The sequence below is a fragment of the Geothrix rubra genome (assembly GCF_030268065.1).
In the GTDB taxonomy this organism is placed as follows: domain Bacteria; phylum Acidobacteriota; class Holophagae; order Holophagales; family Holophagaceae; genus Geothrix; species Geothrix rubra.
The window spans coordinates 392,114-447,161 of record NZ_BSDD01000002.1; the positions used below are offsets into that span (position 1 = coordinate 392,114).

Genomic DNA, 55,048 nt, shown 5'->3' on the forward strand with positions numbered 1-55,048 from the left:
GGAGAACAAGCTGGGGCTGCGCGCCAGCGACACCTCCGAGCTGATCTTCGAGGACGTGAAGGTGCCCGAGGCCAACCTGCTGGGCGAGGACGGCGTGGGCTTCAAGCAGGCCATGAAGACCCTCGACGGCGGGCGCATCAGCATCGCCTCCCTCGGCCTGGGCATGGCCCAGGGCGCCTTCGAGGAGGCCCTCCGCTACAGCAAGATCCGCCACACCTTCGGCCAGCCCCTGTCCGGCCACCAGGGCATCCAGTTCAAGCTGGCGGACATGGGCACCCAGATCGAGGCGGCCCGCCTGCTGGTCTACCGCGCCGCGGGCCTGAAGGACCAGGGCAAGCCCTACGCCAAGGCGGCCAGCATGGCCAAGCTCTACAGCTCCGAAGTGGCCTGCCGCGTGGCCGACGAGGCCGTGCAGATCCTCGGCGGCTACGGCTACATCAAGGACTACCCGGTGGAGAAGTACTACCGGGACGTGAAGCTCTGCACCATCGGCGAAGGCACCAGCGAGATCCAGCGCACCGTCATCGCGCGCTACCTGCTGGCCGAGTACTGACATGAGCGGGGGAGGCCCGCCCGGCCGCCCCTGTTTGACCCGATTCCACTTCGAGGCACCCATGCGCACCGCCCTCCTCCTCACGGCCTCCATGGCCCTGCTGGCCGCCCGGCCCATGCAGATCGACGACATGTTCAAGGTCGCCCGCGTGGCCGACCCCCAGCGCTCCGGCCGCGGGGCCCTCGCCTGGCAGGTGGGCACCGTGGACCTGGCGGCCAACACCGTGACCACCCACCTGTGGCTGGAGACGCCCGGCGGCGAGCCGAAGGCCCTCGACCTCGGCCCCGGCAGCCAGTCCCGCCCCCGCTTCAGCCCCGACGGCGCAAGCCTGTGCTACCAGCAGGGCGGCCAGCTGTGGATCCTGGAGCTCGAAACCCGGAAGTCCCGCCAGCTCACGACCCTGGCCGGGGGCGCCTCCACGGCCCGCTGGAGCCCCGACGGCAAGTGGATCGCCTTCCTCTCCACCACCGTGCCCAGCGGCGACCCCGCGGAGAATGCCGCCTACCTGAAGGCCCGGGAGGACCGGAAGGCGGACGGCCGCGTCATCACGAACCTGATGTTCCGCCACTGGACCGAGTGGAAGGATCCCATGCAGCGCACCCACCTCTTCGTGGTGCCCAGCGACGGGTCGGCCGCGCCGCGTGACGTGACCGCGGGCCTGGCCTATGACGTGCCCACCCCCTTCGACTTCGCCTCCGGCGACGACTTCGACTGGGCCCCGGATTCCCGCCACCTGGCCTTCGCCGCCAACCCGGCGCAGGACACGGCCGTGAGCACCAACGGCGACATCTTCGAGGTCGCCCTCGACGGCGGGAAGCCCGTGGACCTCTCCAGCTTCAACAAGGCCCAGGACACGACGCCCCGCTACACCGCCGACGGGAAGTACCTGGTCTGGCGCGCCCAGCGCGTGCCCGGCCACGAGTCCGACAAGTTCGAGCTGTGGGCCTACGACCGGGCCGCCCACAAGGTCGCGAAGACCACGAAGGACGTGGATCTCAGCGCGGGCGAGTACCACCTGGTGGCCAACGGCGTCCTCTTCAGCGCCGACCACGAGGCCCAGCTTGAGCTCTTCCGCTGGGACTGGGCCACGGGCAAGGTGGCCCAGCTCACCCATGGCCTGGCCTTCTCGGCCTTCCAGCCCCTGGATGGCACCCATGTCCTGGCCGCCCTCAGCGACACCGCCACGCCCCCGGACATCTACACCGTGGATCTCGGCACCGGTGCCAGGACCCGCGTGAGCCGCCACAACGAGGCCCTCGCGAAGGACCTCGGCCTGAACCGGGCGGAGAGCTTCTGGTTCACCGGCGCCGCGGGCAAGGGCGGGAAGGCGCCCCGGGTCCAGGCCCTGGTGGTGAAGCCCGTGGGCTTCGACCCCAGGAAGACCTATCCCATGGCCTTCCTCATCCACGGCGGCCCCCAGGGCCAGTGGGATGACATGTGGAGCTACCGCTGGAACCCCGAGGTGTGGGCCAATGCCGGACACGGCTTCGTCACCGTGATGGTGAACCCCCGGGGCTCCACGGGCCGCGGCCAGGCCTTCTGCAACGAGATCAGCGGCGACTGGAACGGCGCGGTCATGGGCGACCTCCTGAAGGGCCTCGACGCCGCCCTCAAGCGGTACCCCAACGTGGATCCCAAGCGCGTCGCCGCCGCGGGCGCCAGCTACGGCGGCTACGCCATCAACTGGATCGCCGGCCACTACGCGGACCGCTTCGCCTGCTTCGTGAGCCACGACGGCGTCTACAACCTCGACTCCATGACCACCACCACCGAGGAGCTGTGGTTCCCCCGGTGGGAGAACAAGGGCTGGCCCTGGGAGAACCGGAAGCTCTACGAGAGCGCCAGCCCCCACCTGGCCGCGGCCCACTTCAAGAAGCCCATGCTCGTCGTCCAGGGGGAGCAGGACTTCCGCGTGCCCATCGAGGAGGGCCTCCAGAACTTCCAGGCCCACCAGCTGCGCGGCATCCCCAGCGAGCTGCTCTACTTCCCCAGCGAGGGCCACTTCGTCCTCAAGCCCGCCAACTCCAAGCTCTGGCACGAGACCGTGCTGGGCTGGATCGAGCGCTGGACGAAGTAGGTCAATCGAAAAGCGTCGCCACGAAGACCGCGAAGGGAGGCACCCTTGCTTTGCGGTCTTCGTGGCTAGTTTCTGGGGATGACGCCGCCGCAGGCGCCGGGATCGGAGAGGGCGCGCCAGGGCTCCAGCACGAAGGGGCGGCTGAAGGCCCGGGGGTGGGGCAGTTCCAGGGTGAGCTCCGGCCCCAGGGCGCCCAGATCCTCCGGCGCGGGCCAGGTCCAGCGCCCCGGCGGCCCGTCGGTGGTGATGAGGTCCAGGTCCAGGGTGCGGGGCGCATTGCGGCCCGCCGTGCGGTCCCGGCCCTGGGCCAGCTCCAGGCGCAGCAGGGCTTCCAGCAGACGGCGCGGGTCCGCCTCCTCTGTCACGAGGACCGCCACCGTGTTCAGGTAGGCCGGACCGCGTCCCGATTCGTCCGGCGTCTCCATCACGAGGGGCGAGGGCACCACGCCCCCCAGCGTCCGCAGGGCCGCCAGCCCCGCCGCCAGGTGCGCCCGGCGGTCGCCGAGGTTCGAGCCGAGGGCGACGACGGCCTTCATGGGAACCGCGAATGAACGCGAATGGAGGCGAATGGAGGAATCGCTTTCGCGCTGATTCGCGCCCTTCGCGGTTTCATCGCTTCTCGCCGTGTTCCGCCGTGACCAGCGTCCGGATGCCGCCGCGGATGAGGAAGTCGCCCTCGACGCGCATCCACTGGGGCTGCGTGGCCTTCACCAGGTCGTCGAGGATCTGGTTGGTGACGGCCTCGTGGAAGGCGCCCTTGTCCCGGAAGCTCCAGAGGTAGAGCTTCAGCGACTTCGACTCCACGCAGAGCTGGTCCGGCTGGTACTGGATGCGGAGCTTGGCGAAGTCCGGCTGCCCCGTGAGGGGACAGAGGCAGGTGAACTCCTCCGTCTCGAAGGTGATGGTGAAGGGGCGCCCCGGCCGGGGGCTGGCAAACGTGTCCAGCTCTCCCGTGGGCCGCGTGACGACGAAGTGGGGGAGCGGATCGGGGAGCGATGCCTGGGGAGCTTTCCGAGTGGCCATGGTCCATCCAGCAGAAGAGGGGTGAGGCAAACGTCAAGGTTAGCCATTCTCCCGGAAAAAGCGCGTCATACGCCCCTGGCGGAGGCGCCCCCATGGGCCAGGGGCATGGGCTTCAGGCCCACCGGCTGGCGGGGATGCCGGTTGTAGGGCGCCGCGGCGCCCACCCGCTTCGAGGTGAAGTAGCGCTTGGCGGCCCACACCATGGGCAGGTGGCGAAGGAGGTGCCAGAGGCTCCACCGGTGTTCCCAGAGGCGGCGGACGAACCGCCGGTGGTAGGGCCTGCTCTTGTAGAACCGCTCGATGTGGCCGTTGTAGAGCGCATCCATCTGCTCCCGGGATTCGAAGCCCTTCGGCAGGAACACCGGGTTGACGCAGTTGAGCAGCCGCCAATCCTCGTTGAACTCCCCCTCCCGGCCCGCCACGCACTCGGCCCAGAGGGGCGCCCCGTGGAGGGGGCTGAATTTCGTGAGGTTCATGTCATCGAGATCCAGGGAGAGGATGAAGTCGCTGGTCCGCCGGAAGGTCTCCGGCGTCTCCCCGGGCAGGCCGAAGATGAACAGGCCCTTGGCCCGGAGGCCGGCGGCGTGGACCCGCGCCACCGTGTCGCGCACGGCCTCGAGGGTCACGCCGGCCTTGTGGCGCGCCATCAGGCCGGGATCCGCGCTCTCCACGCCGAAGCTGACCATGACGCACCCGGCCTTCTTCAGCAGGCGAAGCAGTTCGTCCGAGGTGTGGCCCGCCCGGATGATGCAGTTGAAGCCCATGCCGAGGGGCTCGTCGAGGAGGCGCTGGCACAGCTCCGACACGCGCCCCTGGTGGGCGGTGAAGAGGTCGTCGTAGAAGTTGACGTGGCGCACGCCGAAGCGGTCCCGCAGGTGCTTCATGTGGGCATGGATGTAGGCCGGGCTGTTGAACCGGTACTGGTGCTCGAAGACCGTCCGGTCGCAGAAGGAGCAGGTGTAGGGGCAGCCCCGGGAGGTGATCATGGTGGCCCCGTACCGCTGGACGTAGCTGAAGAGCGGCAGGTGGTAGCCCTTGGGGAAGGCGGCCAGCTTCTCGTAGGCGGGGAACGGGAGGTCATCCAGATTCTGGAGCCGCGGCCGGCGCGGATTGGTGACGATGCGTTCCCCGTCGCGCCACACCAGGTTGGGGATGTCGGCCAGGGCCTTCCCCTCCGCCAGATCCAGCAGCGGGCCTTCGCCCTCGCCCAGGCAGAGGAGGTCCAGCTCGGGGAAGCTCTCCAGGAGCGGGGCCCCCAGGCTCGAGGCGTGCACACTGCCCACCACCACGCGCAGGCCCGGCCGGGCCGCCTTCAGGAAGGTCGCCAGGTCCACCGCATCCATGAACCCGGACGTGGTGGCGGAGAACCCCACCAGGTCCGGCCCCGTGGCCAGGATCTCGGCCGCCTGGCCCTCCAGCGTGGCCGGGGCCAGGGGTCCGAGGCAGTCGTAGACGGCCGTGGGATGCCCATGCTGTTCCAGCCAGGCGGCCAGCGACAGGATGCCGAGCGGGGCCATCCGGTTGGCCAGCACGGAGAAGTCCGGCTGCCCGGGAATGAAGTTGAACCCCGAGGGCTGGACCAAGGTCACACGCATGGGTCACCTGGAAGGAGGGCCAGGCCCGTGTCCACGACCTGACGGGGTACCGCCCCCGACGATACCACCGGGCCGACGGCCGCCCCGCCCTACCGGGGTCCGGGCGCCAGCTCGTCCGGGATGAAGGCGTACGGGATGGGGTCGGGGAGCCCCGCCTCCTTGAACCCCCGCAGCCGCAGGGCGCAGGAGTCGCAGCGGCCGCAGGCCCGGTCCTCGCCCTGGTAGCAGGACCAGCTCAGGTGGAGGGGGGCGCCGAGCGCCATCCCCTTCCGTACGATGTCGGACTTGCGGAGGTGCAGGAGGGGCGCGTGGAAGGCCAGCCGCGTCTCGGGCTTCGTGCCGAGGTTGGCGGTCTGCTCGAAGCTCCGCAGGAAGGCCTCGCGGCAGTCGGGGTAGCCGCTGCTGTCCTCCTCCACGAAGCCCACGAAGATGGCGCTGGCCCGCAGGACTTCGGCCCAGCTCACGCAGGTGGCCAGCAGGTGCGCGTTGCGGAAGGGCACGTAGCTCACGGGCACCCCCGCGCGGTCCGGATCGCCCTCGGGCAGGGCGATGGACGGATCCGTCAGCGCCGAGCCGCCGATGGCCTTGAGCGAGTCGAAGCCGATGATGAGCCGCCGCGCCGCCGGCACGCCGTAGAAGTCTGCGATATCGCGAAAAGCGCGCTTTTCGCGCTCCTGGGTGCGCTGGCCGTAGTCCGCGTGGAGCAGGGCCAGCTCGAAGCCCGCGGCCCGGGCCATGGCCGCGGTGACGCAGGAGTCCATGCCCCCGGAGAGGGAGACGACGGCGAGGTCAGCCATGGGCCACCGCCTCGGCCCACTGCTCCAGCTCGTCCATCTCGCCCTGCAGCCGGGCGGTCTCCGGACCGTCGTCGCCCTTCGGCGGCAGCTGGTAGGGCACGCCGTACCGGATGGTGCAGGTGGCGAACGGCATCGGGATCACCATGCGGTCCCAGGTCTTCAACTCGAAGCTGCGGTCGAAGGCCAGGCTCACGGGCACGATCCAGGCGCCGGTCTTGCGGGCCAGGGCCACGGTGCCGGGCTTCAGCGCCATGAGGGGGCCGCGGGGGCCGTCGGGGGTGATGCCGAAGTCCCAGCCCTGCTTCACGGCCTGGATCATGCGCACCAGGGCCCGCGCGCCGTCCTCGCTGGCGGTGCCGCGCACGGCGTGGATGCCGAACCAGCGCCAGGTGGCGGCGCTGCGCTCGCCGTCCCGGCTGTCGCTGGAGAGGATGGCCACGCCCCGGGCCTCGCCGGCGGCGGTGCGGCGGCGGAAGGGATAGGCCAGCGGCATCATGAAGAGGCGCCGGTGCCAGAAGGCCAGGATGAAGCGCTCGTCCCGGTCCGCGAGGGCCTCCACGGGCTCGAACCCCTCCCGCTTCACCCGCAGGGTGTAGGACCAGAGCTTGATGAGGCCCGCTCCCAGGAAGGGCACGGCGCGGAAAGCCAGCCACACCGAGAACGGCGAGCCCAGGGGGCGTCCCCGCTCCGCGATCGCGACCCCGCCGGCCATCAGCCCTCCTCCCCGAGGAGATCCTCGCGGCTCACCGGGTACATCGTGCCGCAGTAGTCGCAGCGGACCTCCACGGGGCCGGGCTCGCGGAAGAGGTCCTCCTTCTGGTCCTTCGGGAAGGTGCGGAGGGTGGCGAGCAGCGCCTCGCGGCTGCAGCGGCAGCGGTAGTGGAGCTCCGAGGTGGACTGGAGCTCGGTGCCCTGGCCCTGGGCCACCCAGGCCGCGAGGAAGTCCGGCGTGCGCTCCCAGAGGGGCACCACCTCGAGGCCCTCGATCGCCTGCACCAGCCGCGCCAGCCGCTCGGGCGGACACGCGGGCAGGGGCTCCACGAGCAGGCCGCCGGCCTCGCCCGTGCCCGGGTCGCACCAGAGCGTGACGCTGGCCTGCACCTGCTCCGACTGCTGCAGGTAGTGCTCGATCTGGGTCTGGATGCCCCCCGCCACCAGGGGCAGGGTCCCGATGTAGGGCTGCCCGGTGGGATTGGAACGCATCACCTGGAAGACGCCGGGGCCCGCGATCCAGTCCCCCGCCTCGGGCGCGCCGAGATCCAGGACCCCCCGGAGGGTGCCATCGGGCCAGCTGTCCGCCACCACGGCCTTGGCCCGGCCCCCGCCCTTGAGCAGCAGCTGGAGCCGCTCCGCGAAGAGCGTGCGGCTCTGGAGGAGGGCCGCCGACGCCAGCATCTCCGTCAGGCAGGCACAGGCCTCGGGCTCGAGGTGGGGGTGGCCCCGGCGCACACCGTCCCAGAGGGGACCGGCATCGAGGGAGGAGAGGCGGATGTGGCCGTCCTGGGTGAGGGCCTTGGTCACCCGGGCCTGGGGGTTCGCGTCGTTCATGGAGCCTGCGGGGAAGGGCCGGGTCCGTCCGCGAGGGCGGCCGCCGGCGGCGGAACCCTCTATTGTGCCCGCGCCGGGCGGCGGGGCGGCCAGGGAATCCTCAGGAGGAGGAGGACCGCCACCGGCCCGCCCAGCAGGAGCACGCGGGGGTCCCGGAAGCCCACCTTCGCCTTCCAGGCGAAGTGCAGGACGCCCAGGAGCGCGGCGAGGTAGGCCAGCCGGTGCAGGCGCTTCCAGTTGCGTCCCAGGCGCCGCTGCCAGCCCTTCGTGCTCGTGAGGGCCAGGGGGAGCAGGGTCAGCCAGGTGGCCATGCCCACGAGGATGAAGGGGCGCTTGGCGATGTCCCGGGCCAGTTCCGCGGGACGGAAGCCCTGGTCCAGGCCCGTGTAGACCAGCAGGTGGAGGCAGCCGTAGGCGAAGGCCCAGAGCCCCAGCGGGCGCTTCAGGGCCACCCACCCGGACCAGCGGGTGACCCGCTGGAGGGGCGCCATGGCCAGCGAGGTCGCCAGGAGGGCCAGGGTCCACCAGCCGCAGGTGTCGATGAGCTTCTCCACCGGGTTGGCCGTGAGGATGGCGAAGTCCTGGCGGAGGAGGCCCCAGCCCAGCCGGAGCAGCGGCAGGACGGGCAGCCATCGGGCGAGGTGGGGAAGCACGCGGCGCATGGGCCCTCCAGGGATTTGCCGTTCCGGGTTCCAGCCTTCATAATCGGGGATTCTGGGCTTTTCGGATTGCGCTGACCCGCAGTGCAAGATGGTGGCGCACGTCCCGACGGTTCCCGTCCAGGATGCCCCCGCGCCGTCCCACGGCCGCCCGGATGCCTTCCTGCTCCCCCTCCCGGAACCCGCCATGCCTTCGCTCCTCGGCCACGCCGCCGCCGGACTCGCCCTGCACGCCGCCTTCACCGACGGCCGTGCGCCGCGTCGCGCCTGGGCCCTCGCCGCCGCCTGCGCCATGGCCCCCGACCTGGACTGGTTCACGGCCTTCCTCCACCTGCCCTACGGCCACTGCCTCACCCACCGGGGCGCCACCCACTCCCTCGCGGCCGCGGCCCTCATCGCCAGCGCCGCCATGCTGCTGGGCCTCCGGTCCCACCTGCGCAGCCCGCGGCTCTGGCTCTGCCTGTTCGCCGCGGCCTTCTCCCACGGCCTCCTGGACGCCTGCACCCTCGGGGGCGTCGGCGTGGCGGCCTTCCTGCCCTTCTCGGGCGAGCGGTACGTCTGCGTGTGGCAGCCGATCCGCGTCTCGCCCATCCCCCTCACGGGGCGCCTGTGGGTCCGCTTCCTGGGGGCGCTCTGGACGGAGGCCGTGTGGATCGGCCTGCCCTCCCTCCTCCTGGTCACCGGCACCCGGGCGGCCCGCCTCCGCGCCGCCAGCCGCTGGGGCGTGCCGGCGCCCGAGCATCCCTAGAAGTTCCGTCGCAGGTCCAGGCCGGTGTACATCGAGGCCACCTGGTCCCCGTAGCCGTTGAACATCAGGGTCGGGCGCCGCGACCACTCGCCGATGCGCCGCTCCGTGGCCTGGCTCCAGCGGGGATGGTCCACGCCCGGGTTCACCGTGGCGTAGAAGCCGTACTCGTTGGGGTTGGCCTTGGCCCAGCTGGTCCAGGGCTGGTCCCGCACCAGGCGGATCTCCACGATGGACTTGGCCCCCTTGAAGCCGTACTTCCAGGGCACCACCAGGCGCAGGGGGGCCCCGCTCTGGTTCGGCAGCACCCGGCCGTAGACGCCGAAAGCGAGGAGCGTCAGCGGGTTCCGCGCCTCGTCCAGGCGCAGGCCCTCCAGGTAGGGCCAGTCCAGCACCGGCAGGCGCACGCCGGGCTCCTGCTGGAGATCGGCCAGGGAGAAGAAGGCCACGTAGCGGGCCGTGGATTTCGGCTCCACCCGGTCCAGCAGCGTCTTCAGGGGAAAGCCCGCCCAGGGGATGACCATGCTCCAGCCCTCCACGCAGCGCATGCGGTAGATGCGCTCCTCCAGGGGGGCCAGGCGCATCAGCTCCTCCAGGCCGAAGGTCCGGGGCTTCAGGCACTCCCCCGTCACCCGCACGGTCCAGGGCCGGGGCTTCAGGCGCCAGGCCTCCCGGGCCGGATCGTCCTTCCCGGTGCCGAACTCGTAGAAGTTGTTGTAGCCCGTCACCTCCTCCCAGCGGTTGGGCCGCTCGGTGGTGCTATAGGGGCTGCGGGCCAGGGGACCCAGGCCGCCCGGATCGGCGGCGCGCAGGGGCCTCCCCGAGGCGGCCAGGGCCAGGGCCGCGGCCGTGCCCCCCAGGAAGGCCCGACGGTCCAGGTACAGGCCCTCCGGCGTGATCTCGGACGCGGGGAGGTCGGCGGGGCGGCGGATGAGCATGGAACCTCCGTGGGGAATGGGATGCCGGGATCGCGGGGAACGTTCACGCCAACCTGGGCCACACTGGATACGGAGGCCGCCATGCCCCGTCCCAGCCCCCACTCCAGCCCCCGGCCCGGCCCCCGCCTCGACCTCCGCCTCCGGCTCTACCTGGGCGAGGAGATCGCCCTGGGCCCCGGCAAGGCCGACCTCCTGGAGGCCATCCGGGACACGGGCTCCATCGCGGCGGCGGGCCGGGCCATGGGCATGAGCTACCGGCGGGCCTGGCTGCTGGTGGACACCATGAACCGCTGCTTCCGGCACCCCCTGGTGGCCACGGAGCGGGGGGGCGCGGCCCGCGGCGGGGCCAGCCTCACGCCCCTGGGCGCCGAGGTCCTGGTCCGCTACCGGGCCCTGGCGGCCGTCGCCTCCGAGGCCGCCGCCGGCGGCGCCGGGGCCCTCACGGCCCTCCTCGCCACCGGACTGGCGCGTTGACGCCCCGGGCGTTCCGATCTATTCCTTAAAACATAGCGGCGACCGGCCGCACCCGGGAGCCCGCATGAAGCGCCTTCGACCCCTGCTCTCCCTGCTGCTGGGCCTGGGCCTCGCGACGGGCCTCCGCGCCCAGGGGACCGTCGCCGTGGCCGCCGCGGCAGACCTGCAGTTCGCCCTGGCGGACGTGAAGGCCGCCTTCGTCCAGGCCCACCCCGGGGTCCAGGTGACCGCGACCTTCGGCTCCTCCGGGAATTTCTACGCGCAGATCGTGAACGGGGCGCCCTTCGACGTCTTCCTCTCCGCCGACGAGAGCTACCCGCAGAAGCTGGTGCAGGCGGGCCTCGCGGACGCGGCCTCGGCCTTCCGCTACAGCCGCGGCCGGCTGGTGCTCTGGGTGCCGAAGGGCTCCCCGGTCCCCCTGGAGCGCCTCGGCATGAAGGCCCTCCTCGACCCGGCCGTGAAGAAGGTCGCCCTCGCCAATCCCCGCCATGCGCCCTACGGCCGGGCGGCCGAGGCGGCCCTGGCGAAGCTGGGCCTGCTGGAGGCCCTGAGGCCCCGCCTGGTGTACGGCGAGAACATCTCGCAGACCGCCCAGTTCGTGCAGTCCGGCGCGGCGGATGCGGGCCTCCTGGCCCTCTCCCTCGCCAAGGCCCCCGCCCTGGCCGAGGCGGGCCGGAGCGTCGAGGTTCCCCTGGACGCCTATCCGCCCCTGGAGCAGGGCGCGGTCCTCCTGGCCCGGGCCAGGGACAACGCCGCGGCCCGCGCCTTCTGCGCCTTCCTGCGGGGCCCCGGGGGCGCCGCCATCCTGCGGCGCTACGGCTTCGTGGTGGACACCCCCTGATGGACTGGGAGGCCCTCCGCCTCAGCCTGCGCCTGGCCGCGCTCACCACGCTGGCCCTGCTGGCCCTGGGCCTGCCCCTGGCCTACTGGCTGGCCTTCACCCGGCGGCGCTGGAAGTTCCTCGTGGAGGCGGTGGTGGGCCTGCCCCTGGTGCTGCCCCCCACGGTGCTGGGCTTCTACCTCCTGGTGGCCATGGGGTCCCGCAGCCCCCTGGGCAAGACATGGACCGCCCTCACCGGCCACCCGCTGGCCTTCTCCTTCGAGGGGCTGCTGGCCGCCTCCATCCTCTACAGCCTGCCCTTCACGGTGCAGCCCTTCGCCGCGGCCTTCGCCGCCGTGGACCGCGGGCTGATCGAGGCCTCCTGGTGCCTGGGCGTCTCGCGGGTCCGCACCTTCCTGCGCGTGGTGGTACCCCTCTCCTGGGCCGGCCTCCTCACGGGGATGGTGCTCAGCTTCGCCCACACCCTCGGCGAGTTCGGGGTCGTGCTCATGGTGGGGGGCGACCTCCCGGGCCGCACCCGCACGGTGAGCATCGCCGTCTTCGACCAGGTGCAGGCCCTCGACTACGCCGCGGCCGGACGCACGGCCCTGCTGCTGCTGGGGGTCTCCTTCACCGTGCTCGCCCTCGTCTACGGCCTGCGCCGCGCCCAGAGGAAGCCGTGGACCCTCATCTGACCTGCGCGGCGGAGCGCCGCTTCCCCGGCGGGATGCGCGTGGAGGCGCGGTTCCGCATTCCGGAGCCGGGCTTCTCGGTCACCGTGCTCTTCGGGCCCTCGGGGTCCGGCAAGACCACGGCCCTCCGCCTGCTGGCGGGCCTGGAGCGGCCGGACGCGGGGCACATCGCCTGCGGCGGGACGGTCTGGGCGGACGCCGGGAGGGGCCGGCACCTCCCGCCCCAGGCGCGGAACCTGGGCTTCCTCAGCCAGGCCTACGACCTTTTCCCGCACCTCAGCCTGGCCGCCAACCTGGCCTACGGCCTGGGCGGCCTGCCCGCCGGGGCCCGGCGCGACCGGGTGGCGGAGCTCGTGGCCCTCCTGGGCCTGGATGGGCTGGAGGACCGCCAGCCCGCGCAGCTCTCGGGGGGCCAGCGCCAGCGGGCGGCCCTGGGCCGCGCCCTGGCCCCGCGGCCGGCCCTGCTCCTGCTGGACGAGCCCCTCTCGGCCCTGGACCGGCCCACGCAGCTGCGCCTGCGCCGGGACCTGCGCGACCTCCTGCGGCGCCTGGACGTGCCCACGGTGCTGGTGACGCACGACCGCGCCGAGGCCCTTCAGCTGGGCGACCGGCTGGTGGTGATGGACGGCGGGCGCGTCTGCCAGGAGGGCCCGATCCAGCCGGTCTTCGACCGTCCCACGGATCCCGCCGTGGCGCGGATCCTCGGCGTGGAGACGGTGGTGCTGGGCGGGGTGGTGGAGGTCTCCGGGGGCCTGGCCACCGTGGCCGTGGGCGAGGCCCGCCTCCAGGCGCCCGATCCCGGATCCCTCGGCCTCCGGGCCTACGTCTGCATCCGGGGCGAGGACGTGCTGGTGGAGCGCGGCGAGCCCGGCCCCAGCACCGCCCGGAACCGGCTGGCGGCCCGCATCGTGTCCCTCCAGCCGGAAGGCCCCCTCGTGCGGCTCACCCTCGACGCGGGCTTCCCGCTGGAAAGCGTCGTCACCCGCCAGGCCTGCGCGGACCTCGACCTGGCCGAAGGCGAGGCGGTGACGGCCCTCCTCAAGGCCTCCGCCATCCACCTCATCCCCCACGACTGAGGGATCGGCGGATCAGGCGAACACCCAGGTGCGCGCGGCGTCGCGGATGGCCTGGACGGCGGGATGGCGGAGGCGCCGGTCCACGCTCACGGCGTAGATCCGCTCGCGCACCCCCTCTGCGGTGCCGAGGCGCTTGACCCGGTACTGGCGGACCACCTCCGCCGCGATGGCGTCGGGCGCGGCGAAACACCCTCCGCCGGCCTGGCCGAAGGCCTTCAGGAGGGCGCTGTCGCTGAATTCCCCCACGATCCGCGGGCGGATGCGGTGGGTGCCCATCCACTGGTCCAGGGCCCGCCGCAGCGCGGTCCCCTGGAGCGGCAGCAGCCAGGGCTGCCCGTCGAGGTCGCCGGGGAAGGCTCCGCGGAGCCCCCGGGCCAGGGCCGGCGAGGCGAAGATCGACACCCCGCATTCGCCGAGGAGGTGGTTGAAGGCCTTGAGCCGGCTCTGGGGGTCCAGCGGCCGGTCGGTGAGCACCACGTCGAGGTCCTGGGTGGCCAGGGCGGCCAGCAGGCGCTCGGTGGCGTCCTCCCGCGCGAGCAGGCGGGGTGGGTCCTCCAGCTTCAGCGCCGGATCCAGCAGCTTCTGGACCATGAGCTTGGGCAGGGCGTCCGAGATGCCCACGGCCAGCTGGGGCTGCCGCACCGTCCGGCCTCCGCCCAGGGTCTCGCGCAGCTCCTGGCCCAGGCCGAAGATCTCGTCGGCGTACCGGAAGACGAGGCGGCCCGCCTCCGTGAGGGCGACGCCGCGCCCCGCCTTCTCGAAGAGCCGCTCGCCCAGGTCCTGCTCGAGGGCGCGGATCTGCGCGCTGAGGGTGGGCTGGGAGAGCCGCAGCGCGGCCGCTCCCTTGCCGATGCCGCCCTCCCGGGCCGCGGTCCAGAAGTAGAAAAGGTGGTGGTAGTTCAGCCACTCCATGCGGACAATCATAGGTTAAATCTATTGGTTAATCGTTGTTTATTTATTATTTAGACTGTTTTCCCAGGGCTAGTCTGACCTCCGCCCGGGGCACGGCCCCGGCCTGGGGGCTCGATGGATCGTTTCCGCGACGCAGACCGGCGGACCGAAGGGCGGCCCTTTCCGAGGCTGCCCCCGCCCCCCGTGCCCAGGGCTCCGGAAGGAACGGGGTTCCGCCGCGCCCTCCAGCTCCTCGAGGAGGGCGGCCTGGTGGCGTTCCCCACGGAGACGGTCTACGGACTGGGCGCCGATGGCCTGAATGCCTCGGCCGTGGCGGGCATCTACGCCGCCAAGGGAAGGCCCTCGGCCAATCCCCTCATCCTCCATGTCTCCGGGCTGGCCATGGCCCGGAGGCTCGTCCGGCACTTCCCCCTGGAGGCCCTGGCCCTGGCCGAGGCCTTCTGGCCGGGGCCCCTGACCCTGGTGCTGCCGAAGGATCCCTGCGTACCGGATGCCGTGACGGCGGGGGGGGACACGGTGGCCCTCCGCATGCCGGCCCACCCGGTGGCGCTCGCGCTGATCCGGGCCTTCGGCAGGCCCCTCGCCGCCCCCAGCGCCAACCGCTCGGAGCACGTGAGTCCCACGACCGCCACCCATGTGGCCGACGACCTCGCGGGGGCGGTCGGGCTCATCCTCGACGGCGGCCCCTGCGAGAGGGGGCTGGAGAGCACGGTGCTGGACCTCAGCGGACCGGAACCCCGGATCCTCCGCCCCGGCCCCCTTCCGCCCGCGGCGCTGACCCGGGTGCTCGGCCGGCGTCCGGCCCTGGGACCGGGTCCGGCCCGGGCCGTCGCCCCGTCCCCGGGCCTCTCCCCCCGCCACTACGCGCCCCGCCTGCCGGTGGTGCTGGCCCACCCGGCCGAAGCCGAGCTGGCCCGGGAGCCCGGTCCCCAGGGCTGGCTGCGGCTGGGCGACCCGCCCGCGGCCCTTCCGGCCGGCGTGGTCTGCCGCGCCCTGCCCGCCCACCCGGACCTCGCGGCCCGGGGGCTCTACGCGGCCCTCCGCGACCTGGAAACCCTGCCCCTGGTCCGCATCGTCGCGGACCTCCCCCCCGACACCGGCCCCTGGCTCGCCCTGCGGGACCGGCTCACCCGGGCGGCGGCTCCGGCCCTCGCCCCTTTTGCTGAGGAGTGCCTATGAGCTCCCGCTACACCCTGACCCCCGACGGACGCACCCGCGTCACCGTCATCCCCGGCGACGGCATCGGCCCCGAGGTCGTGGACGCCACCCGCCGCATCCTCGACGCCGCCGGCGTCCGCATCGCCTGGGAGGAGCACCAGGCCGGCGCCTCCGTGTTCCGGCAGGGCCTGGCCACGGGCGTGCCCGAGGCCACCATCCGCTCCATCCGGGAGACCCGGGTGGCCCTCAAGGGCCCCCTCGAGACGCCCGTGGGCTACGGCGAGAAGAGCGCCAACGTGACGCTGCGCAAGCTCTTCGAGACCTTCGGCAACGTGCGGCCCGTGCGCCGCCTGCCGGGGGTCCCCACCCCCTTCTCGGACCGCCCCATCGACCTGGTGGTGGTGCGGGAGAACGTCGAGGACCTCTACGCCGGCATCGAGCACATGCAGACGCCCGGCGTGGCGCAGTGCCTGAAGCTCATGAGCCGCAAGGGCTGCGAGAAGATCGTGCGCCTGGCCTTCGAGGTGGCCCGGGCCGAGGGCCGGAAGAAGGTCCACTGCGCCACCAAGGCCAACATCATGAAGCTCACCGAGGGCCTCATGAAGCGCACCTTCGAGGAGGTGGCCAAGGAGTACCCCGACCTCGAGGCCCACCACATCATCATCGACAACTGCTGCCACCAGCTCGTGCGCACCCCCGAGCAGTTCGACGTCATCGTCACCAGCAACATGAACGGCGACATCATGTCGGACCTCACCTCCGGCCTGGTCGGAGGCCTCGGGTTCGCGCCCGGGGCGAATCTGGGCAGCGAGGTGGCCATCTTCGAGGCGGTGCACGGCAGCGCCCCGAAGCACGCCGGGAAGGACGTCATCAATCCCACGGCCATGCTGCTCTCCGGCCTGATGATGCTGCGCCACATCGACGAGTTCGAGGCGGCCGAGCTCATCGAGAACGCCCTCTACGTGACCCTGGCGGAAGGCGCCCACACCCGCGACGTGAAGCCGGCCGGCGCCCTGGGCACCCGCGCCTTCACCGACCGCATCATCGGGAACCTGGGCCGCCACGCCGCCGGCTGGAAGGTGCGCCACCACGAGCGCCTGCAGATCCCCGACGTCTCGCCCCGCCTCGACTTCGTGCGCCCCGAGACCCGCGAGCTCGCCGGCGTGGACGTCTTCCTGGAGTCCGCGGAGAGCCCCGCCGAGATCGGCCAGGCCCTGGAGCAGGTGGCGGCGGCGACGCCCTTCCGCCTCAAGATGATCAGCAACCGCGGCACGCGGGTGCACCCGGATCCCGGCAACCTGCCCGATTGCGTGGACCACTGGCGCTGCCGCTTCGTCCTGCGCGAAGGGCACCAGGCCGACGACCCCGCCATCTTCGCCCTGGCGGCCGCCGCGTCGGAGGGACGCCGCTGGATGCACCTGGAAAAGCTGGAGCGCCTGGACGGGGCGCCCGGCTGGACCAAGGCCCAGGGCGAGGACTGAGCCGGAGGCCCAGGGCGGGGTGGCCCGGGACCGCCGATCCCACCGCGGTCCCGGCCATCCGCCCGGGCAAGGTCCCGGCCCTCGCGACGACCCTCAGGGCCAGGGCAGCGCCACGTCCATGGCCAGGCGCCAGGCCCCGCCGTCGCGCCGCCACACCTGCAGGCCCGTGGCCCTCGCCGGCCCGCGGGTGCGCACGCCCCACCGCACGGCCAGGTCGCGGCTGGCGGCGACCATCCGGCCCTGCGGCTCCCAGGCCGCGGGGCCACCTTCGGCCGCCGCCCCCGCCGCCAGGTTGCCGGGGCTCACGGGCCGCCCTTCCCGGTAGAGGCGGAGGTCCGCGGCGCCCGCGCCCTCCAGGGCGGCCCTGAGGTCCCCCGCGGCGGCGGCATCGAAGGTCCGCCAGGCGGCCTCGGGCCCCGGTCCCGGCGCGCCGGGGCCATGGGTGCGGAGGACCAGGGGCGCCTCGGCCTGGGCCGGATGGGACACCCCCAGGTCCAGCTGCACCTGCCAGCGGCCCCCGCGCCGCACCCAGAGGCTGAGGAAATGGCCGGCGGCGGAGGGCGCCGTCGCACCCTTCGCCCGCCACGACCAGGGTCCGGTGCTGATCGCGAAGTCGCCGCTGGCGGCCACCTCCACGAAGGCGGGTGCCCAGGCGAGCCGGCTTCCGTCCTCCGGCTTCGCCCCGTACCGGGCGCGGGCGTTCTCGGCCCGGGGCGTGAACACCAGCCCGTCCTCCGCGAAGGCCGACACGAAGGCGGCCGGCGTGCCCCGCCGGGCCGCGTCCGCCGCGAAGGCCCGCTCCGCGGCGGCGACCTCCTCCGCCCGGGCAGGAGCCGGGAGGGCGGGGGGCGGGGGGAGGGGCAGCATGGCACCAGGATGACGCGGATCGCGGGCCCGGCAACCGGCCGGTGGCCAGGCGCGGCGGTCGTCCCGAAGTCCAGTCGGTGAGGTGCCGACCGGCCGGCACACTGCCATCATGCGGGGATGCCCAAGCCCGAGCTGGACGACCTGGACCGGCGCCTGATCGCCGAACTCTGCGCGGACGCCCGCCTCACCCAGGTGGCCCTGGCGGCGCGGGTGGGCCTCTCGCGCTCGGCCGTGCAGGCGCGGATCAAGCGCCTGGAGCGGGAGGGCGTCATCCGGGGCTACACCCTTCGCCTGGACCGGGAGTGCCCCGCCGGGGTGCGGGCGTACCTCCTGGTGCAGGGCAGCGGACCCAGCCATGAGCGGGCGGTCCGGGCCCTGGAGGCCTTCCCCGAGGTGCGGGTGGCCGATTCCGTCAGCGGCGACATCGACCTGGTGCTGCAGCTGGAGGCGGACCGGGTGGAGGACCTCAACCGCCTCCGCGATGAGGTGGCGAAGCTGCCCGGCATCGCCGCCACCCGCACCCTGCTGGTGCTGGCCCCCCGCTTCGACCGGCGCTGAGGCCCGCCCCTCCGGCGTCCTGCCGGAATCCCGGCCTTCTGCCAGCCCAACCGCCCGAGGTAAACGCCGTAGCTCCCCGGACGTCCCCCCGCGGACGCACCCTGGAGACCCCCATGCGCCGCTTCCTCTTCGACCGGTCCGGGCACCTGCGACCCCTGTGGGGCCTCCTGCTCTTCCTGGCCTGCTTCCTCGGCCTCGCCCGCCTCACCGGGGGATACATCCACACCCATCCCATGAGCCAGGTGAGGGCCATGGACCTCCGGGTCCTGTCCGTGCTGGTCCCCTCCGTCCTCTGCCTCCTGGTGGAACGCAGGCCCCTGGCGGACCTGGGGCTGCGCCTGGATCGCCGGTGGGGGAAGGGCCTGCTGGCCGGGGCGGGGCTCGGAGGCGGCATTGTGGCCCTCAGTGCCCTGGCGAACCGGGCCCTGGGCGGCTTCCACTGGGACGGGGGCCTGCATGCCGCCCCGCCCCTGCTCCTCGGGACCGCCATCCTGCTCTTCACCGCCGCCCTCAACGAGGAGCTGCTCTTCCGGGGCTACCCCTTCCAGCGCCTCGTGGCCCTCCTGGGGTTCTGGCCGGCCCAGGGACTGGTGGCCCTCCTCTTCGCCCTGGCCCACTGGAGCAATCCCGGCATGGACGGGACCATCCGGGTCTGGGGGTCCGTGAACATCGCCTGCGCCTCCCTGCTCCTGGGCGCAGCCCGCCGGCGCGCCGGGGACCTGTCCCTCCCCCTGGGGCTGCACTGGGCCTGGAACCTCGTGCAAGGCCCCCTGCTCGGCTTCGCCGTGAGCGGGGACCATCGCCTCCCGAGCCTGCTCCATCCGGTGCTGAGGGATCGCCCCGTCTGGATCAGCGGCGGCACCTTCGGCCTGGAGACCACCCTCACCTGCGCCGCCCTCGCCCTGGGGGCCTGCCTCTTCCTGGCCCGACGGCCCCGGGCCCGGGCCCTTCAGCTGGCCCCCTCGGACCTCCCTGCCGGGATCTGATCCCGGGCCCTGCCCGGTGGAATCCAGCCACGGCGGCAGGCCGGACTCCGAGACGCGCGCCCGGCAGGGCCCGCTTCCGGAGGGTCGGGATCGCCCCCACCCGGAAGCGGCCCTGGGCCTCCTGCCGCAGGAGCTCGCGGGCTAGGCCGGCTTCACCCACCGCAGCACGGGCTTGCGGGCGGCGGTGGTCTCGTCCATGCGGCGCAGGGGGGCGAGGGTCGGCGCCTGGTGGAGGGCGTCGGGGTTCTCCTCGACCTCCTTCGCGATGGCGAGCAGGGTGTCGCAGAAGGCATCCAGCTCGCCCTTGTCCTCGCTCTCCGTGGGCTCGATCATCAGCGCGCCGGGCACGATCAGGGGGAAGTAGATCGTGGGCGGGTGGTAGCCGTGGTCGATGAGCCGCTTGGCGATGTCCAGGGTGTGGACATCGTGCTTGGCCTGGAGCGTGTCGCTGAAGACCACCTCGTGCAGGCTGGGGGAGTCGATGTGCAGGGCGTAGGCGCCCTTCAGCCGGGCGCGGATGTAGTTGGCGTTCACGATGGCGCGCAGGGTGGCCTCGCGCAGGCCGTCGCTGCCGTGGCTCAGGCAGTAGGTCATGGCCCGCACCAGGATCCCGAAGTTGCCGAAGAAGGTGTGCACCTTGCCGATGCTCTGGGGCCGGTCCCAGTCCCAGCGGTAGGTGTGCTTCGGCACCTCGCCCTCGCCCACCTTCACCGTGTCGCGCACGACCACGGGCACGGGGAGGAAGGGCAGGAGCTTCTCGCCGCAGCACACCGGGCCCGCGCCGGGGCCGCCGCCGCCGTGGGGCGTGGACATGGTCTTGTGAAGGTTCAGGTGCATGACGTCCACGCCGAAGTCGCCGGGCCGCGCCACGCCCACGAGGGCGTTCATGTTCGCGCCGTCCATGTAGACCAGGGCGTCCACGCTGTGCAGCAGGTCGCTGATCTCCTTGAAGCGGTACTCGAAGACGCCCACGGTGTTGGGGTTGGTGATCATGGCGCCGGCGATCTCGGTGCCGAGCTCCCGCACGAGGGTCTCCAGGCCCTTGCGGACCTTGCCCGTCACGGGGTCGGTCACGTCCTCGAAGCTGATGGTGCCGTCGGGGCGGGAGGGCAGCTCCACCACCTCGTAGCCCGCCATGGCGGCGGTGGCGGGGTTCGTGCCGTGGCCGCTGTCGGGGATGAGGATGACGCGGCGCTTGGCGCCCTTCGACACGTGGTAGGCGCGGATGAGCATGACGCCGGTGAGCTCGCCCGCGGCACCGGCGCTGGGCTGCAGGGTGACGCCGGGCAGGCCCGTGATCTCCTTCAGCCATGCCTGCAGCGTGAAGAGCAGCTCCAGGTTGCCCTGGACGAGGGCGTCGGGGGCCATGGGATGCGTGTCCGTGAAGCCGGGCTGGCCCGCCACCTTCTCGTTGAGGCGGGGGTTGTGCTTCATGGTGCAGGAGCCGAGGGGGTAGATGCCGTCGTCCACGCCGTAGTTCCACTTGGAGAGGCGGGTGAAGTGGCGGATGACCTCCACCTCGCTCAGCTCGGGCAGGGCGTCGAAGCCGCTGCGCTTGAGGTGGGCGGGGCGGGTGTCCTTGGCCTCGGGGACGTCGAGCCGGGGCAGGTCCATGCCCCGCTTGCCGGGGACGGAGCGGTCGAAGGAGAGGGATTCGCGCTGGCGGAGGAACATGTTGGACTCCCTAGGCCACGACACTGGGGACGCGGGCGAGGACCTCGACGAGGCTCTCGATCATCGGGCGGGTGTGGAGCTCGGTGGCGCACCAGAGGATGCAGCCCTGGTACTCCGGGTAGAAGCGGCCCAGGTCGAGCCCCGGCAGCAGGCTCTCCTTGAGGCAGGCCTCCTGCAGGGCGGCCATGTCGCCGGTGTAGCGCAGGATGAACTCGTTGAAGTAGGGGACCTCGGCCACCGGCTGCATGTCCGGCAGCTCCAGCAGGCGGCTGCGGAGGTACTGGGCCTTGGCGGCGTTCTGGGCGGCCAGGCCCTTGAGCCCTTCGGGGCCGGCCAGCTGCAGGAAGATGTTCGCCCGCAGGGCCACGAGGCCCTGGTTCGAGCAGATGTTGCTGGTGGCCTTGTCGCGGCGGATGTGCTGCTCGCGGGCGGTCAGGGTCAGCACGTAGCCGGTCCTGCCGTCCAGGTCCTTCGTCTGCCCCACCACGCGGCCGGGGATCTCCCGCTTGTGGGCGTCCTTCACCGCCAGGAAGCCGAGGAAGGGGCCGCCGAAGTTGGGCTTGTTGCCGAAGGACATGGCCTCGCCGCAGGCCATGTCGGCGCCGGCCTTGCCGGGGGCCTCCAGCCACCCGAAGGCCAGGGCCTCCTGGGTGACGCTCACCAGCAGGGCACCCGCGGCGTGGATGGGGCCGGCCAGGGCTGTGAGGTCCTCCACGGCGCCCAGGAAGTTGGGGTAGCCCACCAGCACGGCCGCCACGTCGGGGCCGAGCTTGGCCTGCAGGTCCGCCACGTCGGTGACGCCGTCCTTGAGGGCCACCTCCACCACCTTCAGGTCGTCGTGGGGGGCGAAGTTGGTCTCCAGCACGCGGCGGTAGAAGGGATGGATGCCCCGGCTCACCAGGACGGTGTTGCGCTTCTTCTGCACGCGGACGGCCATGAGGGCCGCCTCCACGCAGGCCGTGCCGCCGTCGTAGAGGCTGGCGTTGGTGACCTCCAGGCCCGTCAGGTCGCAGATGAGGGTCTGGTACTCGAAGATGTGCTGCAGGGTGCCCTGGCTGATCTCGGGCTGGTAGGGCGTGTAGGCCGTGAACCACTCCTGGCGGGACACCATGGCGTCGATGGCGGCGGGCACGAAGTGGTCGTAGGCGCCGGCCCCGAGGAACTGGGCGCAGAAGCGCGTGTTCCGGTTGGCCATGCGCATCATCTCCCAGGCCACCTCCTGCTCCGAGCCCTGGGGGGGCAGGTCCAGCGGGCGTTTCAGCCGCAGCGGCTCGGGGATGCCCACGAGGAGATCCTCGGCGTGCTTGACGCCGATGGTGTCCAGGAGGGCGCGGTCTTCGGCAGGGGAAGAGGGCAGGTAGCGCATGGCGGCCTCGGTCAAGGAGCGGAGGGAATTCCAGCCCCCAAGGGTATCAGGCGGGGGCCTCCGGGCGGTCCGGACCGGTCTGTGGTGCGGGTCACAGATCCGCTCCGTCCGGGGGATTTCACGGGGGTTCCACCCCCCTGTCAGCGCCGACGCCAGAGGTCGAAGGGCTGGGTGCCGATGAGGAGGTTGAAGTGGCCCGTGGCGGGCTGGTGGAAGCCCGGGCCGTCCAGGCGCAGGAAGCCGTAGGACAGCTCCAGGTAGTAGAGGTTCACCAGGGTGGTCCGCAGGAGGATCCCGGCGCCGTGGGCCTGGATCCGGGTCCCGCCCCGCCAGAGCCCGGCGGCCTCCGGGGCCACCTGGGCGAAGTCGAACCGGGGCTCCACCTCCAGGGTGAGGCCCAGGCCCGCGTCGAAGCGCACGGGCAGGCCGGCCCGGGCCGCGGCGAAGTTGGGGGCCAGGAAGCTCAGCGAATCGCTCCCCAGCACGAAGGCGGGTCCGCCCAGGGCCCACCAGCGGTCCAGGGGCAGGCGATGGCCGTAGCCCCACTCCAGGTCCAGGTCCGCTCCCAGGTGCTCGCTGAAGGCATGCAGGCCCCGCGCCCGGAAGTAGGCCTGCCGGAAGGAGCCGCCGGCATCGAAGGAGGGCCGGGCCTCTCCCAGGCCGTACCGGGCCCGGAGCAGCAGGCCCTCCCGAGGCAGGGTGTGGTGGTCGTCGTTGTCCCACTCGGCGCTGAGGGAGGCTGCCTCCTCCTCCCGGCTGCGGGTGAGTCCGGCGCCGAGGTAGTCGGCGTGCCGCCGGGAGAGGTCCAGGGTGGCCTTGCCGGTACCGAGGTTGCTGAAGCGGACGTAGCCCAGCAGCTCCAGGTCCGCCGCCGTCATCCGGGAATCCGGCTGGCCGGTCTGCAGCTCCGGGGTGTTCCACGGGAGGGGATTCTCCAGGCGCTGGCGCCAGGCCCCGGCCCGCAGCTCCAGCCCCGCCCCCGGGGCGAAGCCGAAGGGCCAGCGCAGGGCCAGCCCACCCTGCTCCTGGAGGCGGTTCTTCGCGCCGCGGAGCTCCGTCTCCGTGCCCTGGAACCCCAGGTCCAGGCCCCGGTACACCAGCCCCACCTGGCCCCCCAGGTTGGACTCGTAGCCCACGGAGAGGTCCAGCCGGTGCCTGGGCAGCGGCACCGGGGTGACCTCCAGCTTCGCGGCCTCCAGGCTGGCGTCCACGGGCACGAGCTGGCTCCGCAACCGCTCCAGGTGCGCCCGGTGCTCCGCCAGGGCCATCCGCTTCTGGAGGGTGTCCGTGCGCCAGGGGGCCCCCTCGAGGGGCGCCAGCAGGCGCCGGAGGGGCGCCGCATCCACCGGCCGCCCCTCCGAGGGACGCACCTCCACGGCGGTCACCCGGGGCTCCCGCGCCACCACCCGGAGGCAGCCCGTGGCCGGATCGAAGCTCGAGCCCCGCACGTCCACCAGGGGCGCGTCGTCCATCACCAGGCCGTACACCAGCTCGCTGAGGAAGCGGCCGAAGGCCGTCGGGTTGAAGCGCTCGCCCGGGGGCAGGTGCGCCGACAGCCCCCGTTCGATCCGGGACCGCCAGGCCGCGGGAGCCTGGATCTCCACCGTCGTCACGGCGGGATAGAGCTGGAGGTGGACCGCCAGGCGGGGGCCTCCGGGGCCGGCCTCCAGCCCGGCCCAGGCCTCGCGGGCCAGCCCGTGGACCAGCACCTGCTGGAGGAAGGCCAGGACATCCTGCTCCCGGAGGGGGCGCCCTTCCGGCAGGAAGCGGGCCTGCAGGGCCCGGACCTCGTCCGGCACCGGCTCGGCGCAGACGTACGCCACGGCCTGGGTCGGCAGCAGCGCCGATCCCCCCATGGCCTTCCGCAGCCGCTCGTGGAAGCTGGCCTGCACCGCATCGAAGCCGTTGCGTCCCTGCTGGACCAGGGTCGGCAGGAGCCCCGAGTAGTCGAGGAAGGGCACCTTCCGGTCGTCGAGGCGGATGAGCAGGTCCGCCTGGGCCCGGCTCTCCCATTGGCGGCGCTCCACCACCAGGTCGAGGCTGCGGGCGGCCACGGAGAAGAAGTTGCTGGAGGGCCGGCGCTCCAGGGGGGAGCTGACATCCACCGCCAGCACCAGGTCCGGGTGGAAGGCCTCCTTCGCCACGCCCACCGGCAGGTTCTCCACCAGGGCCCCGTCCACGTACTGCTGGCCGCCGATGACCACCGGCTTGAGGGCGCCGGGGATGGCCATGGAGGCCCGCACCGCCTCCGCGAGATCCCCGTGGCCGAAGACCCGTCCCTGCCCGGTCTCCAGGTTGGTGGCCAGCACCCGCAGGGGGAGCCGAAGGCGGTCGAAATCGCCGTCGGCGAAGAAGGTGGCCCGCACCAGGAGGCCCTGGAGCACCCGCTGGAGCTCGGTCCCGGAACGCAGGCTCTGGGCGAAGCGGAGCCGCCCCCGGTCGACCTCGGCGGTGAGGAAGGTGTCGCTGTGGTCCTCCTGCTCCTCCAGGGTCTCGCCGGGATTGCGCACCAGGGGATCGAGGGCGGTGCGCCCCAGGTCCAGCCGGCCGAACAGGTCCTCGATCTCGTGGCCGGAGAAGCCGCTGGCATAGAGGGCCCCCACCAGGGCCCCGGCGCTGGTGCCCGTGACGCTGCCCAGGGGGTAGCCCACTTCCTCCAGGCGCTGGATGACGCCGATCTCCGCCAGCCCCCGGGCCCCGCCCCCGCTGAGCACCAGGGCCACCTTCGGCAGGCCGGGGACCTCCACCCGCGGCGCGAAGCGGAACAGCATGTCGGGCGGGAGCACCTTCACCTCGAAGCGCCGCGTGGCCGGCGCCGCGACCGGCGCGTCAGGGGGCGCGGTCGCCTGGGCCGCCAGCAGGGCCGGAAGGCCCAGCAGCAGCGCTCCGCGCCTCATCCCAGGGCCTCCCGCTGGGCGGCCATGAGACGCTCGCAGCCCGCCAGGCCCAGGTCCATCAGGGCCTCTGCCTCGGCACGGCTGAAGGGCCGGCCCTCGCCCGTGCCCTGGAATTCCACCAGGGCCGCCTCGCCCCCCGCCAGGGGCCGGGCCACCACGAGGTTGCAGTCCACGGCCGCGAGGTGATCCTCCTCGTACTCCAGGTCCGCCACGGGGCCGCGGCGACCCTCGCCGGTCTCCACGATGCCGGCGCTCACGGCGGCCACCTGGCGGACCAGGGCCGCCTCCAGCCCGCGGCTCCGCAGGGCCAGGGCCGCCGCCACCCAGGCGCCGGTGATGGCGGCGCAGCGGGTGCCCCCATCCGCATTGAGCACGTCGCAGTCCATGGTGAGGGTGCGCTCCCCCAGGGCCGAGAGGTCCACGGCCTGCCGGAGGCTGCGGCCGATGAGCCGCTGGATCTCCACGGTGCGGCCCTGCTGCCTGCCCTTGGCGGCCTCCCGGTCGGTGCGGGTGTGGGTGGCCGCGGGGAGCATGCCGTACTCCGCCGTGAGCCAGCCGGTGCCCCGCCCCTTCATCCAGCCCGGCACCCGCTCCTCCAGGCTGGCGGCGCAGAGGACGTGGGTGCGGCCCAGTTTCACGAGGCAGGAGCCGTCGGCGTGGAGCTGCACGCCGATCTCCATGGACAGGGGCCGGAGCTCGGAGTTTCCCCGCATCAGCAGCACCCGCCTTCGATCTTCTCCACCCGCCCCTGGTGGCGTCCCCCTTCGAAGGGTGTATCCAGGAACAATTTCAGGTAGTATTCCGCCTTGAGCGGATCCGTCAGCCGCTGGCCGAAAGCGATGGCGTTCGCGTCGTTGTGCTGCCGGGCCAGTGCCGCGTGCTCGGGGGAAGTGACCAGTGCGCAGCGGATGCCGGGATGGCGGTTGGCCGTGATGCTCATGCCGATGCCGGATCCGCAGACCAGCACCAGACGCTCCCACTGATCCATGCCCTGCGCCGCCCGGTGCGCGTAATCCGGGTAGTCCACCGAGGCCGTTCCGTCCGTGCCGAAATCCACCACCTCGTGTCCCTGCTCCCGCGCCCAGGCCTTCAGCCGCTCCTTCAGATCGAACCCCGCATGATCGCTGGCAAACCCGAGTCTCACGGAACACCTCCCGACGGGGCCGGACCGGCGCCCGCCCCCATTATCCAGCCTACATGCTGACCCCCTTCCTCCAGTACCGCCCCCTCGATCGGGGCTTCCTCCTCTGCCTCCCCGAGGCGGTGGGGCCCGCCGAGTGGGCCCGCGCCCTCCGGAGCCTGCCCGGCGACCTCCAGGGCCGCGAGCGGCTCACCCCGGCCAAGGCGCAGATCTACCTCGCCGACGGCGCCCAGGTGGAGATGCACGCCGTGCCCCTGCGCTGGCAGCGCGCCTACCCCTGGCTGTCCTCCCTGGCCCTGAAGCCCGGCCACGCGGGGGCCTCCCTCCAGTACTGGGCCATGGCCCTGCGGCTCCTCCAGTCCCTGGTGGTCCGGGGCGCCCTGCTGCCCCAGCTCGACACCCGGCCGAACCCCTGGCGCGCCCGCTGGGGCGTGAGCCTCACCAGTCCCGCCGACCGCGCGGCCCTGGCCCAGATGACCCTGGCCATGCCCCCCGCGGCCCGGGCCTTTCCCGAGAACGACACCTGGGCCTTCACCAAGACCGTGCCCCTCGGCGAACTGGACGCCTTCGACATCGAGGACGACCTGGCCCTCCCGCCCTCCGCCGAGGCCGTGCTGGGGTCCTTCCTGGAGGACGGCGCCGACTTCATCATGCGCTTCGTGGCCGGCGGCCTGCGGGCCGGGGATGATCCCCGCCTGGGGCTCATCCACCGCCTCCGTGGCCACAAGCGGGACCGCCTCCCGTGGGACGAGCGGCTCATGGTGGCGCTGTCCCACCAGCTGCCCGAATTCCCCACCACCGGCGTCACCGAGCGCACCCTGGGCGAGCAGCTGGAGCAGTGGAGCGAGGGGGCCCGGCCCCAGTGGGTGCGCCCCGGCCTGCGCCTGGAGGCGCCGCCCGTGCCCACGGGCCGGGACCAGAGCGTGCAGGAGGCCGACCGCCTCGCCGAGGAGGGCTGGATCCTCCGCGTGGGGCTGGAGACGGAAGGCGGCACGGAGATCGGCGTGGCCCGGCTCTGGGAGCCCTCCACCGAGCCCGAGGTGCTGCAGGCCCGCCAGGCCCTCCTGCGGGGCCTGGCCCGCGCCGTGCCCTTCTTCCCACCCCTGGAGCGCGCCCTTTCCGGCCAGAAGCCGGAGGACCTGCTGCTCCGCCCCACCGAGGCCTGGAGCTTCCTCACGAAGGGCGCCGGCCAGTTGAAGGAGGCGGGCTTCCTCGTCCACATCCCCGAGGCCCTCACGGAGCTGGGCGGGGCCCGCCGGCTGCGCGCCAAGGTGCGCCTGGGCGCCCGCTCGGTGGAGGAGGGCGCGCCCACGGTGCAGGCGGGCCTGGACGGCAACGTGAGCGCGGACTGGTCCCTCATGCTCGGCGACGACGCCCTGAGCGTGGAGGACTTCGCCCAGATGGCGAGCCTCAAGCACCCGCTGGTGGCCTGGAAGGGCAAGTGGGTGGCCCTGGACCCGGAGACCCTCAAGCAGATCGCCAGCGTCATCCAGGCCAGCCGTGGCGCGGGGTTCGAGAGCATGACCAAGGGCGAGGCCCTGGCCGCCGCCCTCACGGGCACGGCCCGCATCCCCGGGGTCTCCGAGGCCATCGAGGTGGAGGTGGCCGGCGATTTCGGCGCCGCCCTGGCGGACCTGAAGGTCCTCCCCGACAAGCCCATCACCCAGCCCGCCACCTTCAAGGGGCAGCTGCGCCCCTACCAGCTCCGGGGCCTGGCCTGGCTGGAGGGCCTCTCCCGCCTGGGCCTGGGCGGCATCCTGGCCGACGACATGGGCCTCGGCAAGACCATCCAGGTGCTCGCCCTGCTGCTGCACCGCCAGGAGCAGAGCCCCCAGCACGGCCCCGCCACGCTCCTGGTGTGCCCCACCTCCCTGCTGGGCAACTGGGAGCGGGAGCTGGCCAAGTTCGCGCCCAGCCTCCCCGTCTTCGTGCACCACGGCAACAACCGCGACCGCCTGCCCACCCACTTCAGGCCCCACACCCTGGTGCTCACCACCTACGGCGTGGTGCGGCGCGAGGAGGAGACCTTCGCCGCCCGCACCTGGGGCATGGTGGTGGTGGACGAGGCCCAGGCCATCAAGAACGCCGGGGCCGCCCAGGCCAAGGCCGTCCGGCGGCTGAAGGGCGGCTTCCGCCTGGCCCTCACGGGCACGCCCATCGAGAACCGCCTCACGGAGCTGTGGTCCATCCTCGCCGCGGCCCTGCCGGGCTACCTCGGCAGCGAGTCGGCCTTCAAGGAGCGCTTCGCCACGCCCATCGAGAAGTACCGGGACCCCGATGCGGCCCAGGAGCTGCGCCAGCGCATCGGCCCCTTCATCCTGCGCCGCCTGAAGAGCGACAAGGCCATCATCCAGGACCTGCCGGAGAAGCAGGAGATGAAGGTCTTCACCACGCTGAGCCGCGAGCAGGCGGAGCTCTACCAGTACCGCGTGGAGAAGATGGACGAGGAGCTGGCCGCCGCCACGGGCATCGAGCGCCGGGGCCGCATCCTGGCCCTGCTCACCCACCTCAAGCAGATCTGCAACCACCCGAGCCAGTTCCTCAAGCAGCAGGGGCCCTACCGCGGCCGCAGCGGCAAGCTGGACCGCCTCACGGAGATGCTGGAGGAGGTGCTGGAGGCCGGGGAGCGGGCCCTGGTGTTCACCCAGTTCCGGGAAATGGGCGACCGCCTGCAGGTCCACCTGCAGGATGCGCTCGGCTTCGAGCCCCCCTTCCTCCATGGCGGCACCACCCGCGAGGGCCGCGACGAGCTGGTGCGGGCCTTCCAGGAGGATCCGGACTCCCCGCCGGTGCTGCTCCTCAGCCTCAAGGCCGGGGGCGTGGGCCTGAACCTCACCGCCGCCACCCACGTGTTCCACTTCGACCGCTGGTGGAACCCCGCCGTGGAGGACCAGGCCACGGACCGCACGTACCGCATCGGCCAGACGAAGAACGTCCAGGTCCACAAGCTGGTCACCATCGGCACCCTGGAGGAGAAGATCGACGCCCTGCTGGAAAGCAAGCGCGACCTGGCGGATCGCGTGGTGGGCACGGGCGAGGGCTGGCTCACGGAGCTGGATGACGACGCCCTGCGCCGCCTGGTGGCCCTGGATCCGGACGCCGAGCTCATGGATGCCGACGAGGCCGGCGAGGCCGAGGCACCGGCCCGGGCCCGCCGGCGGGCGAAGGAGGTGGCGCCGTGATCACCACCGCCGACCGCTTCGGCGCCACCTGGTGGGGCCGCCTCTGGATCAAGGGCCTCGAGCAGCTGGGCGACGACTACGAGAACCGCCTGCCCCGGGGCAAGAAGTACGCGGAGGAGGGCCATGTCTCCCACTTCGGCGTGCAGCCCGGCGAGATCCAGGCCCGGGTCCACGGCCGCAAGACCTACAACGTGACCCTGGGCCTTCCCGCCCTCACGGCCGGCCAGTGGGAGAAGGCCCTGGCCCGCATCGCGCAGGAGAGCCGCTTCGTGGCCTCCCTGCTGGCCGGCGAGATGCCCCAGGGGCTGGACGAGACCTTCCGCGAGGCCGGCGCCAGCCTCTACCCCCGGGTGCCCAAGGAACTGCAGACCCACTGCGACTGCCCCGACTGGGCCAACCCCTGCAAGCACGTGGCCGCCGTCTGCTACGTGATGGCCGAGGCCCTGGACCGGGATCCCTGGCTGCTCTTCGACCTCCGCGGCAAGTCCCGCGACGAGGTGCTGCAGGCCCTCCAGGCCGCCCTGGATGCCGCGGCCGTGGCCGCCCCGAAGAAGCGCGGCCGCCCTCCGAAGAAGAAGCTGAGCGTGGGGGACCTGCTGCGGCGGGAGCAGGAGGCGCCCCAGCCCTGGTCGGCCCTCCCGGAGGAGGCCTACGACACCCTGCCCCAGCCCCTCCCCGAGATCGCCATCCCGCGGGCCATCCCGCCGGATCCCTCCGTCTTCACCCAGCTGGGCCCCCTGCCCCACGCCCGCATCGAGGCCAGCCTCTGCCTGGCGGCCCTCATGCACCGCACGGCCCAGTGGGTGCACCAGCAGATCGAGGATGGACCAGGGCGCCTGGAGGAGGACGAGGGCGACGCCGAAAGCCAGGCCTCGCCCTTCGATGCCCCCCTCCAGCCCGTCGCCCGCCCCAGCCGCGCCTGGCGGCACAAGAAGAAGCGCTGGGGCAAGAAGGGCGGACAATAGGCGAGTGGGCAGTTGGCAGTGGGCAGTTGGCAGTGGGCAGTTGGCAGTGGGCAGTTGGCAGTGGGCAGTTGGCAGTGGGCAGTTGGCAGTGGGCAGTGGGCAGTGGGCAGTTGGCAGTGGGCAGTGGGCAGTTGGCAGTGGGCAGTGGGCAGTGGGCAGTTGGCAGTTGGCAGTTGTCGATTCCAGGAGTTCCCATGCGTACGATCTCGACCCCGAACGCCCCCGCCGCCATCGGCCCCTACAGCCAGGGCCAGATCTCCGGCGGACACCTCTTCACCGCGGGCCAGATCCCGCTCGTGCCCGAGACCATGGAGATGGTGACCGGCCCCATCGAACCCCAGACCGAGCAGGTCCTGAAGAACCTCTCGGCCGTGCTGGCCGCCGCCAACACGGGCTGGGACCGGGTGGTGAAGACCACCGTGTTCCTGACCGACCTGGCGGACTTCGCCGCCTTCAACGCCGTGTACGAGAAGGTCCTGGGCGGCGCCAAGCCCGCGCGGAGCACCGTGCAGGTCGCCGCCCTCCCCCGTGGCGCCAAGGTCGAGATCGAGCTCATCGCCGAGGTCTGAGGTCCGGAAGGCTCCCTGGTCCGCGGGGCGCTCGGCTCCGCCTCGACGCACGCGGACCTGGCCGCCCGCGATCGCACAGGGCCCCGCCCTGTGCTCCCACTCGCCTCCGGCTCGCGGAGCGGGTCCCCCGGTCGCCGCCCTCCCCCGTGGCGCCAAGGTTGAGATCGAGCTCATCGCCGAGGTCTGAGGTCCGGCCTCAGCCCTCCTCGGTCTCGCCGATCTCCTCGTCGATGGCCTCCCACCGTCGCCGGGCCTGGAAGGCCGGGTCCTCGAGGCGGCCGAGGAAGGCGGCCATGCGGGGGCCCCAGCTGGATCCGGCCACGCAGCCCTCGGGCGCATGGGGCAGCAGGTCGGCGGGGCCCTCCTCCAGGCAGAGCTGGGTGAGGATGAGGGCCTGCCGGTAGCTCTCGCCCACGGGGGTGAGGTTGGCCGCGAGGGTGTCCAGGACCTCCCCCAGGGGATCCTCCTCCGGCAGGGCCGCCGAATCCGCCTCCAGGACCTCCACCGCCTTCAGGCGCGCCGCGATGAGCTTCAGGTGGAGCCGCTCCAGGTCCGCCCGGGAGGCGTCCCGCGCCAGGGCGTGGGCCGCATCCTCCAGGTGGGGGTGGAGCTTGCGGAAGAGCAGGGAGAGGGCCCGCTCCGCGGGGGTCATGGCAGCCGGGTCGGACATGGTTCCAGCGTACCAAGGAAGGCCCCGGCCCGCTCCCCGTTGGACGGATCCCCCTTCCTGTTGCAGCATGGTTTCCGGAGCGCCCGATGTCCCCATCCGACCAGCTGGACCTGACCACCCTCCAGAACCTGGTGGATCTGGACGATGGCGGCTTCGGGCTGGTGGCCGAGATGACCGCCATCTTCCGGGACGACACCCCGCGCCGCCTGCGGGACATCCTGCAGGCCCTGGAGGCCCGGGATGCCGAGGCCCTCTCCCGGTCCGCCCACGCGCTGAAGGGGGGCTCCGGCGCCATCGGCGCCCGGGCCCTGCGCTCCCTGGCCGCGGACCTGGAGGTCCTGGGCCGGAGCGGTTCTGCCGAGGCCCCCGAAGGCACGGCCGAGGCCCTGGAGGCCGCCTTCCGGGCGGCGCTGGAGGCCCTGGACGGCTTCGTCCGCCGCGAGGGGAAGTAGCGGCTCAGGGATCCCCGAAGGTCTTCACGCCGGGCGTGCCCTTGGGGGGCGGCTGGTCGCTGATCTGCAGCCGCCCGTGGGCGTCCACCCACTGGTAGATGCGCGTGGAGGCCCGCTGGACCACGGACTCGGGGACCTCCTTCTGCTCGTCCACCTTGAAGCCGCCCCGGCCCTTCTGCAGGAGGGCCATGCTGCCCGCCAGCCTGGGATCGGGCTGCACGGCCCTGCGCCGGTAGAGGTCCAGCACCTTGGGCACGTAGGCCCGGGTCTCCCGGTAGGGGGGGATCCCGTTGTGCCGGTTCACGGCACCCTCGCCCGCGTTGTAGGCCGCCACCACCTTGGTGAGGTCGCCCTGGTAGTAGTCGTGGAGCCACTTGAGATACTTCACGCCCCCCAGGATGTTCTGTCGGGGGTCGAAGGGATCCAGCACCCCGAAGCGCTCGGCGGTGGTGGGCATGAGCTGCATGAGCCCCAGAGCTCCGGCGCGGGAGCGGGCCTTGTAGTTGAAGGCGCTTTCGGCCTGGATGATGGCCCGGGCCAGGTAGATGTCCACGCCCTCCGACTGGGCGATCTGGTCCACCAGGGCGATGAGCTCGGGGCTCTTCAGGGCCTTGGCCATCTCCGCCGGCGTCACCGCCAGCCGCACCCGTCCCACGCCCACGTGCTTGAGCACCAGCCCCTGTCCCCGCATGTAGTCGGGGGGCAGGTTGTTGATGACCAGCCGGCCCTGGCGGTCGTAGTAGGTGTAGAGGTACGTGGAGCCCGGCTTCATGGGCCTCGGCCCCCCGGCCGCAAGGGTCAGGGCGGCGAGGGGGACGAACAGGCCGCGACGCTTCATGGTCCTTCCATGATACGCCCTGGCAAGAATCGGACCGCGGAGTGGGCCTGGCTCCTTGCCGGATCCCGCCGGACGCGTGGCAAAGCCTCCCTGCGGGGTGGTTACATGTTCCGGCGATACTGCCCGCCCACCTCGTAGAGGGCGCTGCTGATCTGGCCCAGGCTGCAGACCTTGGCCGCCTCCAGCAATTCCTCGAAGAGGTTGCCGCCGGCGCGGGCCACCTCCTTGAGGCGGGCCAGGACGGCAGGGGCCCGATCCGCATTGCGGGCGTGGAAGGCGGCGAGGTTGTCGATCTGCTGCTGCTTCTCGGCTTCGGTGCTCCGGATGAGCTCGATGGCCCCCATCTCCGCCGGGGCCGGGTTCAGGAAGGTGTTCACGCCCACGATGGGGAGCTCCCCGCTGTGCTTGAGGTGCTCGTAGTGCATGGACTCTTCCTGGATCTTGCCCCGCTGGTACATCGTCTCCATGGCGCCCAGCACCCCGCCGCGGTCGGAGAGGCGGCGGAACTCGGCAAGAACCGCCTCCTCCACCAGTTCCGTGAGCTGCTCGATGAGGAAGGCGCCCTGCAGGGGGTTCTCGTTCTTCGCCTGGCCCAGCTCACGGTTGATGATGAGCTGGATGGCGATGGCCCGGCGCACGCTCTCCTCGGTGGGCGTGGTGATGGCCTCGTCGTAGGCGTTGGTGTGCAGGCTGTTGCAGTTGTCGTAGATGGCGTAGAGCGCCTGCAGCGTGGTGCGGATGTCGTTGAAGTCGATCTCCTGGGCGTGCAGGGAACGCCCCGAGGTCTGGATGTGGTACTTCAGCTTCTGGCTGCGGTCGTTGGCGCCGTACTTCTCCTTCATGGCCACGGACCAGATGCGGCGGGCCACGCGGCCGATGACGCTGTACTCGGGATCCAGGCCGTTGCTGAAGAAGAAGGATAGATTCGGCGCGAAGTCGTCGATGTGCATCCCGCGGGACAGGTAGTACTCGACGAAGGTGAAGCCGTTGGCCAGGGTGAACGCCAGCTGGGTGATGGGGTTCGCGCCGGCCTCGGCGATGTGGTAGCCGCTGATGCTCACGGAGTAGAAGTTGCGGACCTTCTCCTCGATGAAGGTCTGCTGGATGTCGCCCATCACCTTCAGGCTGAATTCCGCGCTGAAGATGCAGGTGTTCTGGGCCTGGTCCTCCTTGAGGATGTCGGCCTGCACCGTTCCACGCACGGACTGCAGGGCCTCGGCCCTCAGCTTCGCGTAGACGTCCGCCGGCAGCACCTCGTCGGCGGTGGCACCCAGGAGGGCGAGCCCCAGGCCGTCGTTGCCTTCGGGCAGGGTGCCGGCGTAGCGCGGGCGGGCCATCCCCTTTGCGGCGTACCTCGCGTCGATCTTCGCCTGGGCCGCCTCGAGCTGGCCGTGCTCCTTCAGCCAGGCCTCGGCCCGCTGGTCGATGGCGGCGTTGAGGAAGAAGGCCAGCATGGTGGGCGCGGGCCCGTTGATGGTCATGCTCACGCTGGTGGTGGGGCAGAGGAGGTCGAAGCCGGAGTAGAGCTTCTTGGCGTCGTCCACGGTGCAGATGGAGACGCCGCTGTTGCCGATCTTCCCGTAGATGTCGGGGCGGACGTGGGGATCCTCGCCGTAGAGCGTGACGCTGTCGAAGGCCGTGCTGAGGCGCACGGCGGGCTGGCCCTTGCTCACGTAGTGGAAGCGCTTGTTGGTGCGCTCCGGCGTGCCCTCCCCGGCGAACATGCGGGTGGGATCCTCGCCCACGCGCTTGTACTCGAAGACGCCGGCCGTGTAGGGGAAGCGCCCCGGCAGGTTCTCCAGCAGCTGCCAGCGCAGGAGGTCGCCCCAGCCGGCGTAGGGCGGCAGGGCCACCTTGGGCACCATCGACCCGCTGAGGGACTGGGTGTAGTTCGCCGTCCGGATCTCCCGGCCGCGGACCACATAGACGTTCTCGGGCTCGGTGTAGCTGCGCTTCAGCTCGGCCCAGTCGTGGATGAGGCGGCGGCTCTCGCCGTGCAGCTCGCCCAGGTGCTCCTGGTACCGCTGGCGGAGGAGGAGGATCGCCGGGCCCTGGTCGCCGTCCATGGCCTCCGTGAGGTGGGCGGCGCCATAGAAGGCTCCCGCGGGCGGCACGTGGTCGCCGAGGCTGACCAGGCTCGTCCACAGGGCGTGGGCCAGCTCCGCGGTCTCCGCCTGGCGGCGGGCCCAGGCCTTGTACCCCTGCACGGTGTCGGCGATCTCCGCCAGGTAGCGCACCTTCTCGGGGGGGATGATGGCGGCGCGGCGGGGTCCGCCGGGCTCCGCCTCCAGCCTGGGTTCCCAGGCCAGGCCGGTCTTGGCGGCCAGGGCCTTCACCAGGTTCACGAACAGCCAGTTGGTGGCGGGGTCGTTGAACTGGCTGGCGCAGGTGGCGTAGACGGGCATCTCCTCGGGGGCCTGGTCGAAGCGCTTGTGGGCCCGCTGGTACTGCTTCCGCACATCGCGGAGGGCGTCCTCGGCCCCGCGCTTGTCGGCCTTGTTCAGCACCACGAGGTCGGCGAAGTCCAGCATGTCGATCTTCTCGAGCTGGCTGGCGGCGCCGTATTCCGGGGTCATCACGTACATGGACAGGTCCACCAGGTCGGCGATCTCGCTGTCGCTCTGCCCGATGCCCGCGGTCTCCACGATCACCAGATCGTAGCCCTCGGCCTTGGCGGCGGCGATGCTGGCCACCAGGGCCTCGCTGGTGGCCCGGTGGGCCGCGCTGCGGGTGGCCAGGCTGCGCATGAAGACGCGGGGGGCCAGCTCCGGATGGTAGAGGGCGTTCATGCGGATGCGGTCGCCCAGGAGGGCCCCGCCGGTCTTGCGCTTGGTGGGATCCACGCTGAGCACGGCCACGCGCTTGTCCGGGAAGTCCACCAGGAAGCGCCGCAGCAGCTCGTCGATCAGCGAGGACTTGCCGGCGCCGCCGGTGCCCGTGATGCCCAGGACGGGAATGCGCCGGTCCGCGGGGACGGTGAACCCATTCGCGGAGCCGAGCTCGATCTCGGTGATGCGGCGGGCCAGCCGGTTCGGGGCGGCCTGCCCGCGGGGGTCGAAATCGCAGCGGCGCACCACGTCGTCGATCATGCCCTGGAGGCCCAGGTGCCGGCCGTCCTCGGGACTGTAGATGCGGGCCACGCCGTAGGCCTCCAGCTCGCGGATCTCCGCGGGCACGATGACGCCGCCGCCGCCGCCGAAGATCTGGATGTGCCCGGCCCCGCGCTCCCGGAGCAGGTCCACCATGTACTTGAAGTACTCCACGTGGCCGCCCTGGTAGCTGGAGACGGCGATGCCCTGGGCGTCCTCCTGGATGGCCGTGTCCACGATGTCCTGGACGGCCCGGTTGTGGCCCAGGTGGATCACCTCGCACCCGGTGGCCTGCAGGATGCGGCGCATGATGTTGATGCTCGCGTCATGGCCGTCGAAGAGGCTGGCGGCCGTCACGAAGCGGACCTTGTGCCGCGGCACGTAGCCCTCCTCCGGGGCGACCCCGGCGACGGACGGTTGGGCGGGCGCTGCGATGGTCGGCATGGAACCCCCGGGCGAACCTCCAGTCTACCGGGCCGCCGGGTCCGGCTGAACCGCGCGGTTCTTCAGGCCGGATTCTCCACCAGGCTCGCCGGGAAGGCCTCCTCCATCAGGCTCTGGCGCTCCCGCAGGTGCTGCATGAGGGCCTTCCACCGCGGCAGGCCTCGGAGCGGGGCCAGCAGCGGGCTGCGCTCGTACCAGGCGGTGCAGCCGAAGCCCCGGGCGAAGGCGCGGGTCGCCATCTCCATGGCGCTGGCCCGGTCGCCGAGGAGGGCGTAGGCCTCCGCCAGCCGGATGGTGAATTCCCCGTCGGGCTCCCGCATGCCCAGGCGCTCCTGGTCGAAGGCCCGCAGCGCCTTCCAGGCCTCGTCCTTGCGCCCGTCCAGGATCAGGTCGAAGACCTCGCTGAGGCTGAGGATGTTGGGGTAGCCGTGGGGCGCCTGGCGCGCGGCCGTGAACTCCGCGTGGGCCTTGGCCCGGTCCCCCTGCACCAGGGCCAGGTAGCCCCGGTAGAAGGCGAGCACGCCCGTGGTGTTCCGCAGGTGCCCCGGCCGGTCCTGCAGGCTGGCTTCGAACCGCGGGATCTCGCCCGTGTAGAGGCAGGTGATGTCCACGGCCTGGGGTAGGTACTCCGAGAAGGCCAGGCTGTCCCGCAGGTCCATGGCCCGGCGGGCCAGGGGAAGCAGGCCCGCGCCGCGGGCCGCATAGGCCAGGCCCGTGAGCAGCAGGGGGTTGTTCGGCTGGTAGCGGCGGGCCTGGATGAGGAGGTTCAGGGCATCCCGCTGGTTCCCGTTGTCCGACTCCATGAGCGAGAGGAGGAGGGTGGCGCGCGGGTGGCCCGGGACCAGGGTGAGCGCCCGCTTGAGGAGCGTCTCCGCCTCCGCCTGCTCCTGCCGGAAGGCGGCGGGATGGTTGAGGAGCCTGCGGTACTGGATGTTCCCCAGCAGCACCCAGCCCGTGCCGCAGTCCGGTTCGGCCTCCACGACCGTCCGGGCCAGGGCCGCGGCCTCGGCCATGTGGTCGTTCTGCAGGCGGAGGGCCGTGGCGCGGATGAGGTTCCAGAACCGGCCGGGATCCCGGGGCGTGAGGTAGCCCGGCACATCCTGGCGGACCAGCCCCACCGCCCGGTCGAAGGCCGCGAAGGCCTGGACCGGCGGGAGCGGCCGGGCCGGATGCCGGATCCAGCGGGTGGCTTCCCCGGCCTGCATCCGCTCGCCCGCGGCCTCCCGGAGGGCGAGGACGAGGTCATTCCCCTGCCGCCGCGGTTCCAGCACCAGCACGCGGGTGTGGGGCCGGGTGCGCACGGGGCCGAGATCCGTGGGCAGCTCGGTGACGCTTGTGACGGCCATTCCCCCGTAGCACTCGAGCCGGTCCTGGGCCAGGGCCCCGATGGCCCGGCATTCCGCGGGGTCCAGCCCCGAGGCGGATCCCTGGGCGGGGGTGACCAGCAGGATGTGGACGGGCCCCCGGGCGCCGGCCCGGGCGAGCATCCAGGCCAGGCTGGAGCCGACGGCCAGGATCAGGCCGAAGGCCAGGCCCAGCATGAGGGCGGCTTGGCGGGGCTTCCGGGCGCGTGCTTCCATGGAAACCCCGAGTCTACAGGCCGAAGGCCGAGGGCGTGAAGGTGGCCTCCAGCAGCCGCTGCCGTTCCTCCAGGTGCTGCACCAGCGCCTGCCATCGGGGAAGGTCCCGGAGACGGGCCAGGTACGGGCTCTGGCGGTACCAGCGGGCACAGCCGAACCCCTGGCTGAAGGCGCGCTCCGCCAGGTCCAGGGCGCTGCTGCGCTCCCCCAGGTAGGCCAGGGCCTCGGCCATCTTGAAGGTGAACTCGCCGTCGGGAACCCGCAGGCCCGTGCGCGCCTCCTCCAGCGCCCGGAGGCGCCGCCGGGCCCCCTCCCCATCCCCGGCCGCCAGGGCCTCGTAGACCGCTGCCAGCTGGCCGAACTGGGCGAAGCCGCCGGGCCAGACCTGGGCCTGGGCGAAGGCCTCCCGCGCGGCCCCCCGGTCGCCATCCGCCAGGGCCAGGTACCCACGGTAGAACCGCACCACCGTGTTCCGGGAGTCCCCGGGCGCCTCGACCAGGGTCGCCTCGAAGCGGGAGCGGTCCCCCAGGTAGAGGTAGGTGTTCTCCGCGCTGGCGCTCCAGAGCCCCGGGACGGCGAGCTGGTCCCGACGGGCCAGGGCCAGCCGGGCGAGGTCCAGCAGGCCGGCGGTCCGGGCCGCATAGGCCAGACCCGTGTAGAGCGTGAGGGCCCGGGGATTCGACCGCAGGGCCTCCTGGAGGACCTGGAGGGCCTCGCCCTGGTCCCCCGCATCCACCTTGAGCTGGGCCAGGAGGTAGGCCGTCTGCGGATGGCCCGGCGCCAGCTCCAGGGCCCGCCGGAACCGCTGTTCGGCTTCGGCCTGGCCCCGGGGCACGCCCAGGGGGTCGATGAGCAGCCGACGGTAGAGGAGGTCTCCGCTCAGCATCCAGGCCAGGGCACACCGGGGCTCGGCGCCGAGCACCGCCTCGACCCCGGCCAGGGCAGCCTCCAGGCGGTCGTTCCGCCGGTGCCAGCCCTGCGCTTCCACCAGGCGCCAGAAGAGGTCGCCCCGGCGGGGCAGGAGCGTCTCCGGCAGGCTCCGCCCCTCGGGAAGCGGCAGATCCCGGTGGAGGTCCTGGAACGCCTCGAAGGGGGGCGCGAAGGGCGCGGGGTGGACCTCCCAGGCCGCTTCCCCCCGGGCGGCCAGGCCCTGGGACCGGGCCAGGCGGACATCCAGGGCCAGGTCCGTGCCCCGGCGCCGGGGGCGCAGCTCCAGGACCAGCGTGCGACGGGGCAACCGGCCCCAGGCCGCGGCCGGAGGCGGGTCCGCCACACGGGTCACCGCCACCGCGCCCAGGGCCTCCAGGTCGTAGTGCACGAGGTCCGTGAGGGCCCTGCGGCTCTCGGGATCCAGGCCGTCCCCGGCACCGGCTGGCCCCTGCACCAGCACCACGTTCAGGGGCTGTCCCCACCCGTGGCGGTGGAGGATCCAGCCCCCGAGGGCCAGGGCCGAGGCCAGGATCAGCGCCCAGGCCAGGGGTCCTGGGCGGCGTTGCGGCGTCAGGGGCTTGCCGGCGGCCATGGGCACCCATCGGGAGGAGACGGTGGTGGAATCCCCCCAACGTACTTCATGGGGCGGGATCCTGCAGGGGAAACCTCATACTTCAGAGGATGGAGCGCCCATGATCCGCCCGAGCCTCGCCCTCCTGCTGACGTCCCTGGCCCTGGCCGCCCAGGGCCCGAAGAGGGCCGCGCCGCCGTCGGAGGATGCCGTCATCGAGCGGTTCCGGGCCTTCTCCGCCCCCCGCACCGTCGCCCAGCGGGGCCCCCTGAGCGCCGAGGAGCGGAACACGATCCGGCGCTTCAAGGAGGCCCGGGGCAGCGTGGTCTACGTCTCCGCCATCGCCCCCTTCCAGAACCTCCGCACCCTCGACATCACCAACCTGCCCACGGGGGCCGGGACGGGCTTCGTCTGGGACGACTACGGGCACGTGGTGACGAACCTCCACGTCATCACCGTGGAGGAGCAGGGGCGCCGCATCGGCGAGGCCCCCGAGCTCCAGGTCACCCTCACCGACGGGAAGACCTACAAGGGGAAGCTCATCGGGCGGAGCTTCGCCTACGACGTGGCCGTGCTCCAGGTGTTCGCCCCCCTGGAGGCCATGAAGCCCATCCGGGTGGGCAGCAGCCACGACCTGGAGGTGGGCCAGAACGTCACCGCCATCGGCAACCCCTTCGGCCTGGACCACACCCTCACCAAGGGCATCATCTCCGCCCTGGGCCGCGAGATCACCACCGACTACCAGACCCGCATCCTGGACGCCATCCAGACGGACGCGGCCGTGAACCCCGGGAACTCCGGGGGGCCCCTGCTGGACAGCGCGGGCCGCCTCATCGGCATGACCACCGCCATCGTCGCCACCAAGGGGGAGGGCTCGGTGGGCGTGGGCTTCGCCATCCCCGTGGACACCCTGAACCGGGTGGTGCCCCGGCTCATCGCCAAGGGGACCCTGGAGCCCCCGCGGATGGGCTTCGTGGCCCTGGACGCCTACCGCGCCCAGCAGCTCTTCGGGATCACCCGCGGGCTGGTGGTGGGCCAGGTGGATCCCGACACCCCCGCGGCCCGGGCCGGCATGCGCGGCCTGGTCCTGGACGCCAAGGGCGAGATCAAGGGCCTGGGGGACGTGATCCTCGGCTACCAGGGGCGGGCCGTGGAGAACGAGGGCCAGCTCATGGCCATGCTGGAGGTGGAGCCCCCCAAGGACGAGGTCGTGCTCGACGTGCTGAGGGATGGCAAGGTGATCCAGCTGAAGCTGGACCTGAAGGCCCGGAGGGCTCTGCCGACCCGGATCTAGCCTACTTCCGCGCCGGGACCTGGATGAGCGGGGTGGCCCCGCCCATGGGCGTGATGATCAGGTTGCCCTTGGCCCCGATCTCCCGCAGGGCCTGGATGCGCTGGTACTCGATGATCTGGGGGGTCAGGGACTGGCTCACGATCTGCTGGGCGCGGGCCTGGCCCTCGGCCTCGATGCGCTTGCGCTCGGCCTCCTGCTTCTCCTTCTGCAGGACGAAGGCCATCTTCTGGGCATCCTGGTCCGCGCTGATCTTGTCGTTGATGGATTTCGTGATCTGGTCGGGCAGGATCACGTTCCTGAGCAGCATCTGCTCCAGGGTGATGCCCCGGGCCTCGAAGGCGTTCCGGAGCGTCTTGGTCACCTGCTCCACGAAGGCCTGGCGCTTGGTGGTGTAGAGGTCCGTGGCGGTGAGCCCGGCGGCCGCATCCCGGAGGCTGGCGCGGATCTCGCTGCGGATGATGCGCTCCTCCACGTCCGGGCCGATGGTCCGGTAGATCTCGGGCACCCGCGCCTGCTGGAGCGAGTAGAAGATGGTGGCGTCCAGCCGCACCGTCAGCCCGTCGGAACTGATGACCGCGATGGAGTCGTCGCCCCGGCGCTGGCCCTCGTCAGAGGTGCTGGACATGGTGTAGTTCCGGGTGCGGACCTCCATCTCCACCACCTGGGAGAAGGGGTTGATGAAGTGCAGGCCCGAGGGCAGGGGCTCCGGGTTCACCTTGCCGAAGAGCACCACCACGCCCGCCATGCCCGGAGGCACCACCACGGCCATGGAGGCCAGGAAGACGACGAGGCCCAGCACCCAGCCCGCCCACTGGAGGGCGTTCAGGCGGGCGGAGAGGGGGAACCCCACCCGGGTCTTCAGGCGCCAGGCCAGGGATCCGGCCACGAGCAGCAACAGGGCGATCAGGACCACGGGGAACCTCCAGGCGAGGACGGGGCCTCAATGATGGGGGTGGTGCTCCGGTTCCGGAACCGGAGATTGGGGCGCCGGACCCTTGGCCTTCGGGTCCAGGTAGTCGAGGGGGATCCTCAGCGGCTCGTCCGAACCCGGGAAGCGCAGCACCAGCAGCGCCGAGGTGGTCCCCAGCCGCCGGACCCGGAGCGTCTGCCGTTCGGCGGTCGGCCCGGGACGATCCACCAGCTCGTAGCCCTTCCCCTCGATCTCCGCGGACTGGAGGCGGAAGGGCTTCCCGTCCCGGGCCCTCAGCTCCACGGCGAGCAGGGTCGTCTTGGGATCGTCGTACACCAGGCGCGAGGGCGAGGGCATCACCGGCAGGGCCAGCCGCCAGTCCAGGTAGAGGGTGAACGACGGCTGCCGGGGGGCGTTGGTGGTCACCTGGAGCACCTCCAGTCCCGCCAGCATCCCGGGCTTGAGCAGGGAAGGCCGGAGGGTGACCCGCAGCTCCGCCACCGTTCCGTGCGGAACCACCTCCGCCTGCAGGTAGGGTGGCAGGACGGAGGCCAGCTCCACCCGGACGGGCTCGCCGCCCTCGCGCGTGAACCGGAACAGCGCCGTGGGACTCTCCCAGGGCGCCACCTCCCCGAGGCTCCGGCGTTCCGCGTCCACGGCCACCTCGGGGCGCACGAACATGTCGTAGCGGAGGATGTAGAAGGGCTGGGCGGGATCATCCGTGCCGAGCCGCACGGCGCCCCGGATGTAGCCCAGCATCCCGTCGGGGTTCACGCGGACGTGGACCATCCGCACCTCGCCGGGCTGGAGGGCCTCCTTGAACTGGGCGCCGTCGAGCTCCAGCCCCAGGGAGAGATCCAGCACCCTGAGGTGGAAGGGATGGTCGGCGAGGCTCTTGATGCCATAGACGGCCTCGCGCACCTCCTTCGGCCCCACGCTGCCCAGGTGCACGGGGAAGGGCGTGGTCAGCGTGATCTGCGCCGGCGGGACGGGGTCCGCAGCCTTGGGCGGGGCCTGCGCCAGCAGCGCCGCGGCGAGGAAGGCGGAGACGAGGGCGGAGCGGAACGGCATGGTCGGGTCCTGGATGGCCCTCCAGTCTGACCTGCCCCTGCAGGCGGGTGCAGATGTTAATTGTTGTTAAGACTGCCGAATTCACGCCTTGTTCACGCGCACCTCGTCTGGAATGGGGGGGAACCCTTTCTCCCCTCCGAGGTCCTCATGCGAACCCTGCGCATCCTCCTCCCCCTGGCCCTGGTGGCCAGCCTGGGAGCCCAGACCCCCAAACGGGTCCTCTTCGACCACACCCGCCACGAGGAGGCCGGCACCTCCGCGGAATGGGTGATCTGCACGGGCCACGAGCCCGACCCCTCGCCCGCCAACCCCACCGCCGAGACCGACTGGAACGGCGGGATCAGCGCCTGGGGCTTCGACCTCCACCAGGCCGGTTACGCCATCCAGACCCTGCCCCCCACGGGCCGGGTCACCTACGGGGACAGCACCAATCCCCAGGACCTCGCCAACTACGCCGTCTACATCATCGACGAGCCCTACACCCTGTTCACCGCCGCCGAGAAGCAGGCCATCCTCGCCTACGTCCAGCACGGCGGCGGCCTGTTCGTGGTGGGCAACCACGTGGGCGCCAGCCGCTACAGCGGCACCGGCGGCACGGATGCCTACACCGTGTTCAACGACATGGTCTCCGTCAACGGCGCGAACCCCTACGGCTTCACCTTCGTCCCGGGCCACGGCCCCGGAGATGCCCAGGCCAACACCACCAGCACCGCCTTCACCACCAGCAGCTCCCCCGCCGCCCAGGCCATCGTCAACGGCACCTTCGGATCCCTGGGCCTCATGGACTTCCACTCCTACTCCTACCTGAGCCCCAGCACGGCCCAGAATCCCAACGTCCAGGAGATCCTCCACACCCAGGTGAGCGGCGACACGGGCTCCTTCATCGTCACCTGCACCGTGGGCAGCGGGCGGGTCGTGGCCATCAGCGACAGCGCCCCGGCCGATGACGGCACCACCACCACCTCCGGCAAGAGCCTGCACGCCAGCTGGGGGATCAACAGCAACCGCGCCTTCTTCCTCAACGCCACGGCCTACCTGGCAGGCGCCACCAGCACCGCGCCGGTCCCCGTCGTGAGCATCCTGTCCCCCGCCGCGAACACCAGCATCACCGCCGGCGGCTCCGTCAGCTTCCAGGGCAGCGCCACCATCTCGGACAACAGCGCCCTGAGCTACAGCTGGTCCTTCGGCGACGGCGCCAGCGCCGCCGTCCAGGGCCCCGTCAGCCACAGCTACCCCACCGTGGGCACCTACACCGCCACCTTCACCGCCACCAGCAACCAAGGCCAGTCCGCCTCCGCCACCCGCACCATCACCGTGACTGCGGGCTCTGACACCCAGCCTCCCACGGTGTCCGTCACCGAGGGTGGCACCAGCGGGACCCTGACCTTCACCGCCTCCGCCACCGACAACGTCGGCGTCACCAAGGTCGAATTCTACGTGGACGGCACCCTCAAGGGCACGGACACCGCCAGCCCCTACACCCTGGCCTTCGACTCCACCACGGTGGCGGACGGGTCCCACAGCCTGGTGGCCAAGGCCTATGACGCCGCGGGCAACGTGGGCACCTCCCCCTCCGTGGCCTTCACGGTCAGCAACGGCACCGGGGGCAGCACCACGACCCAGGTCCTCGGCAATCCCGGGTTCGAGACCGGCACGGCCAGCCCCTGGGTGGCCGCCTCGGGCATCCTTGATAACGGCACCTCGGAAGCCGCCCACAGCGGCAGCTGGAAGGCCTGGCTGGACGGCTACGGCAGCAGCCACACGGACACCCTGTACCAGCAGGTGGCCCTCGATTCCGCGGCGACCGCCGCCAGCCTGAGCTTCTGGCTGCACATCGACACGGCCGAGACGACCACCACCACGGCCTACGACACCCTCAAGGTGCAGGTGCGCAACGCCTCCGGCACCGTCCTGGCCACCTTGGCCACCTACTCCAACCTGGACGCGGGGGCCGGGTTCACCCAGAAGAGCTTCGACCTGGGCGCCTACAAGGGCCAGACCCTCCAGGTCTACCTGGTGGGCACGGAGGACAGCTCGGCCCAGACCTCCTTCGTGGTGGACGACTTCGCCCTGAACGTCACCACCGGCAGCGGCGGCGGGTCCTCGGACACCACGCCCCCCACCGTGTCGGCCACGGAGAGCGGCGCCAGCGGCACCGTCACCTTCAGCGCCACCGCCACCGACAACGTGGGCGTCACCAAGGTCGAGTTCTATGTGGATGGCGTGCTGAAGGGCACGGACACCGCCACCCCCTACACGATGACCCTGGACAGCACCACCCTGGCCAACGGCAGCCACACCCTCGCCGCCAAGGCCTACGACGCCGCGGGCAACGTGGGCACCTCCACGGCGGTGACCTTCTCCGTCAGCAACACCTCCGGCACGTCGAGCCTGGCCGAGGCCTTCGACACCGGGACCAAGACGTCCTACGCCACGGGGACGGTGGCCCTCGCCACCGGGACCTGGACCCTGAACGACGCCCTCCTGGGCAGCAGCAGCAGCGATCCGAAGAACGGCGCCCAGAGCGTCCGGGTCCGCAACAGCGGCAAGGTCACCATGGGCTTCGACTTCCCCACGGGTGCCAACACCGTCGCCGTGAAGCACGCCAAGTACGGCACCGACGGCAGCTCCACCTGGGGCCTCTGGTACTCCACGGACGGCGGCACCAGCTGGAGCCAGGCCGGCAGCTCCGTGACCACCTCGTCCACCACCCTGGCCACGGCCACCTTCAGCGTGGGCGTGACCGGCCCCATCCGCTTCGAGCTCCGCAAGAGCGACGGCACCTCGAACCGGGTGAACTTCGACGACTTCACCCTCACCGGCTACTGAAGCAGCGCAGGCAGGACGGGGCCCCGGCAGCCGCCGGGGCCCCGTCCTGTACCCGCCCGGTCAGAGGACGTTCACGGCCTTCCAGGCCAGGTTCACCGCCGCGTATTCCGCGGAGGTGGCCCCATAGAGGTCCGTGGCCGCCTGGAGGGTCGCCGTCCGGGCGCCGGCGTACACCGTGCTGGAGGTCATGTACTTGGTGAGGGCCCGGTACCAGATGCCCGCGGCCTTGTCGTTGCCGATGCCGGTGATGCTGGTGACGCCGTTGGCCAGGGGCGACTGGATGCCCCCGGAGAAGGTGTCGATCTGGCTGCCGTGGGCCAGGAGGAAGAACCAGTGGTTGGCGGGGCCCGAGCTGTAGTGGACGTCCAGCCGCTTGATGGTGCTGTACCAGGCGTCCGGGCTTTTCCCGTCGAGGCTCGGCTTGTACATCCACCGCAGGGGGTGGGTGAAGCTGGCCGTCTCCAGCTGCTCGCCGATGAGGTAGTTCGCGGCGGGGACCACGCCACCCACGGTGGCGATCGTCCCCCCGATGGCCGTGTAGTTCGGGATGGCGGTGGTTCCGGCGCCCCGGGCGTAGAACTCCACCATGGTGCCGTAGATGTCCGAGTTGGCCTCGTTCAGGCCCCCGCTCTCGCCCTTGTAGACCAGGGCGGCGGTCTTGGCCATCACCCCGTGGCTCATCTCGTGGCCCGCCACATCCAGGGATGTGAGGGTCGTGAAGGCATTGCCGTCGCCGTAGGTCATGCAGAAGCAGCTGTCGGACCAGAAGGCGTTGTCGTAGCTGGTGCTGTAGTGGACCCGGCTGAAGGTGGCCGTGCCCACCCCATCGATGCCGTTCCGGCCGTAGACGTTCTTGTAGAGGTCCCAGGTCTTCTGCATCCCGAAGGCGGCGTCCACGGCGGCGGTCTGGCCGTTGGCGGCGGTGGTGTCCGTGCCTTCGACGTAGTTCAGGCCATCGCCCCAGGTGTTGTCGGCGTCCGTGTAGATGGCGCCGTTCACCGACGTGCTGTGGTTCATGTTCGTGACCACGTTCTGGCCGTAGGTCCCGCCGGTGCCCCGGGTCATGTCCCGCAGCTCGTAGCCGGTGGCCAGGCTGTTGGTGTCCAGACCCACCGTGCCGCTGTACTGGGAGAGGCCGGTTCCGGTCGAGGCCGAGGTGCGGAGGGTGCTCCAGCGGTCCAGGATGGCGCCGGTGCGGGCATCCACGAAGAAGTCCGTGTGGGCCGTCTCCTCCGCGCCGTTCTCCAGCTCGGTATGGACGTGCCAGGCCAGGAGCCGGGTCTCCACGCCCCGCAGCGCCACGGGCGCGATGACCAGCTCGGCCGTGGGCGCCTGGACGTAGGGACCCTTCGGCGCCAGCGCCTGGTGGGCCGCCGCCAGGGCTTCCGACGCCGGCACGGAGGGGACGGTGGCGAGGGCCAGTCCACGGACCAGGCCGTCCGTGATGCTCCGGGTGCGGCCACCGGCGAGGTGGACGATGGCCTCCCCGCCGAACACCTTCACGCCGCGATAGGACTGACGCATCCGCACGTCGTCCTCGCCCAGGAGGGCATCGTGATGGATGACCCCGGGGACGAACCCGTGGTCCCGGTCCAGGCCCAGCTGGAAGGCCCGGGCCTCCAGGCTGCGGGTGGCCTGCTCGTGCAGGGGCTCCGGACCGGCGGCCAGGAGGGGGAACCCCAGGCCGGCGACGAGCGACAAGGCGATGACGCGTTTCATGGAAACCTCCGAAGGATGGTGGGGGGCCGTCCCGGGGCGGGACGGAGGCCGGCCAGACCCGGCGCGGGATCCGGGCAGGGGACCGTGGTTGAGGGGACTTCCCTGGTTGGAAGGCGGCCGCGGGCTCCGGTTGAGGTCCCGCCCTGCGTCACGTTGTCGCGGAAGCCGGCCCGCCGGATGATGGAGGGGAGGTGCCCATGAAATCCCACCGCCAGGTCCTCACCCTCCACCTCCCCGAGCGGACGGGGTTCGTGAACCTCACCGAGCAGGTGGCCGAGGCCGTCCGCGCGAGCGGCATCCAGGAGGGCCTCTGCCTCGTGAACGCCATGCACATCACCGCCAGCGTCTTCATCAACGACGAGGAGGCCGGCCTCAAGCAGGACTACCTCCGCTGGCTGGAGAAGCTGGCCCCCTTCAACGCGGGCTCCGACCCCCTCAAGGGCGGCTACCTCCACAACCGCACGGGCGAGGACAATGGCGACGCCCACCACAAGCGGCAGATCATGGGCCGGGAGGTGGTGGTGGCCATCACCGGCGGCAAGCTGGACTTCGGCCCCTGGGAGCAGATCTTCTATGGCGAGTTCGATGGCCGGAGGGATAAGCGTGTGCTCATCAAAATCCTTGGAGAATGACTCCATCTATCGAACGCCGCACTGCGGCGTTCTCCCAGGATCCGCTGTCGCAGATCCTGGAGATGGAGCCTCTGGCGAGTTCGACGGCCGCCGCGACAAACGCCTGATCGTGAGGCCGCAGCAGGAGCGGAGGCCGACCGTGCGCGAAGCGCATGACCCCGCAGGGGCGAGGCCTGGGACGGGCCGAGTCAGGATCATCGGGGAGTGACCATGGCCACCCGCGACCTCTCCACCCTGCCCAAGCGCGACGTCTACCGCATCCTCTCCAGCCTCGTGATCCCCCGGCCCATCGCCTGGGTGGCGACCGTGGATGGTGCGGGCCGGGTGAACCTGGCGCCCTTCAGCTCCTTCATGGGCATCTTCGGTCCCCCCATGCTGGCCATGACCCTGGGCCGGCGCCGGGACGGTTCCCTCAAGGACACGCACCGGAACCTGCGGGAGCGGGGCGAGGCGGTCGTCCACATCGCGGACCGCCCCCTGCTGGAGGCCCTCCACGCCAGCGGCGAGGAGGTGGCGCCCGAGGTCAGCGAGGCGGCGAGCCTGGGCCTGGCCACGACACCCTCCCTGCGGGTGGCCCCGCCGCGCCTCGTCGCGGCGCCCGTGGCCCTGGAGTGCCGCCTGAACCGGGAACTGGACCTGGGCCCCACCAGCACCCTGGTCCTCCTGGACGTGCTGGTGGCCCACGCGGCCGACCGCATCTACGACGAGGCCCTGGATTGCGCCGACGCCAGCCGCTGGCAGCCCGTGGCGCGCCTGGCCTCCGTGGCCGGGCCCAACTACGGCGTGCTGGGGGAGACGCTCCGGCTGGGGGAGTCGAAGCTGCCCTAATCGGCCTCGTCCGGCTCCACGAAGAGGTGCTGGATCTGGGGGAAGCGGCCCCGGAGATCCCGCTCCAGGGCGTTGATGGCCGCCACCAGGGCCGCGCCGCTGGGCTGGTCGTGGAACCGCACCTTCAGGGCCACCATGAGCCGGTCGCTCCCCACGACCACCGCCACCAGGTTCAGCACCCGCGCCACGGCCGGATCCTCGTCCACCGCCCCGCGGAGGGCCCCCCGCAGGGCCAGGGGCGGAGCTTCGTTCAGGAGCAGGCTGGCCACCTCCACCCCCACGAAGAGGGCCACGGCGAGGAGGACCAGGCCGATGCCCACGCTGCCGATCCCATCCCACACCGGATTCCCGGTCCCCATGGTCAGCAGCACCGCCGCCAGGGCCAGGACCAGGCCCGCCAGTGCCGCGATGTCCTCCGCCACCACGACCACCAGTTCGGTGCTGGACGATTGCCGCAGGTGGCGCAGCAGGCTCCGGCCATGCCGCCCGGCCCGCGCGGCGCGGAGCGCCCCGCGCAGGGAGACGCCCTCCAGGAGGATGGCGAAGCCCAGAAGGCCCACCGCCCAGCCCAGGTGGTGCGGCACCTCCGGATGGCGGATCTTGTGGATCCCCTCCACCACCGAGTAGAGCCCCCCCATGCTGAACAGCAGCAACGCCACCAGGAAGCTGGCCACGAAGGCCGCCTGGCCGTGGCCCAGGGGATGGCGGGGCCCCGCCGGCTTCGCGCCCAGGCGCAGGCCGAGGAACAGCAGCACCTGATTGGCGCAGTCCGCGGTGGAATGGATGGCCTCGGTCAGGAGGCTGGAGCTGCCCGTGAGCAGGAACACCGCGAACTTGGAGACGGCGATCCCTCCGTTGGCGGCGAGGGCGAGGGCGATGGCGCGGGTGGAGGCGGCGGACATGCCTCCAGCCTACCCAGGCCTCTCGACGGATCCGAAGGGGCGGATGCCCAGCTCCCGCAGCAGGTCGCCGAGCAGGTAGAGGGAGCCGGTCACCAGGCGCGGGGTCTCCGACCGTGCCCGCAGGTGGGCCGCGGCCTGCCGGAGGGTGAGGGTGGGCGCCTCCAGCCCCCAGGCCTCGCCCAGGGGGCCCGGGCCCGCGTAGCGGGGCGCGTCGCCCTGGATGAAGGTGACGGACCGCGGATCGATCCGCTTCAGCTGCGCGGCGATGCCCGCCAGATCCTTGTCGCCCATGGCCCCGAAGTAGAGGTGCGGGCGGAGGCCGCAGGCCACCGCGTGGTCCGCCAGGACGCGGGCCCCCTCCGGGTTGTGGGCGCCATCCATCCACACGCCCTCCAGGCCCGGCACCGCCCAGAGCCGCCCCGGCCACTGGACAGAGGCCACGCCGGACCACAGCCGGTCCTCGGGGATGGGGAAGCCCAGCTTCTTCAGCTGGCGCACCCCCTCGAAGGCCGTGGCGAGGTTGTCCAGCTGGTGGGCGCCCGCCAGCCCCACCCGGCGCCCGTCGAGGCTCGAATGGTCCCAGAAGACCTCCGCCGGCCCCAGCCGGGGCGCCGGGCACAGGACCGGGGCGCAGGGCAGGAGGGGCCGCACCCAGTCGGGGTCCAGGCTGGGCCCCAGCACCAGGGGCCGGCCCTCCCTGGCCGTGCAGAGCTTCTCGCCGGCGATGGCCTCGCGGGTGTCGCCCAGGTACTGCTGGTGGTCCAGACCCACGGTGGTGAGCAGGGTGAGCAGCGGATCGGTGGCGTTGGTGGCATCCCAGCGGCCGCCCATGCCCACCTCCAGGAGGGCGATCTCCACGCCCGTCATCCGGAAGGCCAGGAGCGCCGCGGTGATCATCAGCTCGAAGTAGGTGGCGTGGATGCCGGCCCGGGCCTCGGACTCGAAGGCCTCGGTCAGCAGGAGCTCGAGGGCGCCGGTGCCGATGGGTTCCCCGTCCACCCAGATGCGTTCCGTGAGGTCCACCAGGTGCGGCGAGGTGGTCCAGCCCACGGTGAAGCCGGCGGCCTTCAGCATGTGGGCCAGGAAGGCCCCGGTGCTGCCCTTGCCGTTGGTGCCGGCGATGAGCACCACGGGGAAGCCTGCGTCCGGGCGGCCCAGGCCGCCGAGCAGGGCCCGGATGTTCTCCAGGCCGACCTTGATGCCGAGGTGCCCCCGCTCCTGGAGCCGGGGGATGGAGACCAGCTCGAAGTCCGGGTTCATCAGTCCCGCGCGGGGAGCATCCACTCGAGGCAGGCGGTCACGAAGTCTTTCAGGCGGTCGCGGGTGACCACCCGGTCCACCATGCCGTGGGCCTGGAGGAATTCGGAGCGCTGGAAGCCTTCGGGGAGGCTCTGCTTGATGGTCTGCTCGATGACCCGGGGGCCGGCGAAGCCGATGAGGGCCTTGGGCTCCGCGATGTTCAGGTCGCCCAGCATGGCGTAGCTGGCGCTCACGCCGCCCGTCGTGGGATCCGTCAGGATGGACAGATAGGGCAGGCCCGCCTTGTCCAGCTTGGCCAGGGCGGCACTCACCTTGGCCATCTGCATGAGGGAGAGGGTGCCCTCCTGCATGCGGGCGCCGCCGCTGCAGCTGACGATGAGGTAGGCGCACTGCTTCTCCAGGGCCCGCTCGGCCCCCAGGCGGAGCTTCTCGCCCACCACGCTCCCCATGCTGGCGGCCAGGAAGTCGAAGTTCATGATGGCCGCCACCACGGGATGGCCGGAGATCGTGCCCTCCACCACCACCACCGCGTCCTGCGTCTGGCCGTCCGCCTCCAGCTTCTTCAGCTGGTCCTTGTAGGCCTTCGCTGCCACGAACCCCAGGGGGTCGGTGCTGCGCAGGTTGTCGAAGAGGGTGGTCCAGCCCAGGTCCAGGAGGTTCTCGAGGCGCTCGGACACGTCGATGCGGAAGTGGTAGCCGCACTTGGGGCAGACGTTGTGGGTGTTGACGAGCTCCTTGCGGTAGATGAGCTCTTTGCAGGCGTCGCACTTGATCCAGAGGCCCTCCGGGACCCTGACCGTGCGCTCCTCCACCGCCGTCTTCTGCTGCCGTTTCTTGACGAACCAGGATGTCATGCGGGACCTCTGTCTAATGCCTGCGGGCCGGGCCGTGCTTCAGGGACTCGAAGAGCCGGTCGAGGTCCGTCTCGTTCGCGTAGTGGAGGATGACCGCCCCCCCCTTCCCGTTGCCCTTGATCTCCACCCGGGTGGCCCAGGCCTGGGTCAATTCCTCCGCGGCGGCCTTGATGAAGAGCTCCTGGGGGTGCTTCTTCCGGGTCTTCACCTTCCGCTGCTTCTGGAGGTGCTGGATGCGAGCTTCCAGGGCCCGCACGCTCAGCTGCTGGTCCACCACCTCCCCCGCCAGCTGCTCCTGGAGGCGGGTGTCCGCCACCCCCAGCAGCACCTTGGCGTGGCCCGTGCTCAGGCGGCCCATGGCCACGTCGCCCTGGATCTCGGAGGGCAGGCGGAGCAGGCGCAGGGTGTTGGCCACCTGGGGACGGGACTTGCCCACCCGGTCGGCCACCTGCTCCTGGGTGAGGCGGAGGTGCTCCCCGAGCTGCCAGTAGGCCTTCGCCTCCTCGATGGGGTTCAGCTCCTGGCGCTGGATGTTCTCCACCAGGGCGAACTCCAGCAGGCGGTCATCGGGGACCTCCTTCACCACCACGGGCACCATGGCGAGGCCCGCCTTGCGGGCGGCCCGCCAGCGCCGCTCGCCGGCGATGATCTCGAACTTCTCGCCGGTCCTGCGCACCACGATGGGCTGGACCATGCCGTGCTGCTTGAGGCTCTCGGCCAGCTCCTGGAGGAGGTCCTCGTCGAAGTGCGTGCGCGGCTGGGCCCGGTTGGGCACCAGGCTGCCCAGGGGCAGCTCGCGCTGGGTGGCGTCCTCGGGCGCCATCTGGCTCATGAGGGACGTGAGACCCCGGCCCAGGGCCGGACGCTTCAGGTTGCTGCTCATCAGGCTTCCTTCCTCGCGGGCATCTCGAGGCCCAGCCACTCCTTGGCCAGGCTGAGGTAGGCCTGGGCGCCCTTGGATCGCAGGTCGTAGAAGGCCACGGGCCTGCCGTGGCTGGGGGCTTCCGCGAGACGGATGTTGCGGGGGATCACGGTCTGGAACACCTTGCCCGGGAAGGCCTGACGGACCTCCGCGGCCACGGCGGCCCCGAGGTTGGTGCGCTCCTCGGCCATGGTGAGGAGGATGCCGCCAAGCTGCAGGGCCGGGTTCGGCCCCGACTGGATGCGGCGCAGGGTCTCGGTCAGTTCCGCCAGGCCGTCGAGGGCGAAGAACTCGCAGGGCATGGGCACGATGACCTCGTCCGCGGCCGAGAGGGCGTTGAGCGTGATCATGCCCAGGCTGGGGGGCGGGTCGATGAGGATGTAGTCGAAACGGTCCATGAGGGGGGCCAGCCCCTGGCGCAGCACCTGGAGCTGGGGCAGCTCGAAGAGCTCGAACTCCAGCTGGGCCAGGTCCTTCCCCGCAGGCAGCACCTGCAGCATGGGGACTTCCGTGGTGAGCACCAGCGCTTCGGCGGGTGCGCCCTTCATGAGGGCGTAGGACCCCGCCCGGTGGTCCGGCTTGGGGAAGCCGAGGCCCGTGGTGCTGTGGCCCTGGGGATCGAAGTCCACCAGCAGCACCATCTTCTCCATCATGGCCAGGGAGGCCGCGAGGTTGATGGCCGTGGTGGTCTTGCCCACCCCGCCCTTCTGGTTGGCCAGCGCCACGACCCGCGCGCGCATCAGCCGGCCCTCTTCGTCGCCAAGGCGCTGGTCGAATCGCGCATCACGGAAACCCCTCGGGTGTGGAACACGCCAGTCTAGCAGGTCGGGTTCCACGGTGCTCGAAGGGTTCACGGATCCAGCAGGGACGGGTCGGGACGCGCGACGCCGATGCGGCGTACGGGGCCCGAGAGCCACAGGTCCCGCCATGTGCCGTCTTCCTCCAGGTGGAGGGTGACGGTGACGGGCTCCCCGCTCGCCGGATGCAGCGTCCAGGATGAGCCCCCCTCCGTCCGCGCCAGCCAGGCCGCCGCCACGGCGCACCCGGTTCCGCAGCAGAGCGTCTCGCCCTCCACCCCCCGCTCCCAGGAACGGATCCTCGCCTCGCTGGAGGCGATCGGCTCCACCACGTTCACGTTCGTCCCGCCGGGAACGGCCCCGTGCCAGCGGAGGGGTGGCGCCAGCGCGGGCAGATCCACCGCGGCCACCGAGGGCACGCGCAGCACCAGCTGGGGATTCCCCACCCACCCGAACCCGCTGGGAAAAGGCGTCTCCAGGGGCACCGCGCGGAGGCCGCAGCCCTCGCCCTCGGGCATGCGGATGCCGAAGCCGGCGCCGTCGCGGCGGAGCCGGACGGGTTCGCCGCTGGAGACCACCTCCACCAGATCGCCCTCAGGCGCGCCGGGGAGCGCCAGGGCCGCCCTGCTACCGTTGCTGCAAAAGGACTTGGAGCCGTCCGAATCCCAGTGCTCCAGGACCCAGGGCCCCTTCCCGGGCCTTTGCATCAAAAAAAGCCCATCTAAACCGAACCCGCTCCCCCGGGGGCAGAGTCGTTTGGCATAACCTGAACCATCCAAAATACTTGAGGCGTCCGCCCAGAGGTAGCCGAAGACATTCCCCGAGGCGGAGGCGATCTGGAGCTCCATGGCGCCCTACCGATCCTGCTTCGGGTTGCGGAAGGTGTAGACGGTCTCCCCAGGGCGCGCGTACCCCTGGCGCCGGGCCAGGGCCTCCATCAGCTCCGGGTCCTTGGCGGCGAGGCGCTGGACCTCCTCCAGCAGCTCCCGGTTCCGGCGGTTCAGGTCCATGAGCCGCGACCGGGTCTGGGCCAGCTCCGCCTCGCGCTTCCGCAGCTCCGGGAGCCCGTCCTGGGACAGGAGGAGCGCCAGCATCGACAGGACCGCCGAGGCCCCGAGCACCCCGTAGAGCGTGCTGGATTTCAGGAGCCAGTTGGCGTTCATGTCCAGGGGCCTCCTCAGCCCAGGCGCGACCCGAAGGCCTCCCGGCCGGCATAGCGGGCGGCGGCGCCCAGCTCCCATTCGATCTGGAGCAGGCGGTTGTACTTGGCCACGCGGTCCGTGCGGCAGGGGGCCCCGGTCTTGATCTGTCCCGCCCCCGTGGCCACGGCCAGGTCGGCGATGAAGCTGTCCTCGGTCTCCCCGCTGCGGTGGCTGATGATGGCCCGGTAGCCCGCCTTGTGGGCCATGTCCACGGCCCGGAGGGTCTCGGTGACGGTCCCGATCTGGTTCAGCTTGATGAGGATGGCATTGGCCACCTCCTCCCGGATGCCCTTGGCCAGGATGGCGGGGTTGGTCACGAAGAGGTCGTCGCCCACGAGCTGGGTCCCGGCCCCCATGGCCTCGGTCTGCGCCTTCCAGCCCTTCCAGTCGCCCTCCGCGAAGCCGTCCTCGATGGAGACGATGGGGTGCCGCTTCACCAGACCCTGGTAGTACGCCACGAGCTGGGCCGGGGTCTTGGCCTTCCCGTCCAGCTGGTAGGCC

The 55,048-nt window shown here is 71.8% G+C and carries 50 protein-coding genes (2 of these 50 cut by a window edge); 19 read left to right on the top strand and 31 right to left on the bottom strand.

The features are described 5' to 3' along the window. Together QSJ33_RS06520 and QSJ33_RS06525 are read left to right on the top strand one after the other, a co-directional pair. Positions 1–553, top strand: partial view of an acyl-CoA dehydrogenase family protein gene (locus tag QSJ33_RS06520; RefSeq protein WP_285723758.1) — the 3' portion only. 605 nt of this gene lie to the left of the window's left edge; only the last 553 of its 1,158 coding nucleotides appear in the window; the start codon falls outside the window, past its left edge; it ends in the stop codon at positions 551–553. A 61-nt stretch (positions 554–614) separates the two neighbouring features. After that, positions 615–2,630 carry a dipeptidyl-peptidase 5 gene (locus tag QSJ33_RS06525; protein WP_285723759.1) on the top strand — a complete coding sequence of 672 codons (2,016 nt, stop codon included), beginning with the start codon at positions 615–617 and terminating at the stop codon, positions 2,628–2,630. Between the two features lie 65 nt (positions 2,631–2,695). Here QSJ33_RS06525 and folK read toward each other — a convergent pair whose 3' ends face one another. The 7 genes from folK to QSJ33_RS06560 all read right to left on the bottom strand — a co-directional run bounded on the left by folK (position 2,696) and on the right by QSJ33_RS06560 (position 8,255). Beyond that, positions 2,696–3,166, bottom strand: a complete 471-nt coding sequence (gene folK, locus QSJ33_RS06530) for a 2-amino-4-hydroxy-6-hydroxymethyldihydropteridine diphosphokinase (protein WP_285723760.1) — start codon at positions 3,164–3,166, stop codon at positions 2,696–2,698. Positions 3,167–3,239: 73 nt separating this feature from the next. Beyond that, entirely contained in the window at positions 3,240–3,653 is a 414-nt protein-coding gene (gene queF, locus QSJ33_RS06535) for a preQ(1) synthase (RefSeq protein WP_285723761.1), read from the bottom strand. Positions 3,654–3,718: 65 nt separating this feature from the next. Then, positions 3,719–5,248, bottom strand: a complete 1,530-nt coding sequence (locus tag QSJ33_RS06540) for a B12-binding domain-containing radical SAM protein (protein WP_285723762.1) — start codon at positions 5,246–5,248, stop codon at positions 3,719–3,721. An 89-nt stretch (positions 5,249–5,337) separates the two neighbouring features. Continuing rightward, positions 5,338–6,045: a 7-cyano-7-deazaguanine synthase QueC gene (gene queC, locus QSJ33_RS06545; RefSeq protein ID WP_285723763.1), complete on the bottom strand. Its 708-nt coding sequence runs from the start codon at positions 6,043–6,045 to the stop codon at positions 5,338–5,340. Next, positions 6,038–6,757, bottom strand: a complete 720-nt coding sequence (locus QSJ33_RS06550; RefSeq protein ID WP_285723764.1) for a lysophospholipid acyltransferase family protein — start codon at positions 6,755–6,757, stop codon at positions 6,038–6,040. The genes queC and QSJ33_RS06550 overlap by 8 nt, the downstream gene beginning before the upstream one ends. Then, on the bottom strand, positions 6,757–7,593 hold the full coding sequence (locus tag QSJ33_RS06555) for an Hsp33 family molecular chaperone HslO (RefSeq protein WP_285723765.1): 837 nt from the start codon (positions 7,591–7,593) through the stop codon (positions 6,757–6,759). The genes QSJ33_RS06550 and QSJ33_RS06555 overlap by 1 nt, the downstream gene beginning before the upstream one ends. Positions 7,594–7,652: 59 nt before the next feature. Continuing rightward, positions 7,653–8,255, bottom strand: coding sequence for a protein-methionine-sulfoxide reductase heme-binding subunit MsrQ (locus QSJ33_RS06560; RefSeq protein WP_285723766.1), 603 nt, complete (start codon positions 8,253–8,255; stop codon positions 7,653–7,655). 184 nt (positions 8,256–8,439) lie between these two features. Here QSJ33_RS06560 and QSJ33_RS06565 point away from each other — a divergent pair, with 184 nt between their 5' ends. Continuing rightward, complete coding sequence (locus QSJ33_RS06565; RefSeq protein WP_285723767.1) at positions 8,440–9,000, top strand: metal-dependent hydrolase; 561 nt, start codon at positions 8,440–8,442, stop codon at positions 8,998–9,000. Here the strand turns inward: QSJ33_RS06565 and msrP are convergent. Beyond that, positions 8,997–9,935, bottom strand: coding sequence for a protein-methionine-sulfoxide reductase catalytic subunit MsrP (gene msrP / locus QSJ33_RS06570; RefSeq protein WP_285723768.1), 939 nt, complete (start codon positions 9,933–9,935; stop codon positions 8,997–8,999). The two genes, QSJ33_RS06565 and msrP, sit on opposite strands and share 4 nt — an antisense overlap. An 81-nt stretch (positions 9,936–10,016) precedes the next feature. On the opposite strand from msrP, the gene QSJ33_RS06575 reads away from it, so the two are divergent. The 4 genes from QSJ33_RS06575 (at position 10,017) to QSJ33_RS06590 (ending at position 12,997) form a co-directional block, all read left to right on the top strand. Then, entirely contained in the window at positions 10,017–10,409 is a 393-nt protein-coding gene (locus tag QSJ33_RS06575; RefSeq protein WP_285723769.1) for a winged helix-turn-helix domain-containing protein, read from the top strand. A 64-nt stretch (positions 10,410–10,473) separates the two neighbouring features. Beyond that, a complete protein-coding gene (gene modA / locus QSJ33_RS06580) occupies positions 10,474–11,250 on the top strand; it encodes a molybdate ABC transporter substrate-binding protein (protein WP_285723770.1) in 777 nt (258 codons plus the stop codon). Beyond that, positions 11,250–11,924 carry a molybdate ABC transporter permease subunit gene (gene modB / locus QSJ33_RS06585; protein WP_285723771.1) on the top strand — a complete coding sequence of 225 codons (675 nt, stop codon included), beginning with the start codon at positions 11,250–11,252 and terminating at the stop codon, positions 11,922–11,924. Before modA ends, modB begins: the two co-directional genes overlap by 1 nt. Further along, positions 11,909–12,997 (top strand): ATP-binding cassette domain-containing protein, encoded by a 1,089-nt coding sequence (locus tag QSJ33_RS06590; RefSeq protein ID WP_285723772.1) that lies wholly within the window; start codon positions 11,909–11,911, stop codon positions 12,995–12,997. The genes modB and QSJ33_RS06590 overlap by 16 nt, the downstream gene beginning before the upstream one ends. A gap of 12 nt (positions 12,998–13,009) precedes the next feature. Here QSJ33_RS06590 and QSJ33_RS06595 read toward each other — a convergent pair whose 3' ends face one another. Further along, a complete protein-coding gene (locus QSJ33_RS06595; protein ID WP_285723773.1) occupies positions 13,010–13,921 on the bottom strand; it encodes a LysR family transcriptional regulator in 912 nt (303 codons plus the stop codon). A gap of 102 nt (positions 13,922–14,023) precedes the next feature. Here QSJ33_RS06595 and QSJ33_RS06600 point away from each other — a divergent pair, with 102 nt between their 5' ends. Beyond that, positions 14,024–15,088, top strand: a complete 1,065-nt coding sequence (locus tag QSJ33_RS06600; RefSeq protein WP_285723775.1) for an L-threonylcarbamoyladenylate synthase — start codon at positions 14,024–14,026, stop codon at positions 15,086–15,088. Beyond that, positions 15,085–16,548, top strand: coding sequence for an NADP-dependent isocitrate dehydrogenase (locus tag QSJ33_RS06605; RefSeq protein ID WP_285723777.1), 1,464 nt, complete (start codon positions 15,085–15,087; stop codon positions 16,546–16,548). Before QSJ33_RS06600 ends, QSJ33_RS06605 begins: the two co-directional genes overlap by 4 nt. Before the next feature lie 93 nt (positions 16,549–16,641). Here QSJ33_RS06605 and QSJ33_RS06610 read toward each other — a convergent pair whose 3' ends face one another. Beyond that, on the bottom strand, positions 16,642–17,415 hold the full coding sequence (locus tag QSJ33_RS06610) for a nuclear transport factor 2 family protein (RefSeq protein WP_285723779.1): 774 nt from the start codon (positions 17,413–17,415) through the stop codon (positions 16,642–16,644). 117 nt (positions 17,416–17,532) lie between these two features. Here QSJ33_RS06610 and QSJ33_RS06615 point away from each other — a divergent pair, with 117 nt between their 5' ends. After that, positions 17,533–17,973 (top strand): Lrp/AsnC family transcriptional regulator, encoded by a 441-nt coding sequence (locus QSJ33_RS06615; protein WP_285723780.1) that lies wholly within the window; start codon positions 17,533–17,535, stop codon positions 17,971–17,973. 113 nt (positions 17,974–18,086) lie between these two features. Further along, positions 18,087–18,959, top strand: coding sequence for a CPBP family intramembrane glutamic endopeptidase (locus QSJ33_RS06620; RefSeq protein WP_285723782.1), 873 nt, complete (start codon positions 18,087–18,089; stop codon positions 18,957–18,959). 141 nt (positions 18,960–19,100) lie between these two features. Here the strand turns inward: QSJ33_RS06620 and gcvPB are convergent, their stop codons facing one another. The 5 genes from gcvPB to rpiB all read right to left on the bottom strand — a co-directional run bounded on the left by gcvPB (position 19,101) and on the right by rpiB (position 26,040). Then, positions 19,101–20,633, bottom strand: a complete 1,533-nt coding sequence (gene gcvPB, locus QSJ33_RS06625) for an aminomethyl-transferring glycine dehydrogenase subunit GcvPB (protein ID WP_285723784.1) — start codon at positions 20,631–20,633, stop codon at positions 19,101–19,103. Between the two features lie 10 nt (positions 20,634–20,643). After that, the gene (gene gcvPA / locus QSJ33_RS06630) at positions 20,644–21,999 is read right to left on the bottom strand and encodes an aminomethyl-transferring glycine dehydrogenase subunit GcvPA (RefSeq protein ID WP_285723786.1); all 1,356 of its coding nucleotides are present in this window, start codon (positions 21,997–21,999) and stop codon (positions 20,644–20,646) included. 140 nt (positions 22,000–22,139) lie between these two features. After that, positions 22,140–24,896 carry a patatin-like phospholipase family protein gene (locus QSJ33_RS06635; RefSeq protein ID WP_285723788.1) on the bottom strand — a complete coding sequence of 919 codons (2,757 nt, stop codon included), beginning with the start codon at positions 24,894–24,896 and terminating at the stop codon, positions 22,140–22,142. Next, on the bottom strand, positions 24,893–25,609 hold the full coding sequence (rph, locus tag QSJ33_RS06640; protein WP_285723790.1) for a ribonuclease PH: 717 nt from the start codon (positions 25,607–25,609) through the stop codon (positions 24,893–24,895). The genes QSJ33_RS06635 and rph overlap by 4 nt, the downstream gene beginning before the upstream one ends. Next, on the bottom strand, positions 25,609–26,040 hold the full coding sequence (rpiB, locus tag QSJ33_RS06645) for a ribose 5-phosphate isomerase B (protein ID WP_285723792.1): 432 nt from the start codon (positions 26,038–26,040) through the stop codon (positions 25,609–25,611). Before rpiB ends, rph begins: the two co-directional genes overlap by 1 nt. A 53-nt stretch (positions 26,041–26,093) precedes the next feature. On the opposite strand from rpiB, the gene QSJ33_RS06650 reads away from it, so the two are divergent. From QSJ33_RS06650 to QSJ33_RS06660, 3 genes are all read left to right on the top strand, one after another. Continuing rightward, complete coding sequence (locus tag QSJ33_RS06650; protein ID WP_285723794.1) at positions 26,094–29,219, top strand: DEAD/DEAH box helicase; 3,126 nt, start codon at positions 26,094–26,096, stop codon at positions 29,217–29,219. After that, positions 29,216–30,184, top strand: a complete 969-nt coding sequence (locus QSJ33_RS06655) for an SWIM zinc finger family protein (protein ID WP_285723796.1) — start codon at positions 29,216–29,218, stop codon at positions 30,182–30,184. Before QSJ33_RS06650 ends, QSJ33_RS06655 begins: the two co-directional genes overlap by 4 nt. A gap of 194 nt (positions 30,185–30,378) precedes the next feature. Further along, positions 30,379–30,753, top strand: coding sequence for a RidA family protein (locus QSJ33_RS06660; protein ID WP_285723798.1), 375 nt, complete (start codon positions 30,379–30,381; stop codon positions 30,751–30,753). 196 nt (positions 30,754–30,949) lie between these two features. Here QSJ33_RS06660 and QSJ33_RS06665 read toward each other — a convergent pair whose 3' ends face one another. Continuing rightward, positions 30,950–31,423 carry a hypothetical protein gene (locus QSJ33_RS06665; RefSeq protein WP_285723800.1) on the bottom strand — a complete coding sequence of 158 codons (474 nt, stop codon included), beginning with the start codon at positions 31,421–31,423 and terminating at the stop codon, positions 30,950–30,952. Between the two features lie 86 nt (positions 31,424–31,509). Between QSJ33_RS06665 and QSJ33_RS06670 the strand changes: the two genes are divergently transcribed. Next, positions 31,510–31,875, top strand: coding sequence for an Hpt domain-containing protein (locus QSJ33_RS06670; protein WP_285723803.1), 366 nt, complete (start codon positions 31,510–31,512; stop codon positions 31,873–31,875). Between the two features lie 4 nt (positions 31,876–31,879). On the opposite strand, the gene QSJ33_RS06675 is transcribed toward QSJ33_RS06670, so the two are convergent. The 4 genes from QSJ33_RS06675 to QSJ33_RS06690 all read right to left on the bottom strand — a co-directional run bounded on the left by QSJ33_RS06675 (position 31,880) and on the right by QSJ33_RS06690 (position 39,348). Next, the gene (locus tag QSJ33_RS06675; protein WP_285723804.1) at positions 31,880–32,713 is read right to left on the bottom strand and encodes a transglycosylase SLT domain-containing protein; all 834 of its coding nucleotides are present in this window, start codon (positions 32,711–32,713) and stop codon (positions 31,880–31,882) included. Positions 32,714–32,814: 101 nt separating this feature from the next. Next, complete coding sequence (locus QSJ33_RS06680; protein WP_285723806.1) at positions 32,815–36,246, bottom strand: methylmalonyl-CoA mutase family protein; 3,432 nt, start codon at positions 36,244–36,246, stop codon at positions 32,815–32,817. Between the two features lie 62 nt (positions 36,247–36,308). Beyond that, positions 36,309–37,826, bottom strand: a complete 1,518-nt coding sequence (locus QSJ33_RS06685; protein WP_285723808.1) for a tetratricopeptide repeat protein — start codon at positions 37,824–37,826, stop codon at positions 36,309–36,311. A 13-nt stretch (positions 37,827–37,839) separates the two neighbouring features. Next, positions 37,840–39,348: a tetratricopeptide repeat protein gene (locus QSJ33_RS06690; RefSeq protein WP_285723810.1), complete on the bottom strand. Its 1,509-nt coding sequence runs from the start codon at positions 39,346–39,348 to the stop codon at positions 37,840–37,842. Positions 39,349–39,448: 100 nt separating this feature from the next. On the opposite strand from QSJ33_RS06690, the gene QSJ33_RS06695 reads away from it, so the two are divergent. After that, entirely contained in the window at positions 39,449–40,621 is a 1,173-nt protein-coding gene (locus tag QSJ33_RS06695; RefSeq protein WP_285723812.1) for a S1C family serine protease, read from the top strand. Between the two features lies 1 nt (position 40,622). Here the strand turns inward: QSJ33_RS06695 and QSJ33_RS06700 are convergent, their stop codons facing one another. Together QSJ33_RS06700 and QSJ33_RS06705 are read right to left on the bottom strand one after the other, a co-directional pair. Continuing rightward, positions 40,623–41,534: a prohibitin family protein gene (locus tag QSJ33_RS06700; RefSeq protein ID WP_285723813.1), complete on the bottom strand. Its 912-nt coding sequence runs from the start codon at positions 41,532–41,534 to the stop codon at positions 40,623–40,625. 27 nt (positions 41,535–41,561) lie between these two features. Continuing rightward, positions 41,562–42,602 carry a hypothetical protein gene (locus tag QSJ33_RS06705; RefSeq protein ID WP_285723815.1) on the bottom strand — a complete coding sequence of 347 codons (1,041 nt, stop codon included), beginning with the start codon at positions 42,600–42,602 and terminating at the stop codon, positions 41,562–41,564. Positions 42,603–42,749: 147 nt separating this feature from the next. Here QSJ33_RS06705 and QSJ33_RS06710 point away from each other — a divergent pair, with 147 nt between their 5' ends. Beyond that, positions 42,750–45,431 (top strand): Ig-like domain-containing protein, encoded by a 2,682-nt coding sequence (locus tag QSJ33_RS06710; protein ID WP_285723817.1) that lies wholly within the window; start codon positions 42,750–42,752, stop codon positions 45,429–45,431. Between the two features lie 60 nt (positions 45,432–45,491). On the opposite strand, the gene QSJ33_RS06715 is transcribed toward QSJ33_RS06710, so the two are convergent. Continuing rightward, the gene (locus tag QSJ33_RS06715) at positions 45,492–47,150 is read right to left on the bottom strand and encodes a M4 family metallopeptidase (protein WP_285723819.1); all 1,659 of its coding nucleotides are present in this window, start codon (positions 47,148–47,150) and stop codon (positions 45,492–45,494) included. Between the two features lie 197 nt (positions 47,151–47,347). Here QSJ33_RS06715 and QSJ33_RS06720 point away from each other — a divergent pair, with 197 nt between their 5' ends. After that, on the top strand, positions 47,348–47,782 hold the full coding sequence (locus QSJ33_RS06720; protein WP_285723821.1) for a secondary thiamine-phosphate synthase enzyme YjbQ: 435 nt from the start codon (positions 47,348–47,350) through the stop codon (positions 47,780–47,782). Positions 47,783–47,992: 210 nt separating this feature from the next. Further along, positions 47,993–48,610, top strand: coding sequence for a flavin reductase family protein (locus tag QSJ33_RS06725; protein ID WP_285723823.1), 618 nt, complete (start codon positions 47,993–47,995; stop codon positions 48,608–48,610). On the opposite strand, the gene QSJ33_RS06730 is transcribed toward QSJ33_RS06725, so the two are convergent. From QSJ33_RS06730 to eno, 8 genes are all read right to left on the bottom strand, one after another. After that, positions 48,607–49,512 (bottom strand): cation diffusion facilitator family transporter, encoded by a 906-nt coding sequence (locus tag QSJ33_RS06730; protein ID WP_285723825.1) that lies wholly within the window; start codon positions 49,510–49,512, stop codon positions 48,607–48,609. The genes QSJ33_RS06725 and QSJ33_RS06730 overlap by 4 nt on opposite strands. A gap of 9 nt (positions 49,513–49,521) precedes the next feature. After that, positions 49,522–50,772 carry a bifunctional folylpolyglutamate synthase/dihydrofolate synthase gene (locus tag QSJ33_RS06735; RefSeq protein ID WP_285723827.1) on the bottom strand — a complete coding sequence of 417 codons (1,251 nt, stop codon included), beginning with the start codon at positions 50,770–50,772 and terminating at the stop codon, positions 49,522–49,524. Beyond that, a complete protein-coding gene (accD, locus tag QSJ33_RS06740) occupies positions 50,772–51,626 on the bottom strand; it encodes an acetyl-CoA carboxylase, carboxyltransferase subunit beta (protein ID WP_285723829.1) in 855 nt (284 codons plus the stop codon). The genes QSJ33_RS06735 and accD overlap by 1 nt, the downstream gene beginning before the upstream one ends. 13 nt (positions 51,627–51,639) lie before the next feature. Next, positions 51,640–52,509 carry a ParB/RepB/Spo0J family partition protein gene (locus tag QSJ33_RS06745; protein WP_285723831.1) on the bottom strand — a complete coding sequence of 290 codons (870 nt, stop codon included), beginning with the start codon at positions 52,507–52,509 and terminating at the stop codon, positions 51,640–51,642. Further along, positions 52,509–53,288, bottom strand: coding sequence for a ParA family protein (locus QSJ33_RS06750; RefSeq protein ID WP_285723833.1), 780 nt, complete (start codon positions 53,286–53,288; stop codon positions 52,509–52,511). The genes QSJ33_RS06745 and QSJ33_RS06750 overlap by 1 nt, the downstream gene beginning before the upstream one ends. Before the next feature lie 110 nt (positions 53,289–53,398). Beyond that, positions 53,399–54,193, bottom strand: coding sequence for a diaminopimelate epimerase (locus QSJ33_RS06755; RefSeq protein ID WP_285723835.1), 795 nt, complete (start codon positions 54,191–54,193; stop codon positions 53,399–53,401). 6 nt (positions 54,194–54,199) lie between these two features. Beyond that, positions 54,200–54,508, bottom strand: a complete 309-nt coding sequence (locus QSJ33_RS06760) for an FtsB family cell division protein (protein WP_285723837.1) — start codon at positions 54,506–54,508, stop codon at positions 54,200–54,202. A 14-nt stretch (positions 54,509–54,522) separates the two neighbouring features. Then, positions 54,523–55,048, bottom strand: the end of a protein-coding gene (gene eno, locus QSJ33_RS06765) for a phosphopyruvate hydratase (protein ID WP_285723838.1). 755 nt of this gene lie beyond the right edge of the window; only the last 526 of its 1,281 coding nucleotides appear in the window; its start codon lies off the right edge, out of view; its stop codon occupies positions 54,523–54,525.

Excerpts from the sequence above, each read along its gene's own strand:
- QSJ33_RS06525 (WP_285723759.1), top strand. The coding sequence starts at position 615 with ATGCGCACCGCCCTCCTCCTCACGGCCTCCATGGCCCTGCTGGCCGCC.
- folK (WP_285723760.1), bottom strand. The coding sequence starts at position 3,166 with ATGAAGGCCGTCGTCGCCCTCGGCTCGAACCTCGGCGACCGCCGGGCG.
- queF (WP_285723761.1), bottom strand. The coding sequence starts at position 3,653 with ATGGCCACTCGGAAAGCTCCCCAGGCATCGCTCCCCGATCCGCTCCCC.
- QSJ33_RS06540 (WP_285723762.1), bottom strand. The coding sequence starts at position 5,248 with ATGCGTGTGACCTTGGTCCAGCCCTCGGGGTTCAACTTCATTCCCGGG.
- queC (WP_285723763.1), bottom strand. The coding sequence starts at position 6,045 with ATGGCTGACCTCGCCGTCGTCTCCCTCTCCGGGGGCATGGACTCCTGC.
- QSJ33_RS06550 (WP_285723764.1), bottom strand. The coding sequence starts at position 6,757 with ATGGCCGGCGGGGTCGCGATCGCGGAGCGGGGACGCCCCCTGGGCTCG.
- QSJ33_RS06555 (WP_285723765.1), bottom strand. The coding sequence starts at position 7,593 with ATGAACGACGCGAACCCCCAGGCCCGGGTGACCAAGGCCCTCACCCAG.
- QSJ33_RS06560 (WP_285723766.1), bottom strand. The coding sequence starts at position 8,255 with ATGCGCCGCGTGCTTCCCCACCTCGCCCGATGGCTGCCCGTCCTGCCG.
- QSJ33_RS06565 (WP_285723767.1), top strand. The coding sequence starts at position 8,440 with ATGCCTTCGCTCCTCGGCCACGCCGCCGCCGGACTCGCCCTGCACGCC.
- msrP (WP_285723768.1), bottom strand. The coding sequence starts at position 9,935 with ATGCTCATCCGCCGCCCCGCCGACCTCCCCGCGTCCGAGATCACGCCG.
- QSJ33_RS06575 (WP_285723769.1), top strand. The coding sequence starts at position 10,017 with ATGCCCCGTCCCAGCCCCCACTCCAGCCCCCGGCCCGGCCCCCGCCTC.
- modA (WP_285723770.1), top strand. The coding sequence starts at position 10,474 with ATGAAGCGCCTTCGACCCCTGCTCTCCCTGCTGCTGGGCCTGGGCCTC.
- modB (WP_285723771.1), top strand. The coding sequence starts at position 11,250 with ATGGACTGGGAGGCCCTCCGCCTCAGCCTGCGCCTGGCCGCGCTCACC.
- QSJ33_RS06595 (WP_285723773.1), bottom strand. The coding sequence starts at position 13,921 with ATGATTGTCCGCATGGAGTGGCTGAACTACCACCACCTTTTCTACTTC.
- QSJ33_RS06600 (WP_285723775.1), top strand. The coding sequence starts at position 14,024 with ATGGATCGTTTCCGCGACGCAGACCGGCGGACCGAAGGGCGGCCCTTT.
- QSJ33_RS06605 (WP_285723777.1), top strand. The coding sequence starts at position 15,085 with ATGAGCTCCCGCTACACCCTGACCCCCGACGGACGCACCCGCGTCACC.
- QSJ33_RS06610 (WP_285723779.1), bottom strand. The coding sequence starts at position 17,415 with ATGCTGCCCCTCCCCCCGCCCCCCGCCCTCCCGGCTCCTGCCCGGGCG.
- QSJ33_RS06615 (WP_285723780.1), top strand. The coding sequence starts at position 17,533 with ATGCCCAAGCCCGAGCTGGACGACCTGGACCGGCGCCTGATCGCCGAA.
- QSJ33_RS06620 (WP_285723782.1), top strand. The coding sequence starts at position 18,087 with ATGCGCCGCTTCCTCTTCGACCGGTCCGGGCACCTGCGACCCCTGTGG.
- gcvPB (WP_285723784.1), bottom strand. The coding sequence starts at position 20,633 with ATGTTCCTCCGCCAGCGCGAATCCCTCTCCTTCGACCGCTCCGTCCCC.
- gcvPA (WP_285723786.1), bottom strand. The coding sequence starts at position 21,999 with ATGCGCTACCTGCCCTCTTCCCCTGCCGAAGACCGCGCCCTCCTGGAC.
- QSJ33_RS06635 (WP_285723788.1), bottom strand. The coding sequence starts at position 24,896 with ATGAGGCGCGGAGCGCTGCTGCTGGGCCTTCCGGCCCTGCTGGCGGCC.
- rph (WP_285723790.1), bottom strand. The coding sequence starts at position 25,609 with ATGCGGGGAAACTCCGAGCTCCGGCCCCTGTCCATGGAGATCGGCGTG.
- QSJ33_RS06650 (WP_285723794.1), top strand. The coding sequence starts at position 26,094 with ATGCTGACCCCCTTCCTCCAGTACCGCCCCCTCGATCGGGGCTTCCTC.
- QSJ33_RS06660 (WP_285723798.1), top strand. The coding sequence starts at position 30,379 with ATGCGTACGATCTCGACCCCGAACGCCCCCGCCGCCATCGGCCCCTAC.
- QSJ33_RS06665 (WP_285723800.1), bottom strand. The coding sequence starts at position 31,423 with ATGTCCGACCCGGCTGCCATGACCCCCGCGGAGCGGGCCCTCTCCCTG.
- QSJ33_RS06670 (WP_285723803.1), top strand. The coding sequence starts at position 31,510 with ATGTCCCCATCCGACCAGCTGGACCTGACCACCCTCCAGAACCTGGTG.
- QSJ33_RS06675 (WP_285723804.1), bottom strand. The coding sequence starts at position 32,713 with ATGAAGCGTCGCGGCCTGTTCGTCCCCCTCGCCGCCCTGACCCTTGCG.
- QSJ33_RS06680 (WP_285723806.1), bottom strand. The coding sequence starts at position 36,246 with ATGCCGACCATCGCAGCGCCCGCCCAACCGTCCGTCGCCGGGGTCGCC.
- QSJ33_RS06685 (WP_285723808.1), bottom strand. The coding sequence starts at position 37,826 with ATGGAAGCACGCGCCCGGAAGCCCCGCCAAGCCGCCCTCATGCTGGGC.
- QSJ33_RS06690 (WP_285723810.1), bottom strand. The coding sequence starts at position 39,348 with ATGGCCGCCGGCAAGCCCCTGACGCCGCAACGCCGCCCAGGACCCCTG.
- QSJ33_RS06695 (WP_285723812.1), top strand. The coding sequence starts at position 39,449 with ATGATCCGCCCGAGCCTCGCCCTCCTGCTGACGTCCCTGGCCCTGGCC.
- QSJ33_RS06705 (WP_285723815.1), bottom strand. The coding sequence starts at position 42,602 with ATGCCGTTCCGCTCCGCCCTCGTCTCCGCCTTCCTCGCCGCGGCGCTG.
- QSJ33_RS06710 (WP_285723817.1), top strand. The coding sequence starts at position 42,750 with ATGCGAACCCTGCGCATCCTCCTCCCCCTGGCCCTGGTGGCCAGCCTG.
- QSJ33_RS06715 (WP_285723819.1), bottom strand. The coding sequence starts at position 47,150 with ATGAAACGCGTCATCGCCTTGTCGCTCGTCGCCGGCCTGGGGTTCCCC.
- QSJ33_RS06720 (WP_285723821.1), top strand. The coding sequence starts at position 47,348 with ATGAAATCCCACCGCCAGGTCCTCACCCTCCACCTCCCCGAGCGGACG.
- QSJ33_RS06725 (WP_285723823.1), top strand. The coding sequence starts at position 47,993 with ATGGCCACCCGCGACCTCTCCACCCTGCCCAAGCGCGACGTCTACCGC.
- QSJ33_RS06730 (WP_285723825.1), bottom strand. The coding sequence starts at position 49,512 with ATGTCCGCCGCCTCCACCCGCGCCATCGCCCTCGCCCTCGCCGCCAAC.
- QSJ33_RS06735 (WP_285723827.1), bottom strand. The coding sequence starts at position 50,772 with ATGAACCCGGACTTCGAGCTGGTCTCCATCCCCCGGCTCCAGGAGCGG.
- accD (WP_285723829.1), bottom strand. The coding sequence starts at position 51,626 with ATGACATCCTGGTTCGTCAAGAAACGGCAGCAGAAGACGGCGGTGGAG.
- QSJ33_RS06745 (WP_285723831.1), bottom strand. The coding sequence starts at position 52,509 with ATGAGCAGCAACCTGAAGCGTCCGGCCCTGGGCCGGGGTCTCACGTCC.
- QSJ33_RS06750 (WP_285723833.1), bottom strand. The coding sequence starts at position 53,288 with ATGCGCGCGCGGGTCGTGGCGCTGGCCAACCAGAAGGGCGGGGTGGGC.
- QSJ33_RS06755 (WP_285723835.1), bottom strand. The coding sequence starts at position 54,193 with ATGGAGCTCCAGATCGCCTCCGCCTCGGGGAATGTCTTCGGCTACCTC.
- QSJ33_RS06760 (WP_285723837.1), bottom strand. The coding sequence starts at position 54,508 with ATGAACGCCAACTGGCTCCTGAAATCCAGCACGCTCTACGGGGTGCTC.